Source organism: Streptomyces sp. NBC_01474 (assembly GCF_035918215.1).
Lineage (GTDB): Bacteria > Actinomycetota > Actinomycetes > Streptomycetales > Streptomycetaceae > Streptomyces > Streptomyces aureus.
This window is the reverse complement of record NZ_CP109449.1, coordinates 9,519,763-9,577,433: the sequence shown is the minus strand read 5'-3', so window position 1 is coordinate 9,577,433 and position 57,671 is coordinate 9,519,763. Positions and strand designations below refer to the sequence as shown.

Sequence of the window (57,671 nt, the reverse complement as noted above, 5' to 3'; positions counted from 1 at the left end):
ACCACCCGGACCGGTCCCCCGTCCGCCGCTCGCACGGAGTACCGGCCCACGGCGGCCGGAACGGTGAGCGTCTCCGCGTACGCCAGCTCGTGCCGGTCGCCTGCCGCGGTGTGCACGCTCACGCCGTCACCCTCGACGACGTTCAGGATGTGGAACCGTCCCGCGGTGTCGTCATGGGCTTCGGCCCCGGCGTCGAGCACATACCTCCTGACCTCGTAGAACATCTCCTCCAGTGCGCCGATGACCTCTTCCCGCCAGCCCGTGCCGGTGCGCAGGGTGCGCGCCTGCTGCACCAGGTCGCGGGCGACAGCGTCGCCGCGCCGTCCGGTCTCCAGGTTGGCGAAGCCGTGCTCGTAGGGCAGCGGGCGCGGGTTGCCGTCGGCGTCGGGTCGCAACCAGTCGTAGAACCGCAGGCTGTAAAGGTAGGGCGTCGCGCTGATCTCCAGGACGAGGTTGCCGGCCCCGCTGGCGTGCGGGGTGCCTGCGGGAATCATGAACAGTCGGCCTTGTTCGGCGGGGAACGTCAGGATGTGGTCCTCCACGTCGAGGGGTGTGCCGCCCGTCGCGGCTTTCCGTACCTGGTCGCGGAACGCCTCGACGTCGGCGTCCTCGCGCAGGCCGAGGAACACTTCGGTGTCGGGGCTGCCGAGCGTCATGTAGTAGGTCTCGTGCTGGGTGTAGGGCCAGCCGAACCGTTCGCGCATGTACGGCTCTTTGGGGTGGCAGTGCACCGAGAGGTTGCCCCCGCCGACGGTGTCGAGGTAGTCGAACCGGAGGGGGAACGACGTGCCGAAGCGGGCATGGACCTCCTGGCCGAGGACGCGGTCCGGCTCCAGGACGCACATGAGCTGGAACGGCACCTCGGCCTGGGCCTCGGGCCCGGTGCCGACGAGGATGCCCGCCTCGGGCGCGATCAGCTCGTAGCCGAGGGCGGTGTTGCGCGCGTCGGGGTTGAAGCCGAGCGTGCGCTGGGCCCAATGCCCGCCCCATGGAGTGGAGTTGAAGTAGGGGCGGGTTCGCACCGGCTTGCGCGCGAGAGCGGCGTACGTGGCCCGGAGTCCGGGCCCGTCGAGCGACACCGGGTGTTCGGGGTTCTGCATGTCGAGCCAGCCGTCGAGCCGGTGGGCCAGCGCGTCCCGGTGCCGGTCGAGCATCGGCCAGTCGCTGTAGAACAGCCGCCGCAGGTCGGGCTTCTCGCCCGGAAGGCCGAGGTTCACTCCGCCGGCGCCCGCGACCGCGGACGCCTCCGCGTACCGCTTGGGCACGTCGGCGTACCAGAGCAGGTGGTGGTCGACGAGCGCGGCGCCGGGCCCGTGGACGATGAGCAGACCCTCGTTCGGCGGGATCGGCGTGGGGAGGGTGTCGAAGAGGTCACCGAGAGGGTTGTCGGCGAGCTTGCGGAAGTAGGGGTCTTCCTCGTCCTCCGGCCGCTCGGTGCGCTTGCGGATCTCGGCGGGTGGCGCGTAGTGGGCGCGCACGTCGAGCAGGGCAACCGGGATACCTCGGGCGGCGAGTTCACGGCGCAGTTGCTCGCCGAGCGCGTCCCAGTCGACGGACGGTGATCCCTCCACGGCCAAAACCGCCGGGCCCATGGGGAGTTGAGCGGCCACCGCCTGCCAGCCGGTGCTCAGAACGGCCTGCGGAGCGGGGGCGTATCGCGGGTCGAGCCGGTACACAGAGCCTCCTTCGGGCGTGGGTGTCAGCGGCGGAAGAGCACCGCGGCCGTACCGAGGGCGGGCAGGTCGACGGTGACCTCGCCGTCCCGGACTGTCAGTTCGTCCGCGGCCCGGCCGTGGTAGTCGGCGCTTCGCGCCTCCGAGACAGGGAAGAGTGCGCGCACCGGGCACGCGACCGGTTCCTCGGCGAAGGACTGCAGGCGCAGCAGCACGGCTCCGTCCGCGTCGGGGGTGGTGGCTCCGACGAGACGTACACGCGGGTCTCCCACCGTCACGAAACCCAGCCCGTCCGCCGCCTGGTCGGACACCGGTCCGCGGGCCCGAACCGCGTGCAGCGGACGTGAGATACCGGCCGCGGTGCGCGGGCCGAGGCCGGCGGCATCGGCGCTGCGCGTGCTGGAGAGGCTGTAGCGGAAGGTGAACTCGAAGGCCTGCTCGCTGGGGAAGTTGGTGTCCCAGAGGTTGTTGTGGATCCAGGAGTAGACCGTCGCCGGCTCGTCGTGGCCCATGGTCTTGGGGAACGGCGCGTACGGCAGGGCGATGTTGCCGAACTGGACCAGGGGTGCGTCCTGCGTGGCCCAGGCGACGGCGAGATCGTCCTCCTGCAGAGTGATCCAGCGGCGCACGGCCCGCATGTGCAGCGCGGAGCCGGGAATGACCGGCAGTCCGGTGCCGGTCGCACCGCCGGAGGCTTCCATGCGCACCGTGGGCGTCTCGAAGGCGAAGGGAAAGGCGAAGTAGGCGCTTTCCTTGCCGAGGGTTGCGTCCTTGTCGACCTGGTTCTCGATGTCGAGGCGGCCCACGCCGTGCGGCAGGGTGAGGGTGGTGCGCACCCGGTTGGCGCCCGGCGGACGCGTCTCGTACGTGAGTGTCTCGGCGGTGGCCGTGGAGTGGCGGGCGATGAGGGCGGCCGGCGGGGCGACGGAACGGTTGCCCAGGTGTTCGAGGCGGTCGGAAGCGGTGGTCCGGCTGGAGTTGTGGTTGAAGCCGCCCGCGGTGGTGTAACTGTCGTGGATATAGGCGTTGAAGCCGGTGATCGAGTCCGCGCGTACCAGCTCGCGCCCGCTCGCCTTGTCCACGACGGAGGCGATACACGCACCGGCCAGGTCGACCCGGACAGCGAGGTGTTCGTTCTGGAGGAGCAGCGGATCGGGGTGCGCGTGGGCCGCGGCGGCACTGTGGGCCGGGTTCTCGCGCTCGGTGCCACCGGTGGGGTTCCATCCGGTGGCGGCCTTGACCGAAGCGTCCTCCTCCCCCGCGCTCGCACCCTCGTCGTCGACCGTGAGCACGTCGAGGCGGACGGAACCGGCGGGCGGCACGTCGTCGACGCGGACCAGCAGGAAGCGGCCGGCGTCGCGGTGGGTGTCGTTGATCTGCGGGCGCTCCTCGTGCCGCAGGCGCTCGCCGGTACGGGCGTCGTGCACGGCCACGGACCGTTCCAGCGGGACGCTGGACTCCGGGAGGAAGATCTGGGCGACGTCGGTGCGCGGCCAGGAGCAGGTGTTGACCACATGGTAGGAGGCCGGGGCGTCGGCGGGACGGGCGAGGCGCTGGCCCAGGCGGGCCCCCGCCCGGTTCAGGAGCGACTGCCCGTCGTCGTGGGCACGCAGGGCCTGCCCGTACTTCCAGTGCCACTGCTGCTCCCCGGAGTGGCCGTGGTCGTGGCCGTGCGTCCATGGGTCTCCGGCGCCCCAGGTGTGCTCGTCGAACAGTGACACGGCCTCATACACGCCGGTCGCGTCGCGGGTGTCGTCGGCTGCTCCTGAGGCGTCGAGGACGCCCGCGAAGGTGCCGAGGGTCTGCGCGTCGGCGACGACGGCCTGTGCGGTACGGGCCAGGGACAAGGGGTGGGCTCCGGAGCCCACTCCGTCCACCCACCAGTCGGTCCAGTCGCCTTCGAAGGTGCGGATCCGGTCGCCGAGCCGGGACTCGGCGTCGGTGAAGAAGTCCTCGTTGCGCGAGAGCCGCAGCTGCGGGTAGGCCCAGGTCTCGTTCCAGCGGCGCACCGTGTCGGCGATGATCCGTCGGGGCGGGGCGTTGTCGCCGAACTTGCCCTGCACGCGCAGGTGCAGTACGTCCCACGGGTAGGGCTCGCGCTTGATCTCCTCCTGGTCCATGGCCCAGCCGAAGACCCCGCCGCGGTAGGGGTACGGGTTGGTGGCGAGTGAGGTCAGGTAGGCCGGGAGCAAGTCGTCGACGCTGGAGTAGTCGGTGTCGAAGCCGAGGAGCGGGCCCTCCATGTAGGCCAGGCCGTGCGGGGTGTCCGTGACCCAGACGAGCAGGCTGTTGCCACTCGGCGCACGCCAGCGGAAGAGGCGGGGCAGCTTCTCCCCGCCCACCAGGTGCGGTACCGACCGTCCGGCCCAATTGTGCGCTACGGAGAGGTATTTGACGCCTGCCGAGCTCAGCGCGTCGACGAGGCCCACGACGGAGCCGGGCACATCGGTCTGCATGGCTGAGGTGAAGGGGATGCCGTACCGCTCGCGCACGTCGTGGGCCAGGCGCAGCAGTTCGTGCAGCTCGTCGGTGGAACAGGTCTCGGTGTGGAGGTTGAACGGCATCGCGGTGAGTTCGATCCGGCCCTCGCGCACCCGCTCGACGAACTCCTCCACCTGTTCCGCCGGACGTGCGTCGGCCCACTGCTTGAAGGACCACAGGGACTCGACGCACCAGCGGAACCGGGACTCGGGTGCCCAGTCGTCGGTGGCCTGGGTGAGCTCCAGGCACGAGTCGAGGAACGAGAGGTGTTCGGCGAGCACCCGGCCCTGCGGGTCGGTGTAGCCGATGTCCAGGTGCGAATGGTGCACCAGGTGGATGGTCCACTGGCGCTGCGGGGTGAGCGTCACGTCGATCCCGTCGCCACCCGCCCCTTCCGGCAGGGTCAGCGTGACCCGCTGCGCCGTGTCGACGGCGGGCAACAGCAGCCGGACGGACCCGCCCGGCCCGGGAATGCGCTCGGCGGACAGCAGCGCCCCGGAGGCGGTGCGCACGGCGAGGTCGGCCGGTATCGAGGAGCCGTTCACCGCCTCCACCCGGAGGGACTGCAGCAGGCCACCCCCTTCCGCCCGGCGCATCAGCGGCTCGGTGGTCAGCCGCAGCGCGCTTCCGCCCAGGCTGCCTTCCGCGCTGACGACGGAGCCGCGCAGGCTCTCGCGAATCCGGTCGTTGTCCCAGTCGGTGGTACGGACGAGGGCCCGTGTGGTCATGCGGACATCTCCAAGTCGGGTGAGAGCAGGTCGGGTTGGGGAGCTCGGGCTCAGCGTGCGCTCGCGGTGACGCCGCGCAGGAACAGGCCCCGGAACGTCAGGAAGACGACGAGCGTGGGCAGCGAGACGATCAATGCGCCGGCCAGGATGACGGGCGGGCCCGAGGAGGCGTAGGCGTTGTTGAGCGAGGTGAGGGCCGCCATCACCGGTTGGATGTCGGGGCTGCGGCTCAGCGTGATGCCGAACAGCAGGTCGTTCCAGACGGCGGTGAACTGGAAGATGAACGCCGCCCCCAGGCTGGAACCCATCAACGGCACATGGATGCGCCAGAAGATGCGCCGGAACGAGGCGCCGTCGATCATGGCCGCCTCGGTGATCTCCGGCGGCATCGTGGTCATCTGGTTGCGGATGAGGAAGAAAGCGAACGGGACGGCCCACGCCGCGTACACGAGCATCAGGCCGAGCCGGGTGTCGTAGAGATTGCCGTCGGCGTACATGCCGAACAGCGGCGCCAGGAACATCTGCAGCGGGAAGAGGGTCCCGGAGTAGATGAGCCAGAACCAGAACGCGGGCTTGGGGATGGGCAGCACGACCACGGCGAAGGCGGCCATGGCGGCGACGATCACGGCGGCGGCGCCGCACACCACGGCGTACGCCATTGAGTTGAGGAAGCTGTCGCCGATGCCCGCCTGGCTCCAGGCGGTCGAGAGGTTGTCCCACAGCGCGAAGCCCCGGGGGGCCCAGTCGGGTTGGCCGGCGTACTCGGTGACCGGCGTCAGCGCGTTGACTACCAGCAAGTACATGGGGATCAGCCAGAGCACCACACAGCCGGCGACGAAAAGATTGCGGAAGGTCCTTCCCACGGGATGTCACTCCTTGTCGAGCGGCTCGGATCAGCGCGGGGACGTCTCGGGCATCTGCCGGCGCAGGTACATCCATGAGGACGCGACGACGATGACGGACAGGACGAGGGCGACGGCGGAGCCGTACCCGACGTGGAAGAGCCGGAAGGACTCGCGGTACATGGTCAGGGCCAGGGTCTCGGAGGAGCGGGCGGGGCCGCCCTGGGTGAGCACCCAGATCATGTCGAAGGCCTTGAGGCTGTTGACGATGGCCATACCGATCACCACCACGCTCACGGACCGCAGTTGAGGCAGCGTGATGTGGCGGAACATCCGCCATCCGGTGGCGCCGTCCAGCTCGGCCGCCTCGACGGTCTCCCGCGGGATGGCACTCAGGCCGATGGCGAACAGGACGACGTTCAGCCCGGTGGCCTGCCAGGTGCTGGCCACGATCATCGAGAGGGTGTTCTGCGGCCATTCGAGAAGCCAGGGCCGGACCAACGAGTCCAGGCCGAGGCCCTGCAGCACCTGGTTGAGCGAGCCCTCGGAGGTGAGGATGAACTTCCACAACACGGCGGTCGCGGCACCCGAGATCGCGCACGGCAGCACGACGACCAGCTGCGCGATCCGCCCGAAGCGCATCCGGTGCGTCGCCACGGCGATGGCGAGACCGGCCACGACGGGCAGCAGGAGCGTGCCCGCCACCCACATCACGGTGTTCAGCAGCGAACGGCCGAAGATCGGATCCTCGGCGAGCCGTACGTAGTTGTCGAGGCCCGTGTAGTGGCTCGTGAAGCCGTTGTCCTCGAAGAGGCTGCCGTAGACGCTGCGGAAGAACGGGTACACGAGCAGCACACCGACGAGGAGCAGTGCGGGCAGCGCCCAGGGAAGACCGCTGAGGGGTCCTCCCAGCCGGCCGCCGCCACGGGCCCGCCCCTTCGCCTGATGCGGTGTACGGGTGGGGATCCGGCGTCGCACCGGAGGTGCCTTCGTCAGTCCGGCCGCGGGGGGCACGCTCGCAGTGTCCGTCATGAGCCTTCCGCCTCCTTCCACACCGTCCAGGCCTCGTCGGCCCGGCCCTGCATGGTCCGCAGCACCTTCCGGTACGAGGACGGATCGATCAGGAATCCGGCCAGGTCGTCGACCGTGGACTCGACCAGCTCGGGCGGCCCGAGCTCCCAGAAGCGATTGAGCAGACGGGCCTTGCTCTCCCGCACCGTCGTGGCCACGCCGTCGATGATCGTGTTGGCGGGCGGCACCGTCGGGTTGGGGCAGCCGTCCTGCAGCGTGTGCGAGAAAGCCTTCATCACCCGCGGGTGCGGCCAGGCTCCGGCGGCGCGGTAGGCCTCGTCGCGGTCGGGCCCCTTGACCGTGCAGACCAGGGCACTGGTCTCGAAGACGGTGGCGGGGCGGACCCGGGTGTTCTGCATCGGCAGGACGAACGCGTCGACGTTCTTGCCCGGCTTGCCGCCGACGCCCGCGAAGGTGCCGCCCAGCCAGCTCCCGCAGGGCACCATGCCGACCTTGCCGTGCACCACGCCCGCGGCGGCCGCGGCGTGGTCCATGTCCATCGACGTGAACCAGTCCTTGTCGAAGAAGGACGCGATGGTGCGAAGGGCCCGTTCGGCGCGCGGATCGGTGTAGCGGGCCCGCCCGTTGAGGAGGTCCTCGTAGAACTGCGGGTCCTGGCGGGTGAGGATCTCCTGGAACCAGATGAACGCCGGCCACCGCCCTGCAGTGGTGCCGTGCAGCGGCGTGATGCCGGCACGCTTGAGCCGGCCGGCGACGTGCAGGAAGTCGTCCCACGTCTCCGGCTTCGTCAGGCCGTTGGCACGGAAGACCTCGGGGTTGTAGAAGAAGACGTAGTAAGCCAGGTTCATCGGAAGGCCGTAGACGCGGCCGCGGTAACTGACCGCGGAGCGCAGCGCCGGGTCGACCCAGCCCTTGCGGGCCGCGCTCTCCCAGTGGACCGACAGGTCGACGACGCCGCCGGTGCGGGCCAGATCCTGCAGGCGATAGCCGGACCAGTACTTGAGCATGTCCGGTGTCTTGCTCGTGCGCAGCGAGGACTTGACGACCTGTTCGAAGGACTCGAGGGACGGGATGACCTCAGGAACGAGTTCGAGGCCGTCGACCGAGCGCATCGCCTCGCCCGCCGCCTTGAGGGGTGCGGCCCATGACGGGTTGTCCCCGTGCAGGGCCACCTTGCCGGGCGGCTGTCCGGCGGCAGTGCCGCACGCGGTGACCAGTGGCGCCGCAACGGCGGCGGAGGTGCCGGCCACGGCGGCGCGCAGGAGCGTGCGGCGGCTGGGGAAGGTACGTCCGGTGGGCGTCCGAGCGGGTGCGATGGGCGGGTGACGGCCTGTCATGGGGCGGCTCCCTCAGGCTGTTGACCAAGATCGTGGTATCGTTAACACTCGTTTCGGGGAGCTTGACCCCGGGGCCGGGTCGATGTCAATGGCCGCGTCGCATCGGATCTTTGGGGGCCGCTCTCCGGCATGCGTCGGGCGTCCGACGGACGCGGCCGGCACCTTCACCGAGCCTGGCTCCGCCCCGTCCGCCACACCCGGCCGAAGCACCGACACCGACACCTCCGCCAGTACCAACTGCGGGCGATAATCGACCGATGAGCGCCTTCGAACGCCCCATGCCGCCCCTGAACGCCGACGAGCGCATCACGCTCGAGAGCTGGCTCGACTTTCACCGCACCACACTGGCGATGAAGTGTGAGGGCGTGGACGATGAGCAGGCTGCTCTCGCGCCCGTGCCACCGTCCGGCTTCACTCTGACCGGCCTCGTCCAGCACATGGCCGAGGTGGAGCGGAACTGGTTCCGCCGAGTGTTCGCCGGGGAACAGGCCCCGCCCATCTACGATTCGCAGGCCGACCCGTCCGCCCCCGACGGTGGCTTCGCGCTGGCTGAGGGCGCAACCCTGGGGGACGCCCTCGCCACCTGGCACACGGAGATGGCCCGAGCTCGCGAACTCTGCGCCGACCGCGCTCTGACCGACACCGGCTGCTTCATGGAGCAGGCCGTCAGCCTCCGCTGGATCTATGTCCACATGATCGAGGAGTACGCCCGTCACAACGGCCACGCCGACCTGCTTCGGGAACGCATCGACGGCACCACCGGCGTGTAGCTCCGGATCAGGCAGCTCCGATCGCCCTACCTAGGTGAGCGCCCGCGCCGGCTGACGGCAAGAAGGTCCACGACGACGTGGCGGTCGACGGCCCGACCGGCGCGGGCGACCCTGAGTCCGCGGCGGCCGGGGCGATCCGGCTCCAGGACCACGGGGACAAGGTGCGGTTCCGGGATGTGTGGGTGGAGCCACTGTCCTGACCCGGTTGTTTCCGCAGGGCACCCTGCGGACTGCCCCGTCACCGGGCCGTCGGCGGGGTGCCGCCCACCGGCACACCCGACGAACTCAACCGATCAGAGCGTTCACACCGTGGCCGCCCGCGCCCTCACCACGTCCGCCGGATCCCAGCCCGCGCGCGGCACCGAGGCGAGCAGGAGCCGCGTGTACGGGTCCTGCGGGGCGGCCAGGACATCTGCTGTCGGACCCTGTTCGACCACGGTGCCTCGACGCATGACCACGACCTCGTCCGTGATGTGCTGGACGACCGCCAGGTCGTGGCTGACGAAGACGAGAGCGACCCTGGTGTCACGGCGGATCTCTTCGAGCAGGTGCAGGATCTGTGCCTGGATCGACACGTCGAGCGCGGCCACCGCCTCGTCGAGGACCAGCACCTTGGGGTCGACCGCCAGGGCTCGCGCGATGGCGAGCCGCTGGCGCTGGCCGCCGGACATGCCGTGCGGCCTGGCTCCCGACTCGCGTGCGCCGAGGCCTACTTGTTCCAGGAGTGCGTCGGCGAGGGACTCGTCCCGGCCGTGCAGGCGCAGGGCCGTGGTCAGGCACTGGCGGGACGTGAGCCGGGGGTCCAGGGACACGTACGGGTCCTGGAAGACCATCTGGATCTCGCGGGCCCGCGCGAGGCGTACCCGGCTGCCGCGCGGGGTGCGTGGTGTGCGGGTCCGCCCCGCTACGGAGACGGTGCCGGCGTCGGGCCGTACGAGGCCCACGAGCATGCGCGCGACGGTCGTCTTGCCGGATCCGGACTCGCCGACGATACCGAGCGAGCCGCCCGCCGGGACGGTGAAGGTGACGCTGTCGGCAGCGGTGAGACGTCCTCCGCCGGGCAGACCGTACGTCTTGTGCAGTCCCTCCACCGCCAACAGCGGGGCGTCCTGCGGTACTTCGGCGGTCATCGGGCGCTCCTCTTCAGTGGGGCCGGGCCCGGGCCGGCGAGTTCGGGCAGTCGGCGGCAGGTCGCGCTGCCCTCGCCGGACAAGGGCGACGGCTCGGGCGACCAGGTCGAGCACGCCGGTTCCGCGTCGGCACAGCGGTCCGCGAACTCGCAGCCGCCGAACGTGTCCGCGAGGGACGGCGGGCGCCCGGGGATCGGGCGCAGGTCGCGCCGCCCCTCCCCCAGCGTCGGCGAGCAGGCGAGCAGTCCCTTCGTGTAGGGGTGGCGTGGCCGGTCGAAGAGCTGGGTGGCCGGCTGTTGCTCGACAACCCGGCCCGCGTACATGACGTACACGCGGTCGCAGTACGCGGCGGCGAGGTGGAGGTCGTGCGTGATGAACAGGAGTCCGAGGCTCCGGTCGGCACGCAGGGTGCGCAGGAGCGAGAGGATTTCCGCCTGGGTGGTGACGTCCAGGGCGCTGGTCGCCTCGTCGGCGAGCAGCAGCCTGGGGTCGGCGGCGAGGGCGCCGGCGATGACGACGCGCTGGAGCATGCCTCCGGACAGTTCGTGCGGGCGCTGGCGGGCCCGGCGTTCGGGCTCGGAGAGGCCGACGGTGTCGAGGAGTTCGACGGCCCGGGTGCGGGCCGTCTTCTTGTCGAGGCCGGTTCCCGTCAGCCGTTCGACGAGGAAGTCGCCGACGCGGCGCACCGGGTTGAGGGCGGAGCGTGGGTCCTGGTGAACCATGGCGACCGTACGGGAGCGGTGGCGGCGCAGGTCGTCGCCGGTCAGGGCGAGGACGTCCGTGCCGTCGACGCGTACGGATCCGGAGATGGCTGTTCCGTCGGGCAGCGTGCGCAGGGCCGCCTTGGCGGTGGTGGATTTGCCCGAGCCGGACTCGCCCACCAGGCCGACCACTTCGCCGCTCGCCACCTGGAGGGAGACGCCGTTGAGGACGGGCCGGGCGGTGCCGGGCAGTTGGAGGGTGAGGTTGTCGATGTCGAGGAGCATGGCTACTTCCTGCTGCCGAGTCGGTCGGCGGCCCAGACCCCGACGACGTTGAAGGACACCACGACGAGGGCGATGGCGAAGCCCGGCACCAGTGCGGGCAGGAGCGCGCCCTGGACGACGGCGGCCTGTCCTTCCTGGACCATCAGTCCCCAGTCGGAGCTGGGCGGCTGGGCGCCGAAGCCCAGGTAGGACAGCGTGGCCAGGGACATCAGGGCTTCGCCGAAGAGGACCACGAGATAGCCGACGACGGACCGGCCGAGATTGGGGACGAGGAAGCGGGCGCAGATGCGTGCGCCGCCCATGCCCAGGACCCGGTAGGCGTCGATGTACGGCTTGCGGCGCTCGGCGAGCGCCACAGAACGGGTGTATTTGGCGACTGTCGGGGTGTACGCGAGTCCGAGCGCCAGCACCGACGTCGTCATGCCGGAGCCGAAGACAGCGATGATCAGGACGGTGAACAGGAGCCCGGGGAACGCGTACATGACGTCGGTGAGGCGGGAGACGAGGGTGTCCACCCAGCCGCCGCGCCAGGCGGCGAGCGTGCCGAGGGTGACGCCGAGAATTGCGGCGATGGCCAGCAGCAGGATCGGGGCGATGAGGCTGGTGCGGGCTCCGTACAGGACTCGGGAGAGCAGGTCCTGCCCGGAGGAGTCGGTCCCGAGGAGGTGGTCGCCGCTCGTGCCGACGAGGGACGCCGAGAGGTCGATGGTGTCGGGTGCGTACGGGGCGAGCAGGGGTGCGAGGACCGCGGCGAGTACGACGAGGACCATCACGCCGCCCGCGACGACGACGCCGAAGGGGCGCCGTTCCTTTGCGGTTTTCAGGCCGATGGGTGCGAGGGTCTGGGCGCTCATGCGGCGGCCTCCTTCACCCGCGGGTCGAGCAGCGGGTGGACCAGGTCGACGAGGGTGGTGACCACGATGTAGCCGGTGACCATGAGGAGGAGTACGGCTTGCGCGACCGGGAAGTCGTGGGTGTTGATCGCGCCGACGAGCAGTGATCCGACGCCACTGATCCCGAACGCTGTCTCGACGACGACGGTGCCCGCGAGCATGCCCGCCATGACGAGGCCGCACATGGTGACGATCGGGCCGAGCGCGTTGCGCAGGATGTGCCGGAGCACGATCTCGCGTTCGGGGATGCCGGAGGCGCGGGCGGCCTCCACGTGGTCGGCGGCACCCGCATCGACCATCGACTGCCGGGTGACGCGGCTGATCAGGGCGAGCGCGCCCAGCGCGAGCGAGAGGGCGGGCAGGGTCAGATGGTGCAGGCCGCCGACGAAGCCCTCGCCGCTGCCGGACACCGGGAACCAGCCCAGCTGCACGCCGAACAGGGCGACCAGGGCGATGGCCGAGACGAACGAGGGCACCGACGCGGCGAGTGTCGTGCCGCCGACGACGGCCGAGTCGATCCAGGTGCCGCGGCGCACGGCGGCGAGGATTCCCGCGCCGACGCCGAGGACGACGAAGAGCACGGTCGCGTAGGCGACGAGGGCGAGTGTCGTCGGGAAGCGGGCGGCGACCAGGTCGGCGACCTGGTCGCCGTACTTGAAGGAGCGGCCGAGGTCGAAGTGGAGACAGTCGCCGAGCCAGCGTCCGTACTGCACGACGAGCGGCTCGTCCAGGTGGTACTGCGCGCGCACCAGGTCGAGCTTTTCGGGGGTGAGTTTGTCGCGGCCGCCGGCCAGGAAGACGGCGGGGTCGCCGGGTGCCGCGTACACGGCGGCGAAGATGACGAAGGAGGCGGCGACAAGGGTGGCGAGCAGTCCGGCGAGGCGCCGGGAGATCCGGGCAGGCATCGGCGGTCAGCCCTTCTTCGCGCCGAGTTCGGCGGCCCACGGGTAGTAGAGGTAGGCCATGGAGGCGGGCGGTCCGGTGAGCTTCGTGTTGAGGACGAGGACGGAGGGGACCTGGGCGACCGAGATCCACACGGCGGCGTCGGTGAACTTCTTCTGGACGTCGACCGCGAGCTCGGCCCGCTCGGCGTCGTCGAGGGTGGCGAGCGCCTTCTTCACCTCGGTGTCGTACGCCGCGTCCTTGAAGCCGACCCAGTTGTTCGAGGAGTCGGACAGGGCGTTGTCGTAGAAGCCCATCGGGTCGGCCTTGGAGATGTACCAGTCGCCGGCCAGGACGTCGATGTCGGCGCGGGCCTGCGGGTCACTGTAGAACTGCTCGAACTGCGAGGTCGGGACCGTCTTGATCTGCCCCTTGAGGCCGATCCGCTGGAGGGCCGCGCGCACCGCGTTGGCGATGACGGTGCGGCCCTGGCTGGCGTCCGTACCGATCACGATCGGGGTGGCGGCATCGGCCCCGGACTCCTTCACCAGCTGCTTGGCCGTGGCGAGATCGTCGGCCGAGGGGCTGGCGGGAGCGTAGTCGACTGCCTTCTGGGCGGTTTCGAAGACGGGCTTCTCGTAGCCCCAGGCGCCGGAGCCGACCGGGGTGCCCCAGGGCTGGACCATGCCGCCGTAGCCGGACGCGGCGATGCCCTTGCGGTCGAGCGCGAGGGACAGCGCCCGGCGGACCTTGGCGTCCTTCAGTCCGCCGCGCTCGGTGGGGATGAGGACGAGCGACGCGGTGGAGGGGCCGTAGTGCTGCTCGATGCCCTTCTTGCCCTGGAGGGCAGCGGCGGTGTTGGGCGATTCGGCGTACGCGCCGTCGGCCGCGCCGGTCGTCAGGGCGTTGACGAGGGCACTGTCGGCGGCCCAGCGAAAGGTGACCTGCTTCGTCAGCGGCTTCCTGCCCCAGTAGGAGTCGTAGCGGCGGATGGTGATGGAGTCGCCGGACTTCCAACTGCTCAGCTCGTACGGACCGGTGCAGGCGTCGGGCTGTCCAGGGGTGCCGAACTCCTTGCCGGCCCTCTCGACCTGCTCCTTGTTCCACACGATGCCCGCGTCGCCCGCGAGTGCCTTGAAGAACATGGCGTCCGGCGCCTTGAAGGTGATCGTGACCTGCCGGGCGCCGGTCTTCTTCATCGCGGCGATGTTGCCGAACTCGTCGCCCTGTTCCATGTCGGGGTCGGCGTGCCGCTTCAGGCTCCACAGCACGTCGTCGGCGGTCATCGGGGTGCCGTCGTGGAAGGTGACACCGGAGCGCAGGGTCAGGACGAGGGTCTTGTCGTCCGGCGTCTTTGCCTTCTCGGCGAGGAGGGGTTTCGTCGACATGTCCGGCTGCAGTTGGTAGAGGCGTTCGCAGACGTTGGTGAGGACGACGCGGCCCGCGCTGGTGCCCTGGGTGTCCAGGTCGAGCGAGTCAGGCTCGTCCTCCAGGAGCCAGTCGGCGTTGGCCAGTTCACCCTTGGCGGCGGTGGTCGTGGGGGTGAGGGTGAGCTTGGCGGCATCGGCGGTCGCGGAGCCGCCCGCGGTGTTCCGGGTGGCTCCGCTACAACCCGAGGCCGCGGCGATCGTCGCGACGACGAGGCCTGCGGCCACGGCCGCCCTTCTTCTGGAACTGGTGTGGGTCATCGCTGATTTCCTGTCAGTTCTGGCCGTACGGGCCGTCGTAGAGGTTCCAGGGGAGGTGCTGGTACTCGCGGTCGCAGGGGGTTCCGGCGGTCACGTGGTAGTCGCCGGTGGTCAGGTCGGCCAGGGAGGAGACGAGTGTCGTCCAGTGCTTGACGGCCGGCTGCCGGGGGTCCGGGTGGGTGCACAGTGACTCGGGGAGACCGAGGTGATCGGACATGGCGTGGCGGATGATCTTGCGGGATTCGTCGGGCCCTGTGGAGCCGCGCAGCGCCCTGAGCCCCTGCTCGGCGCGTGGCACGCGGACCAGGGAGTCGGACGACACGGGCCGGTAGCCGGCGGCGGCCAACTGGGCGGGGACGCCTGCCTGGTAGTGGTTGCCGTGCACCAGCAGGCCGTCGGTCGGATAAATCCAGCCGTGTCCCGCCGGGGTGGTCTCCAGGTCGATGGCGAAGCCCTCGCGGCAGGTCAGCAGGGCGTTGCTGGCGATGTGGGCGCGGGTGCGGCAGAGCACGTCGAGGGCGTCGGTGATGTTGCTCTGGTCGAGGACGCTGCGGCGCACGACGGTCTGGGGCAGCCCGATCGCGTCGTCGAAGCGGCCGCCGAGGCCGTTGGCGTTGAAGGCGATCCCGGCGGAGTTGGCGCCCTGGCGGCCGATCTGGCCGGCCTCGACCTGCATGACCAGAGTGGGCTTGGGGGGCTGGACGATCCGGATCATGACGACGGTGTCCGCGACCCCGGCGCGCCAGTCCCAGTTCTGCCCGGCGTAGACGTGCCCGTCGCCGCTGGCCTCGCCGTAGGCGGCGAAGGAGGTGCAGCCCTCGGCGGGCTCCTCCTCGGGTGTCCTGCCGTCGGCCTCCATCTGCGCGAAGGACTTGTCGTAGATGACCTCGCCCCGCGCGTTCAGGGCGAGGACGTCGAGCAGGTCGACTCCCGCGCCGTCCGCGATGCCCCGCATCTCGTCGACGAGGTGGGGCGCGTAGTCGCGTACGGGTTCCAGCCAGCGGGCGGCGCGGGCCGTGACGCGGTCCCAGGTCAGTCCGGCGGACTGGCCGAAGGCCTCCTCGTAGTAGCCGAGGGCGGCGTGCAGTTGGGGCCGCACGGCCTCGCCGTACTGCCGGCCCCGGTCGAGCGGGCTGCCGGAGATCTCGATGACCGGAAGGACCCGGGTGGGGGCGGTTTCCGTGGGACGGGGTGTCATTGTTCTCCTCGCGACGGAGCGCCCCCGAACGACGGCGAAGGACCGGAGGATCCTGTAACGTCGATTTCAGAAAGAGCTCCACTTGGAACGTTCTGCCCAGGACAGTAACGCCAATCACACGGAAGTCAATGGTCGTAATGGAAATTACAGAAGACGGGACCGGTGCGACACGGCTCCGGGCGGCGATTCGCGACCAATGGGAGGAACTGTCCACCTCCGAGCGTGCCGTGGCGCAGTACCTGGCCAGCGCGCCCGTCGAGCAGCTGCTCTTCGCCAGCGCGCAGGAGCTGGGTACGGCGAGCTCCACCAGTAACGCCACCGTCGTCCGGGCGCTCCAGCGCCTCGGCTACGCGGGGCTGCCCGCCCTCAAGCGCGAACTGGCCAACGACTTCACCTCCGCCGTCGCCCCCGAGGTCCGCCTCAAGCAGCGCATCGCGCACGTGGGCCGGGACTTCGCCTCCATCTGGACCGACGTCTTCGACGAGGCCCGCGAGCGCGTCGACCAGACCCGGCGACTCACCGAACCGGTCGCCCTCAAGCGCGCGGTGACCGCACTCGCCGAAGCGCATGAAGTGTTCTGCTACGGAATCGCGGCCTCGGAACCGGGCGCCCGCCACCTGGCCCTCGCGCTCGGCCGCATCGGCCGCCGGGCCCGGTTCGTCTCCGAGACCGGCTTCGCCCTCGCCGACCAGCTCCTCGCCCTCGGGCAGGGCGACGCGGTGGTCATCTTCCAGCCCGGCCGCCAACTCGTCGAACTCACCGTGATGATGGAGCGGGCCCGCTCGGTCGGCGCCAAGGTCGTCCTGGTGACGGACGAACTGGGCGAGGCTTACGAGGACCAGGTCGAGGCGGTCCTGACGGCGCCGCACACCCCGACCGGCATCACGGCGGAGTCACTGACCGGCCTCCTCGTCGCCGACGCGCTCCTGCTCGCACTCGCCACCCTCGACGAGTCCCGCGCGGTGGACTCCTCCCACCAGCTCACGGCACTACGGGAACAACTGCTGCGACCGAAACGGCGGGGCTGACGGGGTACGTGCCCTGCGGCCGGCGCACAGCTGTGGCGTATTCATCTGCCCATCGCCCGGCCTGCCGTGATCACGCTGGTCCTGCTGAGCTCCATGTGGACCTGGAACGACTACTTCCTGTCTTTGATCACGGTGTCGGATCCGGGGCTCCAGCCGATGACGCTCGGGCTCGGCGCCTTCTCCACGCGCTACGGCACGCAAGCCAATCCGCTCTCGGCGGGAGCCGTACTGATCTCGCTGCCGATCGTCGTGCTCTGTCTGTTCTCCCAGCGCCACTTCGTCCGGGGCATGCTCTCCGGAGCCCTCCGTGAACGAGAGCGAAAGGCAGCTGCCCCGGCCGGACCACTGTGACGGTCCGGCCGGGGCAGCTGCTTCTTACGGGTCAGGACAAGCGCGGGTCGTGCTTGCCCCGGCCGTCGCGCACCGCCTGCTCGGCGCCGTCGTACGCGAAGTCGGGGAAGGTGCTCCGGATCTCCACGACGCGTCCCTCCTCCGCCGACCGCTTGGCGGCCAGCATCACTTCGAGTGCGTGGTAGGCGTGCTCGGGCCGGGTGAGCGTGCGGGTGCCGTTCTCCACGGAGTCGACGAGATGACGCAGGCCGTCGGTCCAGGGCCAGTTGGGGTCGGACTCGCCGACGATCTCCCAGGAGCCGCGCGCATTGGTCCACTGCTCGAAGCCCTCGGGCGCCCAGTCGTCGCCCAGCATCTGCATCGTCCCGGCGCTGCCGTACAGCTCCACGGCCGGCGACCGGTACTTCTGCAGCGTGAAGCCGGTGGCGATGGACGCGAACCGGGCGTCCCCGAAGTCCAGAACGATGTGCGCGTTGTCGTCGGAGCGTACGGTGACCTGCTCGCCCTCCGCTTCGCGCTTGGGAACGGCGACGCCGACCATCGCGGTCACCCGCCGCACCGAGCCGAGGAATCCGCACAGACTGGTGAGGTTGTAGACCCCGAGGTCGAAGAGCGAGCCGCCGCCCTGTTCGTAGAACCAGCGCCCCCACCAGGGCCCCGACCAGCCGTAACGGGCCCTGGCCAGATGGAGCTCTCCGATCTCCCCGTCGCGCACGCGCCGGTGCATCTCGCGATACGTCGGGGACAACGCGACGTGCGGGGCGCAGACCAGCTGCCCGCGGGCACCGGCGGCCGCATCGAGGAGTTCGGCGGCCTCCTCCAGGGAGGTCGCCATCGGCTTCTCGACCAAGACGTGCTTCCCGGCCTCCAGCGCTGCACGCGCCAGCGATCCGTGCTCGTTCATGCTGGTCAGGACGAGGACGATGTCGAGGTCGGCTCGGTCGATCAGTTCCTGGCCGTCCGTGAACGACGTGTCGGCCCCGAACCGCTCGGCGGTCGTCGCCCGCTTGGCGGGGTCCGGGTCGTACCCCGCCACCAGCTCGATACGTCCTTCGTGCTGGAGCTTGGTGATCAGGGATGAGTACGGGCCCTGGAACACGCTGCCGAGGCCCAGGACTCCGACCTTGAGTGCTGCCATCGCAACCGGTCTCCTTCTGTCGATCGGATCGGGTAAAGGTCGTGCGGTGGATCTGCTCACGCGAGCCGGACGTCCAGTCGCTCGCCGTCCGCACCTCCCGGCCACGTCACCAGGACGCCGCCTTCGGTGCGTTCGGTGCGGGCGCCGTCTTCGACGACGACCGTCCGGTCGGTCTCGAGAAGCGCGCTGCCGGGCCCCGCGCCCCTGCGCAGCGACAGCGTCGGTCCGTCCCGCGGTTCGTCGAGTTCGGCTGTCGCCCAGCGCAGTACCGCTCCGTCGAGACGGACGTCGAGCGGCAGCATCAGGCCGGTGCGGGCGGGCAGTTCGAGTACGGTGCCACCGGCGTACAGCTCTCCCGCCACGGTCAGCGTGAAGCGCTGCGGCTGCACGGAGACATTGATCAGGTGGACGAGCTTCTGGCCCGTCGCGTCCGCCGTGACCGTGGTGACGAGTCCGGGCGTCGCTCCGTCGGCGACGGTCTGTGCGCGTACGGCGAGACGCCCGAGCAGCATGCGCCAGAACTCCAGGTGGCAGGGGTAGTCGCAGGCCACCACGACGGCCCGGCCACCTCCTTCGAGGGTCACGTCCATCGCGGCGGGCGAGCCGTCGGCGACGTCCAGGGCGAGCGGTTCGGCCTTGACCACGTCCGTGCCGGTGGTCCGCAGCCGCTCCAGGAAGCCGACCCGGACCTCGGGCTGGGGGCCGGCCCAGCCAGTGGCCCGTACGGACGGGAAGTAGCCGCCCGTTCCTTCCACGGTCTCCTCGACGGCGAGACCGAGCGCGTCGGCGAGCACCGTGCACGGCGTGCCGTCGTCGTCGAGGACCGGAAGCCGCCCGTGAAGAAGCAGCCGCCCGCCCGCCCGCAGATACGCGGCGAGCCGCTCCTGAACCGCGTGGCCCAGCGTGGCGGGCGTGGCGAGCGCGAGCACCGGTCCGGCCGGATCGAGCTCGCTGCGGTACGACGTCGGCGCCGCGGAGAGGTCGCACGCCGCGAAGGAGTGGCGTCCGAGGACGAGGGCGCGAGCCAGGATGTCGCGCGGCCCCATGCCCCGCGAGCGTTCGATGTCGCGGCGTTGTTCGCGCCGGGCGCCGGAAGCGGGGTGGGCGAATTCGGTCAGATAGTGGTCGGGGACGTAACCGAGGACGATGTCGTCGTGCGCCTCGTCCATGTCGGCCAGCAGGTGCTCGCTGCCGCGCACCGCGCGCACGGCGTCCCGGATCCCGGTGTACGCCTCGCTGAGCCTGCCCTCGGGGTCGACGGGCGCGGCGAAGCCGTGGCGTTCACCGGTGAAGGCGATCCGGTCGTTCCCGTCGCCGGCGGGCTCGTCCAGGGGCGGATTGTGGCCGCCGCTGAACAGGTAATAGTTGATCAGCCGGTTGCCCTGGGCGACGCACAGGCGTGTTTTGAGGCCGGTGGCCTCGGGCACGGCCTGACGGCTCAGGTCCTCGCCGTAGTCGCCGGTGCCCGCCTCGAACTCCAGTGAGGTGAGCGGCTGGTCGGCGTCGTGGACGGCGGCCATGAAGGCGTTCATCACGTACAGGTCGGGGGTGTTCTCGACGGTCGCGTCGTACAGGTAGTGGTCCGAGCCGGAGGTCATCCCCGGGATGCCGGCGTACGCGCGTGACAGCTGACTGACGCCGATCGGGAAGGTGCGTCCGCGGGCGGCGTCGGTGCCGTGCAGGTTGACCAGCATCGGGACCTCGATGCCGTGCTCCAGGGCCACGTCGCGCAGTCGCAGCAGGTACGCGGCGTACCGGTCGCGGTGGTGGTCGGCGAGGTCGTGGTGGAGCGTCAGCTGCTGGGTCACGGTGCCGCTCAGCGTTCCGCCGGAGCGCCACTGGTCCGCCCATGCCGCGAGGTCCGTGGGGTCGGCGCCGTAGCGGCGTACGGACTCCTCGCGGCCCCACCGCTCAAGGGACTGCGACGCCAGCACGGCCAGGGTGCGGTCGGTGAGTTCGGGGGCGCCGCTGACCCAGGTCAGCATGCCGACCTCGTTGTCGAGCTGGAGGGCCGCGACCGGGCCGCCGCGGGTGATCTGATGCTCGGCGAGTACGGACGTGACGGCCGCGAACCAGCGTTCGGCCTGGGAGAGATAGCCGGGGGCCAGGTAGTCGAGCGTGCGGGTCGGCACGGGTTCGCCGTCCCAGCCGCGCGGCACTGCCTCGGGGTGGTCCCGGTAGATCCGGAAGGGCACGCCCTCGTTCTTGAGCTCGGCCATGACGAACGGGCCGGGACGTGCGATCACCAACAGAGCGCGCTCGGCGGCGAGTTCGAGGAAGTGGACGAGGTCGCGGTACTCGCTGGTGGCTCCCGTCAGATCCACCTCGCCGTCCGGGGTCTCGTGCACCAGCCACGGCATGTAGCTGGCGACGGCGGTGCAGCCTGCCGCCACCAGTTTGTCGAGCCGGTCGGCCCAGTCCTCACGGCGCAGCCGGAAGTAGTGCACCTCCCCGGCCATGACGATCCTCGGCACCCCGCCCACGAGCAGCCGCCGTCGCTCGAACTCGACTGTTCTGTCTGCCTGTTCCCCGGACGCGGAACCCTGCGCCCGTGCCCCGTGTGTCGCGCGGTCCGAACCTTGCGAAGTACTCACGAAACAGTCCCCATCAGGTGATTTTCGGAATTCTGAGATCTGAACCCCGGTTCCTGACAGGGGTATTGCCATCCCTGCCAAGGCCGGACTACGTTCCTGAAATCGCCGTGAAACCGGTTTCCCGAAACCGGTTTCCCGAACATATCGGGGGCCGTCACGATGGGCAATAGCCGTGTATCACTGCGCTGGGTGGCGCAACAGGCGGGTGTTTCGCCCGCCACGGTCTCGCGTGTCTCGCGGGGTTCGGCCACGGTCTCACCGGAGTTGCGCGAGAGGGTCCTGCGCATCATCGAGGAGTCCGGCTACCGCCCCAACCACCTGGGCCGCGCCCTTGCCGAGACCCGGCACGGAGCGCTCGGCCTGGTCTTCCCGGGCCTGTCGGGCCCGTACTTCTCCGAGCTGCTCCAGGGTTTCGAGGAGGAGGTGCAGGAGTCGGGCGACAGCATGTTCCTGCTCGCCTCCCACTCCCACTCGGAGACCGACACGCGGGTGATCGATCTCGCCGGCCGCGTCGACGGCCTGGCCATCCTCGCCGGCACCGTGTCCGACGCGGCCCTCGAACAGGTGGCGCGCCAGGTGCGGCTGGTGGTGATGTGCGCCCGGGAGCGGGGCGCGCACACGACGGTGACCATGGACAACACCACCTTCGGGGCGCTGGCCCGGCATCTGCTCGTCGAACACGGCTACCGCCGCCTCGCGTTCGTCGGCAATCCGGACGGTTCCCCCGATGTGACGTCCCGCTGGGAGGCGTTCCTCGGCGCGCACCGGGAGGCGGGCGTGGTTCCACCCGCCGAGCCCGTACGGGTCGGGCTCCAGCAGTCCGACGGGATCATCGCCGCCCAGCAGATCCTGGACGGCGGACAGCGGCCCGACGCGGTGATGTGCGCCAACGACGAGACCGCGCTCGGGCTGGTGCTCAACGCACTCGGCCGCGGCCTGCGCGTGCCCGACGACCTCGCGGTCACAGGATTCGACGACATGGATATGGCGGCCATGGTGCGGCCGGGACTGACCACGGTCCGTCAGCCCATCCGCGAACTCGCCACCACCACGGCCCGTCTCCTGGCCGACGGGGAGCCGCGGGTCACCCGGCACATCACGCTCCCGACCCGGCTCGTCCTGCGCGAATCGTGCGGCTGCCGCCCGGCGGTCGCGGGCCCCTCGGACAACTGAGCACCGACGACCGGACACCGGAACAGACGCGACACCCGCAGACGACGGAGGTATCTCAATGACGAGGCCACGCTTCACCACTGCGTTCATAGCCGGCCTGGCGAGTTCGAGCCTGCTGCTCGCAGGATGCACGGGCACCGAGGACACCGCCGACAGCGTCAACTCGGGCGGAATGATCAGCCACATCACGTACGCGGGCATCGGCGGCGGCAACGCGCCCCAGGCCAACTACAACCCGTTCCTGGACGCGTCGAAGCTGGTGGCCTCGAACTTCGTCTACGAACCCCTGTACGTGATCGAGCAGAACAGCTGCAAGGAGGTCCCCTGGCTGGCGAAGTCGTACCACTGGCAGAACCCGAAGACCCTCGTCTTCGACATCCGCGACGGCGTGCAGTGGAACGACGGCAAGCCCTTCACCGCGAAGGACGTCGCCTTCACCTTCAACATGATCAAGAAGTACGACGTCCTGGACACCAAGGGGTCCTGGCCACTGCTCGACTCGGTGCGGGCCACTGGCGCGAAGCAGGTCACCTTCACCTTCAAGGAGCCCGGCGCCTCCGGATTCCCCGTCATCACCGCCGTGCCCATCGTCCCCGAGCACATCTGGTCGACGGTGCAGGACCCGACGAAGTTCACCGACGCCAAGGACCCGGTGGGCACCGGCCCCATGAAGGTGAAGTCCTTCAACCCGCAGCAGGTGGTCACCGAACGCAACCCCCGTTACTGGCAGGCCGACAAGGTCAAGGTCAAAGAGGTCCGGTTCAAGCAGAACAACGGCTCCCCCGAGATCGAGCAGCTGAAGATGGGCCGCGGCGAGTACGACACCAACGGCATGTTCATACCGGACGTCCAGAAGTCGTACGTCGACAAGGATCCGAAGCACCATCACTACTGGTACGCGCCGGGCATGGTCATGAGCGTCTACATGAACCTCACCGAGGCCCCCTTCGACGACGTCGCCTTCCGCCGCGCGCTCACCAGCGCCTTCGACCGTGACACCGTGGCGCGCAAGGCGCAGCTCGGCTATGTGAAGACCGCCAGCCAGACCAGTCTGGTACTTCCCGGCCAGCAGGACTGGCTGCCCAAGGGCATCAAGAACGGGGGCCGTGTCCCGTTCGACCCGAAGGCCGCCGACGCGGCGCTCACCAAGGCCGGATACCAGCGGGACTCCCAGGGCCGGCGGCTCGGCAAGGACGGAAAGCCGATCTCGTTCGCGTTCAAGGTGCCCACGGAGTACACCGACTGGGTCGCGGCCGCCGAGATCCTCGTCAAGAACCTCAAAGCCCTCGGCCTCCAGGTCGAGTTGGACCGCACCACGTCCGAGGTCCACGACCAGGACCGTGCCATGGGCCGCTACGACATGATGTTCGGCGCGCATGGCGGCGACTGCAACATGTCCACGGGCTTCGGTCACCCGCTCGGCAGCGCGGGCACCGCCCCCATCGGGAAGCGAGCCTTCAGCAACGAGGTGCGCTGGAAGGACAGGAAGACCGACGCGCTCCTGGACGATCTGCGGACCGCCTCCACCGAGAAGGCCCAGAAGAAGGCCGTCGCGGGCCTCTCCGAGATCATGATGAACGACGTCCCGATGATCCCGATCTGGTACGGCGCCAAGTGGTTCCAGTACGACACCACGCGCGCCGTGGGCTGGCCGAACGCGAAGAACCCGTACGCGGCCGGCGGCGACAACCTCATCATCCTCACGCATCTGCGCCCGGCCCAGGGCTGACCGGGATGACGTACTTCCTCCGCCGCGCGGGGTTCTTCCTGGCCACCTTGTGGGCCGCGGTGACACTGAACTTCCTTATCCCCCGGCTCCAGCCGGGCGATCCGGCCCAGGCAATCCTGTCGCGACTGTCCGGCAAGACCGGCGTGGTCTCCCCCGAACAGCTCGCGGCCGTGCGCAAGATGCTCGGCGCGCCCGACGGCAATCTGTTCACCCAGTACTGGGACTACCTCGGGGCCCTGGCCCACGGGCAGTTCGGGCTCTCCTACACGTACTACCCCTACAGCGTCAGCCATGTCGTGATGCAGGCCGTGCCCTGGACGCTCGTCCTGGTCGGGGTCACCCAGATCCTGTCGTTCATCGTGGGCACCCTGCTCGGGGCCTGGGCCGCGTACCGGCGCAACAGCCGGGTCGACACGGTGATCACGCTCGGTTCGACGTTCGTGGGCACGCTGCCGTTCTTCTGGATCGCGCTGCTCCTCGTGTTCGTCTTCGCGATCACCCTCAACTGGTTTCCCGAGGGCGGCGGTTACGGCGGCGGCAGCTCTCCGGGCTGGACCTGGCTGTTCTTCTCCGACGCGTTCCAGCACAGCGTGCTGCCCGCCGTCGCGCTGCTCGTCACCGGGCCGATCGGCTGGATCATCGGCATGCGCAACAACATGGTGCAGACCCTCGGCGAGGACTACGCACGCCTCGCCCGCGCCAAGGGACTGCCCCGCCGGCGGATCGCCCTGACGTACGGGGCGCGGATCGCGATCCTGCCGAACGTCACCGGCTTCGCCATCGCGCTCGGCGGCATCCTCGGCGGCACCGTGCTCGTGGAGAGCATCTTCAGCTATCCCGGACTCGGCCGCCTCCTCCTCGAGGCGGTGAGCAACAAGGACTTCCCGTTGATGCAGGCGCTGTTCCTGTTCACCACCGTCGGAGTCCTGATCGCCAACTTCCTCGCCGACATCGCGTACGGATTCCTGGATCCGCGGGTCCGCAGGACGGAGGCAGCCTGATGACCATCGCCAACAATCCGAGCGCGGCGGCCGCGCCGCACGCCGGGGACACGGAAGGTGTCCAGCTCGCCGCGATCACCGCGGGCCGCTCGACGCGACTGCCCGGCTGGTTCCTCATCCTGTGGCGCAACGGAAAGTGCCGCGCCGGACTGCTGCTGCTCGCCGGCTTCGTCCTGGTCGCGGTCCTCGCCCCGGTCATCGCACCGTACTCCCCACGAGCCGACACCTTCGGTCTGTCCCAGGGGCCGAGCGCCGCGCACTGGCTGGGCACCACGGCACGGGGCGAGGACGTGTTCTCGCAGGTGGTCCACGGGACCCGGACGTCACTGATCGTGGGCGTGGTGGCGGGCACTCTGTCCACCCTGATCGCGGTCGCCGTCGGACTCACCGCCGGCTATCTGCAGGGCCCGGTCGACGAGATCCTGTCCTTCTTCATCAACCTCGGCCTCGTCGTGCCCGTCCTCCCGCTGATGATCACGCTGGCGGCGTACGCGCCGGTCAAGGGCCTCTGGCTGGTCATCATCGTCATCACGGTCACCGGCTGGGCGTTCGGCGCCCGCGTCAAACGCGCCCAGATCGCCACGCTGCGCACTCGCGACTACGTGACAGCCGCCAAGTTCGCGGGCGACAGCACGCCACGCATCATCGTGTACGAGATCGCGCCCAACATGATCTCGCTGATCGTCGTGGACTTCATGGGAGCGTCGCTCGGTGCGATCGGCGCCGAGGCAGGCCTGTCGTTCCTGGGCCTCGGGGACCCGCACACGACGAGCTGGGGAACGATGCTCAACCAGGCGAGCATGGGTGGCGCGATGACCACAGGACAGTGGGCCTGGCTGATAGCGCCGGGTCTGGCCCTCGCCTTCCTCGTCACGTCCTTCTCTCTCATCAACTTCGGCGTCGACGCACTGAGCAACCCGCACCTGAGGGAGGACTGAGATGGCCCTGCTCGAAGTCACCGATCTGACCGTGACCTACAGCCCGCGCGGCGCCGATGCCGTACGGGCCGTCCACCGGGTCGGACTCGAGGTCGCCGAGGGCGAGTTCGTCGGGCTGCTCGGCGAGTCGGGCTGCGGCAAGTCGACCCTCGGCAACGCGATCCTGCGCCTCCTGGAGAAGCCCGCCGCGATCACCGCAGGCAGCATTGTCTTCGACGGCCGCGACATCACACACGCCGGTGAGGACGAGTTGCGGGCGCTGCGCTGGGCCGATCTGTCGACCGTGTTCCAGTCGAGTATGAACTCGCTCAATCCGGTGATCACCGTGCGGGAGCAGTTCGCCGACACCTACGCCGCGCACCCCGAGGCGTCGGGCAGGGATGTCGATGTGGACGCGCGGGCCGGCGAACTCCTGGCGCTGGTCTCCCTCGACCGGGACGTGCTGCGGCGCTACCCGCACGAGCTGTCCGGCGGTATGAAGCAGCGCGTCGCCCTGGCTCTCGCGCTCGCTCTGCGGCCGAAGTTCGTGCTTCTCGACGAGCCGACGACCGGCCTGGACGTCGTGGTGCAGCGCGACATCCTCGACCGGCTGCGCGAGCTCCAGCGCACGCTCGGATTCGCGGTCCTGTTCATCAGCCACGACCTCGGCACCGTCATGGAGATGGCCGACCGGGTGCTGGTCATGTACGCGGGCGAGATCGTCGAGAGTCGGCCGGCGGCCGACATGGTCGCCGAACAGCTCCACCCGTACAGCACCGGGCTCCTCGGTTCGTACGCCGACCCGCGCGACGAGGTCGTTCAGGTCGCCTTCATCCCCGGACGGCCGCCGAATCTGGCGCACACACACCAGGGCTGTCTCTTCGAGCCGCGCTGCCCCGTGGCCGTGGACACCTGCCGCACCCGCCATCCGGAACTGCTGCCCGTCGAGCGCGGGGCGGCCCGGTGCCTCCTCGTGGAAGAGTCCGGGGGCGCGCGGCCCGCAAGTGCGCGCCCCGCCTCGGTGTTCTCCGCCGTGGGCGGCGCAAGCAGCAGGGATACGGCCGACGCCGAGCCGGTGCTCGTCGTGACGGGCGTCGGCAAGGAGTACCGCACCAGGCGCGGGTTTCGCACGACGACCGTACGGGCCGTGGACGACGTGTCGTTCGCGCTCCGGCCGGGCCGGGTCGGAGCGCTCGTCGGGCAGAGCGGCTCGGGCAAGACCACCATCGCCCGGATGATCACGGGGGTGGAGCGGCCCACCAGCGGCACGATCCGCTTCAAGGAAGAGCGCGTGGACACCCTGGGCCGCCGGGCCCTGCGCCGCTACCGGCGCCATGTCCAGCTGGTGTTCCAGGACCCGTTCGCGGCGCTCAACCCCACCCGCACGGTCGGCTACGCGCTGGGGCGGCCGCTCCGCAACCACCTGGGCCTGAACGCCGAACAGGCCCGTACCCGCGCGGCCGAGCTCCTGGAGACCGTCGGCCTCAGCCCGGCCGAGCAGTATCTCGACAAGCTGCCGGGCCAGCTCTCCGGCGGCCAGCGGCAGCGCGTCGTCATCGCCCGCGCCCTGGCACCGGAGCCGGACGTCCTCGTCGCCGACGAACCGATCTCGATGCTCGACGTCTCCATCCGCGCGGAGATCGTCGAACTCCTCGACCAGCTGGTCCGCGACCGCTCCATCGCCATGCTCTACATCACCCACGACCTGCTCAGCGCGCGGCTCCTCGCCGACGAGGTCCTGGTCCTGAACCACGGGGTCCTGGTCGAACAGGGCCTCACGCTCGACGTGATCGGCCACGCCCGCGACCCGTACACCCGCAAGCTGCTCGCGGCCATCCCCCGTCCTGACGGAGGGCGCGCGGTCCCGTCCGGCACCTGATGGTCCTGCGTCCCACGACAGCACTCCACTCATGGCACTTCTCCACCGCACGGCCCAGGAGGCATTCATGGCAACGAACAGCACTCTCGGCGAGCTCGTCACGCCCGCGCTGCGCGAACAGTACGAGAACGAGGGCTACTTCGTCCTCGAGAACGCCCTCAGCGAAAAGCAGCTGGAGCTGTTGCGCGGCGGCGCCCAGTACTCCGTCGACCGTCTCGACGCGGAGATGGACGCCGCCGGTGTCGACACGATCGGCATCAACCACCGCGGCAAGCGCTACTTCTCCAACATGATCTACCAGCACCGCCCCGAGCTGCGGACCTTCCTTTTCAGTGAGCTGACCGCGGAGATCTGCCGGGCCACGATCGGCGAGGAGGCGTATCTGTTCTGGGAGCAGTACGTCATCAAGGCGGGCGATCCGGACACCGCGTTCTCCTGGCACCAGGACTCCGGATACGTGCACGAGGACCACGAGCCGTACGTGACGGTGTGGATCGCGCTCGACGACGTGACCATGGACAACGGCCCGGTGCATCTGCTGCCGTACTCGCGCTCGGGTGTGAAGTCGTACGTGAAGCACATCACCGATCCTGTCTCCAACGACCGTGTCTGCTACTTCGGTTCGGACCCCGGCATGCCGATGACGGCGCCGGCGGGTTCGATCGTGGTGTTCTCCAGCGTCGTGATGCACCGCAGTGGCCCGAACCTGACCGACCGCAACCGGCGGGTGTACATCGCGCAGTACTCGAAGGACGTCATCACGCTCAAGGACGCGCCGGACACCCCTCAGGGTGCCACCGACCCGTTCCTGTCGGACGGAAGGATCGTGGCGGAGCTCTGAGGGCCGGGAGGCGGAAGGAGAGAGAAGAGGAATCCGGTGACCGAAGGCGTACGGCGTCCGACACCCCGTCCCACCTACGAGCACCCCACGGTCGTCCGGCAGGAGGACGCGGTACGGCATCTGTGGGGCGACGAGGACGGTTCGGGGCACGTCAGCGATCGGGTGTACGTGTCGTCGAGCGATCTGCACGTCCTGCAGTTCACGCTTCCGCCACGCGGACGGTACGTGCATTCGGCCATGAACCCGACGGTGTTCGCGGCCGATGTCGCGTACACGGTCCTGGAGGGCGAACTGATCCTGATCGACCCGGAATACGGCGAGGTGCGTCCGCTGGCCGCCGGTGACATCGGTTTCTTCCGGCGTGACACCTGGACGCACGCGGTCAATCCACGCCACGAGCCCGTACGGGTACTGGAGTTCTTCTCGCCGCCGCCGTCGCACGACACGGCGTCACCGTACGCGCGAAGTCAACCGCTGCTCGGCGAGACGCGGTACCGGGACACGCGCTGGAGCGGCCGATGGCCGGCGGCACGCGCCGACCGGGAGGCGGCCTCGCGCATCCACGTCGTACGGGAGGACGGTCATCTGCACTGGCTTCCGGAGGACGACGGCGGACATCTGGCCGGCACGGCGGTGGACACCGAGTATCTGACGGTCACGCGTGGGCGGTTGACACCGGGCCACCGCGGTCAGGAGCACGTCGCGGCCGACGAGACCGTCCTGTACGTCACCGAGGGCACCGTCCATCTGCATCTGCCCGGCTTCGCGGGCCCGGCGTGGCACCGCGTCGAACCGCACGACGCCGCGTATCTGCCGGCGGGCACCCGATACCAGCTCATGGACTTCGACGGCGCGGGCGCCTCGTACTGGGCCGGTGCCGGGCGTGTTCCCGAAGGCTGGCGGCCATGAGTGCGGCGAGTGACGCCGGTGCGCGGGTGGTGGTTGCCCTCGACGTCGGCGGCACCACCCTGTCCGGCGGGCTCGTGGCGGAGGACGGCGCGGTGCTGTGCGCGGCCGAGCGTCCCGCGGTGCGGGACGGCGGCCGCGATCCGGGGCTGCACGGCACGGTGGCGCTGGCGCGTGAACTGAGCGTCAGGGCACCGGACATGGGAGCGGAGGTCGTCGGGATCGGCGCCGGGTTTCCCGAGTACGTGTCGCAGGTCGGCACTCTCACCAGCCGGGACGTCATCGGCTGGGACGAGCAGCCGGCCGGTCTCCTCGCCCCGCTGGTCCCCGGACGGCCGGTGGTCGTCGAGTCGGACGTACGCTGCGGCGCGCTCGCCGAGGCGCGGACCGGCAGCGGTCGCGGGCTCGGATCCTTCTTGTACGTGTCTCTGGGCACGGGCCTGTCCGCCGCGTTCGTGCAGGACGGGCGCGTATGGGCCGGGCAGCGCGGGGAGGCGCTGGGCCTGGGCACGTGGCCGGTGCACGGCGTTCTGTCACCGGACCTGGAGGGTTACGCCTCGGGGTCCGGGATCGCCGCGCGCTACTCGGCGGTCACCGGATCGGCGGTGGCCGGAGCCCGCGCGGTGGTGGCCCGCGCGGAGGCCGGTGACGCCGCGGCCTTCGACGTACTCAGCACGGCCGGAGGTGCCCTCGGCACGGCACTTGCCTGGGCGGTGGCGCTGCTCGACCCCGCCGCGATCGTTCTGGGCGGCGGACTCGGCACCGTCGGCGGGCTGCTCGACGAGTCGATGCGGACCGCCTACGCCGCGCACGCCCGGCGCCGGGGCCGGCCGCCCGTCCGCCGTGCGGAACTCGGCGCCCGCTCCGGGCTCGTCGGCGCGGCCCTCGCCGCCTGGGAACACCCGGCCGACGCCCGGGAATCACACCGCGTCGCGTGACATCACGGCTTGTCTCCCGCCTTCTCTTCCGCCGCCCTGCCACGCGGCTCCCACGACTTCCCTGGAGGTACACCCATGCCCCTGCCCCGACCGTACGAAGACAAGGTCAAGGAACTCCTCGGCCGGATGACGCCCGAGGAGAAGCTGGGCCAGCTCCAGCAGCTGTCATGGAACGGGGACACCGGGCCGGGCGGCGGCCAGACCGATCAGGCGGAGGCCTCGGCACGCGCCGGGCTGCTCGGGTCGGTCCTCAACATCCACGGTGCTGCGCACACCAACGCGTTGCAGCGCATCGCCGTCGAGGAGTCCCGGCTCGGAATCCCGCTCCTCTTCGGCCTCGACGTGATCCACGGCTACTGGACGACGTTCCCGATCCCGCTGGCGCAGGCCGCGAGCTTCGACCCGGAGACAGCGCGGCGCGACGCCGAAGTGTCGGCGAAGGAGGCCCGCTCGCAAGGCGTGCGCTGGACGTTCTCCCCGATGATGGATGTCTCCCACGAGCCGCGCTGGGGCCGTGTCGCCGAGGGCAACGGCGAGGACCCCTTCCTGACGTCCGCCTTCGCGACCGCCAAGGTGCGCGGCTACCAGGGCCCGGCGGACGGCGGCGAGCTGGCCGACGACGGCCGGATCGCGGCTTGCGCCAAGCACTTCGTGGCGTACGGAGGGGCGGAGGGCGGCCGCGACTACAACGCGGTCGATGTGTCCGAGCAGCGGCTGCGCAACCTCTATCTGCCGCCGTTCCGGGCGGCCGTGGAGGCCGGGGTGGCCACCGTGATGGCCGCGTTCAACACGGTGGCCGGCGTCCCGGCACATGGCAATCCGCACACCATGAACGAGGTCCTGAAGACCGAGTGGGGCTTCGACGGCTTCGTGGTCAGCGACTACACCGGGGTCGCGGAACTCATCGCCCACGGCTACGCGGAGGACGGGGCGGACGCGGCACGTCTCGCCCTCAATGCGGGTCTGGACATGGAGATGGTCTCCACCCATGTCGTCGATCACGGCACGGAACTCCTCGCACAGGGCCGCATCACTATGGAACGCGTGGACGACGCTGTGGCGCGCATCCTTCAACTGAAGTTCGCGCTGGGCCTGTTCGCGAACCCCTACGCCGACGAGTCCGCGGAGATCACAGACCCGGCGCCCGAGGCGCGGGCGGCGTCGCGGGCCGTGGCGGCGCGCTCGATGGTGCTCCTGAAGAACGAGGGGGAGCTGCTCCCGCTCTGCCCTGCGGGCTCGGGCGCGGTCGCGGTGGTCGGCCCGCTCGCCGACTCGGCCGATCTGCACGGCACGTGGGGCGGTCCGGGCGCGCACAGGTTTCCGTCGGTGAGCGTGCTGGACGGCATACGGGCGGCGGCGCCCGACCGTACGGTCACGCACGCGGGCGGGGACGTCGACGAGGCGGTGGCCGCGGCGTCGGCCGCGGACCTTGCGGTGATCGTGGTCGGTGAGGAGTCCCGGCTCAGCGGCGAGGCCTGCTCGCGCAGCGACATCGGCCTCCCGGCCGGCCAGGAGGAACTCATCGAGGCTGTCGCCGCGACCGGAAAGCCGTACGCCGTCGTCCTGTTCAACGGACGGCCCCTCGCCCTCGGCGCCTGGCTGGACGCGGCGCCGGCTGTCCTCGAGGCATGGCACCCCGGCATCGAGGCCGGCCATGCGGTGGCCGACGTGCTCTTCGGCCGGGTGAACCCTGGCGGCAAGCTCCCGGTGACCTTCCCGCGCTCGGTGGGTCAGGTCCCGATCTACTACAACCACGAGAACACCGGCCGCCCCTACGACCCGCAGACACCGGACGAACATTTCCGCTCGCGCTACCTGGACCTGCCTCAGGGCCCGCGCCTCCCCTTCGGGCACGGCCTGAGCTACACGTCCTTCACCGTCTCCGCCCCGTGCCTGAGCCGGGAGACCATCAGCGCGACCGCTCTCATGGACGACGGCGCGACGGTCGAGGTCGCGGTCACTCTCACCAACACCGGCGACCGCATCGGCGACGAGGTCGTCCAGCTGTACGTTCACGACGTCGCGGCGAGCATCACGCAGCCGGTCCGCAAACTGCGCGGCTTCGAACGCGTCACCCTCGCCCCCTGCGCCTCCACCACCGTCACCTTCCGCCTCGGCGCCGACGACCTGGGCTTCTGGACGAACGACCGGGCCGGAACCTTCACCGTAGAACCCGGCCGTTTCGACCTCTACACGGGCACGAGCTCGGAGACGGAGGACCGGGTCACCCTGCGGGTCGTGCCGGACTGACGCCTCGACGGGGTGGTGGCCCTCCCGGGGCCACCGCCGCGTCCCGTGTCCGCGTCTCCGCGCAAACGCATCGGCATCCGGAGCACCCGCCTTGGCGCCGGGCCCAAATCAAGGTCGGCGCCGGGCCAGTGCGCGGGAGGGCCGAGCAGCCTTCGCGCAAAAGCAGAGCGTGCCGTCGCGGTCAGCGGATGAGCACGCCCCCGGCTGCTTCCTGTTCAGCCTCCCTTGGACCGGATGGCTCAGGCAGCACGGCGCGCCTCGGCCGCCGTGGCGGCCGCCGGTGGAGGATCGGTGGGGCGGCGACCTCGGGACAGGGCGCCCGGCACTGCCGCCCCATCGACGAAGAGGCCCGGCCATGAAACTGTTCGACGACCCGCCGTTCCACTCCCTCGCCGACCGGGCACTCGAACGTATCAAAGACCGCACCCTCGGCATCTCACCCAAGACCGCGACGTGAGCGCCACTCCGCGCGAAGGCGTGCCGGGCGGCAGTCGCTACGGCGAGGCCGTCTTCCGTCCCGAACAGGCAGGCGAGGGCGAGCGCATCGACTTCGGCGCCCTCGCCTACGACGACATCACCATGGCGCGACTGCGGGCGCTCGGGGTCGGCCCGGGGTGGCGCTGCCTCGACGTGGGTGCAGGCACGGGCACGGTATCCCGCCGGCTGCTGGACGAGGCCGGGGTGGCAAGTGTGCTTGCCGTGGACCGCGACGTACGTTTTCTCAGCGCACGGCCCGTGCCCGGGCTCGACATGCTGGAAGCCGACATCACCGCCCCGGACTTCGCCCCCGGCCGGTTCCGGCTCGTCCACGCGCGCTTCGTTCTGATGCACCTGCCCGAGCACGACCGCTTGATCACCGCGTTGGCCGAACTCGTCGCACCCGGCGGTGTGCTGGTGCTCAGCGACGCCGTCGATCTGACGAGTGACCGGACGCCCGGCACGCCGTACACCACTCTGATGCGGGCGATGTGGCAGGGACTGCGGGCGACCATCGGGACCGATATCTCCTGGGTTCCGTCGTACCCGCAGTTGCTGCGCGGGGCGGGGTTCGGGTCCGTCGCCGCCGAGATCCATGTTCCGCCACTGCTGCCGGGCAGCCCCATCAGCCGCTTCTGGGCGGACACTTGGGAACGCAGCAGGGCGGCGATGCTCGGCACGGGCCTGGTCGATGACGCGGCCGTCGACGCGGCAGTCCGGTACCTGGACTCCGACCAATGCGCCGCTCTGTCAGCCGGCATGCTCACCGCCTGGGGATGGAAACCCGAGGAAGGTGCGCGATGACCCGCCGCCACTGACAACCCTGAGCAGTGCCCGTCCGCGGCCCCCAGCGCGGTGCCCGAACCGGCAGCATCCTCACCCCGTGCTGCTGCGCCCGAGCGCCCCGGTGCGTCAAGGGCGCTGCGGGAACAAGCCCGCGTGATGGAACCTGGGCTCCGATACGGCATCGCGTGACTCGGCCGGCGGTCCATCTGCGCGCCGCAACGGGTGCGGTCGTGGTCCGATGCGCGGCGCGGTTCGGTGTGAGAGGTTGACACGGCGCCGGGCTCCCGAGGGAGCCGTGTTCCTGAACTAACGTGTTGCCATGGTGCGTGCCGGTGGTCCCAAGGCCTGTGGTTCGGACAGGTCCGCGGCTTCGGGCCGGTCCCTGGCCCCGCTGCTCGCGGTCTGCGCGGGCTACTTCATGGTCATCCTGGACGTGACCATCATCAACGTCGCCGTCCCGGTGATGGGGCGGGAACTGTCGGCCTCGCTGACCGGGATCCAGTGGATCACCAACAGCTACACCCTGATCTTCGCCGGCCTGCTGCTCACCTGCGGCGCGCTGGGAGACCGGCTGGGCAACCGCCGGATCTTCTGCACCGGTGTGGTGGTGTTCACCGCCGCCTCGGCCGGCTGCGGACTCGCCCCGAGCACCGGGACCCTGATCGCCGCCCGGCTGGTGGAAGGACTCGGCGCGGCGCTGATCGTGCCCGCCTCCCTCGCTCTCCTCCAACAGGCATACCCCTCACCCGCCGAGCGCTCCCGGGCCTTCGGTCTGTGGGGCTCCATGGCAGGCATCGCCGCCTCTGCCGGCCCCCTCCTCGGCGGCCTCCTGGTCACGACCGTGGGCTGGCGCTGGGTGTTCTTCATCAACCTGCCCGTCGGATGCGTCTGCCTGCTGCTCACGCTGCGCCGCGTGCCGGCTTCGGCCCGGCGCACGGACCGCCCCGTGGACTGGCCGGCCCAGTGCGCGATCATCGCGACGGTGGCCCTGCTGACCGCCGTGCTGAACGAGGCCGGACGACGTGGCTGGACGGACCCGCTGATTCTGGCCGGAGCCGGCCTGTGCCTGCTGACAGCCGCCGCGTTCGTCCTGCGCGAGCACCTGGCCCGCACCCCCGTGCTGCCCCTGCGGCTGTTGCGCTCCCGCCCGATGAGCGGCGGAGCGGCCATCGGCCTGCTGTTCAACTTCGCCTTCTACGGCATGATCTTCACCGCCAGCCTGTACTTCCAGCATCAGCGCGGCCTGACCGCGCTGCGCACCGGGTTCGCCCTCTTCCCGGCGGTGGCCATGACGATGTTCGCCTCAGTCCTGTCCGGGCGGCTGGCACGCCGCACCGGGCACCGCCCGCTTGTGGTCACCGGCTTGCTCGTTGGAGCGGCTGGGCTGGCCGGCTGGGCCGCGGCCGGCCAGAACCCGGACTACGCGTTGCTCGTGGCGCCGATGATGGCGGCGGGCTTCGGCACGTCCTTCGCCCTCACCGGGGCGACCACCACCGTGATGGCAGCTGCCCCGGACGAGTACTCCGGCACCGCCTCCGCCCTGTTCAACACCACCCGTCAGGTCGGCAGTGCCGCAGGCGTCGCGCTGGGAGGCTCCCTGCTGGCCTCCGCGGGCAACTTCACCACCGGGCTGCGGACCAGCATGGCCATCGGTGCTGCCGCATACCTGACGGCCGCTGCCCTTGCGCTCTTGTGTATCCCGCGGCGAGCGCACCGCCCCGTCACCCACTGAACGGCGGCGTGCAACGCCGTAGAACGATGCTTCATCAAGAGCCCGCTTGTAGCACTTTCGTGACCGGAATTATGGCCTCCGTCACACACGCGTGGTCCAGGCCCTGCTGAGGTGATCAGATGCGAAGACCCGCTTCCCTTCTGCCTGTTCTGGCCGCGACCGCCCTGCTCCTCACGGCCTGCGGGACGGAGCACACCGGCCCCGGGAACACCGGCGCCGACGCGGCCGAACCGCCGCCGCACACTCAGGTCGACGACCCGGGCAAGGACGGCGTACGCATCACATCGCTGTCGCTCCCGTCGGTCTCCCCCTCGCCCACGCGCAGCACGTCGGTCTCCGCCGACAGCCTCCCCGCGGACACGGGGGTCCTCGCGACCTACGAGGTCACCAACAACGGTTCAAAGAGCCTGACTTACTCGGTCGTGTTCACCTTCATGAGCAGTGACGGCGGAGCCGTGACGAACCAGACCACGACGGTGCGCGACGTCGGCCCCGGGAGGACCGTACGGGGCACGGTCCGGGCCGGAGAACTGCCGCCCGCCGCCCCGCGGGTGACACAGGCCAAGGTCCTCGAAGTGACCACTGTCCCTGCAAGCGAGGCGCCGGCCGAGCCGGGCACGTGCCCCGCCTCCGGCATCCGGGTCAGCGCCGACAAGGGCGACGCGGCCATGGGACTGCGCGTCGTGGGCCTGCATCTCGACAACTGTGGCAAACGCGACTACACCGTCGACGGATACCCACTGCTGGAACTTCTTGACGACGACCTCGACCCCGTGGACGGCATCGAGATCCTCGACGGCAGCGGCGACATCACCACCGGCGCCGGGCCCGACGAGCCGCCACGGCCCGTCACACTCAAGCCCGGCGAGTCGGCGACCGCCGGCCTGGTATGGCGCAACACCACCGAGGCGGGCACGGCAGTGAACGTTCCCCATGTGCGGGTCAGGGCGAAGGCCGGTGCCGACCCCGTGACCGTAACCCCGCACCTCGACCTCGGAACCACCGGAAAGCTCGGGGTCAGACCGTGGGAGAAGGCGGAACGCTAAGGCCTTTCGTTTGGATCAGGCTGGATCAAAAGTACGTGGTGCTCCCGAAGACGCGGCGCAGTTCCGACGGCTCGTATCCCTGGTGGAAGTTCTCTTGATGGTGCCGGTCACGAAACACGAGCAGGGATAGGTGAAAGGGCGCTGCTGTTCGGGTGATGCCTGGACGGCTGAGCCGTCGTCGGCAAAGACCAGCGGGTGCACCGATCCAGACGTCAACGTTCGCACGTCGCAAAAGAGTTAGAACGCGCAGAACGTCGTCAGCTGTCATCACTCGACGCAGATCAGAAGCATCCGCCTGTGGCAGCGAACGAATTCCATGTCCCCCGCTACGTCGTTGACAGCGCGCAACACCCGGTCTCACCCGGTGTGTGCGACCGTTGCCCCCGCGGATGCCGCTCTCTCGCCGTGTGGGCGAGTGTGGGAGTACCGCGGTGTGCGGCCCCGGCGCTGACCGGGCCCGCACACCGCGCTCTCAGCAGGCTGACAGTCAGTAGCCGCCGTAGCCTCCGTAGTCGCCGCCGTAGCCGCCGTAGCCGCCGTAGCCGCCGTAGCCGCCGTAGCCGCCGTAGCCGCCGTAGCCGCCGTAGCCGCCGTAGCCGCGACCGTAGTCGTTGTAGAAGTAGCCGCGGTTGTAGCCACCGTATCGGTGGTGACCGTTGTAGCGGCAGTTGTCCCAGCTCCAGCCCCAGCCGCGGTTGTAGCAATTGCTGTAGCCGGAGTTGTAGTGGTTCGAGCCCGTGTTGGCCGAGGCCGTCCCCGCTGTGCCGATCGCGGCGCCACCCGCCATCAGCACTCCGGTGGCGGTCACCGCGAAGAGGCGCTTCACGCGAAGTGCTCGCATGAGAATTTTCTCCCTTCCATCGTCTCGCGCACCCGAACGCAAGATGGATGGCCGCGCACGCAAGAAGAATCAGGGCGCGCGGTCGAAATGTCACCGCTCTGGAAATTGAAAGACACGCCGTGGCCGCCGGCCGTGCCGGCCGTGTACGGCTCTACGCGCGAACCCCGCAGCAGCAGTCGAGCTGTCCACCGCGAGAAGACTTCGCCGATGGGGCGCGTCCCGGGTTGCGGTCTCAGTCTTTAACGCTACTCCGAATCCGCTCCACGTCATCTTGAGCGGGCACTCATCTCGGCACCGAACCCGGTCGACCGGGGCCTCACGACGGGCGAATCCGCTGGTGGCACAGCCTTCTGAGCACTCAACTGATGTTCCGGCCGCCACAGCGGCGCAGCCTCACGCCAGCGGACTTGAAGGGGAATGAACTGCCCCGACCGGTCCAACCGCTGCTGCCTTCGCGGAGCCCGGGGCACCGCTTCCCCCTGCACACCCTGCCCGACAAAGTGACCCAAGAGGTACACGCGCTGCCAGTCAGTCACCAATCCCCGCGTCAGGCGTCGCCATGTGTCGTCGCCGGCCGTGGCGACGCCGAGTGCCGCGCGGCCGGTGATGGCGGTGAAGCGCGCGCTGGGTACTTCCGCGTCCAGGTCAGAGGTGTCTGCCTGGCTGCCGGTGTCGGCGGCATTCTGCTGGGCGGGTGGGCGGGCGGCAATACTTCTGCCGCGGCACGAGTTCAGGAGCAGGGGCCGCCCGGTTCGAAGTCGCCGACGGTCTTGCTGTCGCTGTCGCGCTGGTGGCCGCGGCGGGCGTCGCGGTCGAAGATGCCCAGGATCTCGCAGGGGCCGCCTTCGGCGCCGATGGCGTGCGGGAGCATGGTGGGGAACTCCGCGGCCTGGTTGGTCTCGATCCGGAAGCGGCGGTGGCCCAGCATGAGGGTCGCGGTGCCGGACAGGACGACGAGCCATTCCCGGCCGGGGTGTGCGCGCATGCGTGAGGGGTTGTCGGGGGGCGGTTCGGTCATCCGCTGACGCATGACGCTGATTCCCGGGTCGCCTTTGACGGGCCAACGCATCAGGCCGTGGGCCGCGTCGATCCTCGGACTGATGATGACGTCGTCGGACGCGGTCTCCACCAGCTGGTCCAAAGACGTGTCGAGCACGCGGGCGAGAGTGACCAGCTGGTCCAGAGCGAGGCGGCGCTGGCCGTTCTCGATGCGGGAGAGCGTGGACTGGCTGACGTTGGCGCGGGTGGCCAGCTCCTCCAGGGACCAGCCCTGTGCCACGCGCAGGGCTCGGATCCGTTTGCGTACGAGGCTGTCCAGCTCACCATCATTTTGCGTCATAGGCAACATAGTATGCCTGTGATGCAAGCAGGGATTACGTTCACTCATGTGGTGACCCGGAAAAGGTGGGGTCACGCCTGAGCGAAAGGGTGCGAGGACATGACTGTGACGGCTTCTGCATACGCGACCGACGCACTGCCCCGGACGACTGTGGACGCCGTGGTGATCGGCGGCGGTGCCGCGGGGCTGAACGGTGCTCTGATACTCGCCCGCTCCCGCCGCTCGGTCGTCGTGATCGACAGCGGCACACCCCGCAACGCGCCCGCAGAGGCCATGCACGGCTTCATCGTGCTGGACGGCACCCCGCCCGCCGAGCTGCTCGAGCGGGGCCGGGAACAGGTGCGTCACTACGGCGGACGGGTCGTCTTCGGCGAGGTGGCCTCCGCCGAGCCTGCCGCCCCCGGCGGCGGTGGTGATCCTCGTTTCACGCTCACCCTGGCCGACGGCCGCACACTCACGACGCGTCGCGTACTGGTGTGCACCGGGTTGCGGGACGTGCTGCCCGACGTGCCCGGCCTCGCCGAGCACTGGGGGCGCAGCGTGGTGCACTGCCCGTACTGCCACGGCTGGGAGGTGCGCGACGAGCCCATCGGTGTCCTTGCCACCGGCCCCGTTTCGGTGCACCAAGCGCTGCTGTTCCGCCAACTGACCGACGACCTGGTCTACTTCACCCTCGGCACCGAGCTGGACGAGGACACCCGCGCGCGCTTCGCCGCCCGCGCCATCCGCATCGTCGACACCCCGGTGCAGGAGGCCGTGAAGGGCGACGGCGGCGGCATCGCCGGGGTGCGCCTGACCGACGGCACGTTCGCGGCCCGCCGCATCCTCGCGGTCGTCACCAGGATGCAGGCCCGCACCGAGGGCCTGGACGGGCTGAAGCTGCCGATGGAGGACCTGCCCGACAACATGGGCCGCCGCTTCGCCTCCGGCGCGGCCGGGATCACCGAGGTGCCGGGCGTGTGGGTGGCCGGCAACGCCACCGACCTGACCGCCAAGGTCGGCGCTTCCGCCGCGGCAGGCGCCCTGGCCGGTGCCCACATCAACGCCCACCTGGCCACCGCCGACACCGACGCGGCGCTCGCCGCAGTACTGGACGGCACCACCACCATCACCGCCTGACACCTGGGGCCCACACGGGCCGTCGACGGTTGGCAGCAGGCCATGCGGGCGGGCTTCGCCGTCATGGGCGCCCCGTCCGTCTACGTCCTCGCCCGCGGCCCGAGGACCCCAGCTCGGGCGCCAGGTCCGTGGACGAGTCGGAGGCCACCGCCGGGGCCATTTCCACCTGCTGTCCGCACCCAACAACGGGCATAATGGCGATTAATGACAGCGTGTCAGGCACTGCCACTCCACGGTGCCTGACGTTCGCCCCGCCCAGTTCAGTACTCGACCCGCACACAACTCAACCAGGTCATCTCCTGCAACGCCCCCGCCCTGACCGACTTCTGGGCCCAACCGCGCTGCCGTGCCGACGAGCGCGCCGCAACTGCCGCTCGGTGGCCCGTAGCTCAGCCGCAGACCCGCCCGAGTGCGACACCGGTGCGGGCCTCACCCCGGGGTCTGTGTGAGCATGGCGTGCGCCTATCAGTGTCGAGCGCCGGAAGGGCTTTGATGGACACACGTGAGCTGGACCATTTGCGCCGGTGCGTCGAGCTGGCTGCCGAAGCGCTGGAGGCCGGGGACGAGCCTTTCGGCTCGGTGCTCGTGGACGGGGCCGGAACCGTCCGCGCCGAGGACCGCAACCGGGTGGCGGACGGCGACGCCACCCGCCACCCCGAGTTCGAACTCGCCCGCTGGGCAGCTGGGAACCTCTCGCCTCAGGAGCGCGGCGCCGCCACCGTCTACACATCGGGTGAGCACTGTCCGATGTGCTCGGCCGCGCACGCCTGGGTCGGTCTTGGCCGCATGGTGTACGTGGCGTCTTCAGCCCAGTTGTCCGGGTGGCTCGCCGAATGGGGCCGTCCCCAGGCGCCCGTGCGCAGCCTGACCATCCAGGAGGTCGCTCCCTCGGTCGAGGTGGAGGGCCCCGTCGACGAACTCGTGCCCGCCATCAAAGAGTTGCACCGACGCCTGGCACAACAGGCGTCCAACTCCTGACCACCCGCGCCCGCTCTCACACCCGCCTGGTCGGCGTCAGGCCAGGGCTGGGCAGTGACTCGCCCCCGTACGCGGCGCTCCGGTTCCCTGGCCGGCCTGCCTGGAGCGGTCTCCCCGGCGTGTCCGGGCCGCGTTGAACCACCGGTTGGTCAGGTGGCGGGCGGCAGCGACAGCCACTCCTGCCAGGTGATGTCCCGGCCCAGACAGCGGGGCTTCCGGAAGGGCCAGTCGGCGGCGATCCACTCGGGCACCAACGCGTCGAGCGCGCGCTCCGCCTCGCTGCCGACGAGGTCGTCCACCACCCACCAGGAGATCTCGCCGTCGGAGCCGGTGCGCTCGGGCGGATCGATGTAGACGCAGCCGAGGACCGCCGTCTCTTCCTCGTCCAGCAGCGCGTAGTTGAAGGACTGGTGCGCGGCTATCTCCTTCTCGTGGCGCAACAGATCGATGCGGTCCTCTTCATAGGTCATCGTCTCGTTCGGCCATGCCCAGGCCGGACCGAAGATCTCCCACAGCCGCTTCTGGGAGCCCATCACAGCCGGGTAGTCGAGCGCGGTGTCCGCCTCGCGGATCGGCCGCAGGTGCAGCGCAGTGTGGGGCACGGGCACATGGACGGGGTGGACGAAGTCATCGGGGAGCCAGCTCATGGGAGTGAGGCTACAACCGGCCGACGTGCAGGTGGTCCACACGGCGCAGTTGCTCGCGCGCACCAGGCCTGTTCACCATCCGTCACGCAACCGGCCTGCCTGCCTGCCTGCCGGAGTCCTCAACCCGATCGTGGTGTGCTGATGCGTTTCTCGAACCAGTGGTGTGCGTACGGCTCGTCGTTGAAGGCGGCGACCTCCTGGAAGCCGCACGAGTGGTACAGGCCGATCGCGGCGGTGAGCGCCTTGTTGGTGTCCAGGCGCAGTACATCGCAGCCGTGCTGGGCGGCCCTCGCCTCCAACTCGGTCAGGAACCGGCGGCCGAGACCGAGGCCCCGGGTGCGGGGATCGACCCACATGCGTTTGATCTCGGCCGGGGCGCCGGCCGGCAGCTTCAGACCTGCGCAGCCGACAGGCTCGCCGTGCAGCCGGGCAACCAGGAACACGCCGTGCGGCGGCCGGAGTTCGCCCACGTCGGGGAGCAGGCTCCGCGCGGGGTCGAATCCGGTCTCGAAGCGTTCCCGCACTTCGGCGAAGTAGGACCGCAGGCAGTGCTGGGCATCCGGGCGGTCCGGGTCGACCACGTCCAGCGTGACCGTCGAGGCCGTCAGCAGCCGGTCGACCTCCGCCATGGCCGCGACCAGCCGGGCGCGCTGGTCGGTGTTGAGCGGCTCCAGGAGAGAGCCGGCCAGTTCGTCGCTGCGCCGGTCGAGCACGGCGAACTCCGCGCGGCCCGCATCAGTGAGACGTACGGTGCGTACCCGCCTGTCCTGGGGCTGCGGCTCCACCGTCACCAGGCCGTCCGTCTCCAGGGAGCGCAGCAGCCGGCTGACGTAGCCGGAGTCGAGCCCGAGGCGCTCGCGCAACCACCGTACGTCCCGGCCTCGCACGCCGATCTCCCAGAGCAGCCGCGCCTCGGCCACGGGCCGGTCGAGGCCCAAGTAGTGATCGTGCAGCACGCCCACACGTTCAGTGACCGTGCGGTTGAACCGCCGCACCGCGTCTACCTGCGTCACACCCATACCTCTGACTTTAGTCAGAGAATCGCAGTCGAGCCAGCCAGTGCCAGCGAACAGGTGGGGCACACCGCAGGGCCGCTCGTCGCGGAACGGACGCCCTGCACGCCGGACGATGAGTTCCCGCCGTCCCCGAAGTCCTGGCTGACAGACCGGAACGGGTCATTGGCGGCCTAGCCCCCGCGGGCGTCCGCTGCGACGGTGGAGACCTGCCTCCCGCAGGACCAGCACCACGCCGATACAGCGAGGAGAATTCCGCCATGACCGTTACGGCGACGTCGCCGATGCCGGAACTCGACCGCCCCTACGACGGCCTGCCGTCGAACGCCGTGGCGGACTTCGACCGGGACGGGTTCGCGCATCTGCGGAACGTGCTCACGCCCGAGACGATCGCCGCGTACGAGCCGACGATCACCGCGGAGGTGATCCGGCTCAACACCCAGGACCTGCCGCTGGCGGAGCGTGACACCTACGGCAAGGCGTTCCTTCAGGTGACGAACCTGTGGGAACACAACGAGAAGGTGAAGGAGTTGGTGTTCTCCCGGCGTCTCGCGCGAATCGCCGCCCAGCTGCTCGGCGTGCACGCGGTGCGGCTCTACCACGACCAGGCGCTGTACAAGGAGCCGTCCGGCGGCATCACGCCCTGGCACGCCGACCAGTACTACTGGCCCCTGTCCTCCGACCGCTGCCTGACCGTCTGGCTGCCGCTGCAGGAAACCCCCATGGAAATGGGCCCGCTCGCCTTCGCCCGCGGCAGCCACCGCTTCGCGTACGGCCGCGACCTGCCCATCTCCGACGAGTCCGAGGCCCGCCTCAAGCAGACCGTCAGCGAGCAGAACTTCGAGGACGTCGTGGAGCCCTTCGCGCTCGGCGACGCGAGCTTCCACCGGGGGTGGACCTTCCACCACGCGGGGCCCAACCGCGCCGCCGTCCCGCGCCGCGTCATGACGGTGATCTACATGGACGCCGACATCCGCATCGCCGAGCCCACGAACGACCACCAGGCCGCGGACCGCGGCTGGATGCCCGGCACCGCGATCGGCCAGGTCCCGGACAGTCCGCTCAACCCCGTGCTGTACGACGCGCGTCGCTGACGGCACCGCACCCGCAGGCATCCACGCCGGCGACCGGCGACCGTCGCCAGCGGCCGTCTGCCGTCGCCACCGCCACCAGCACCAGCACCAGCACCAGCACCAGCACCAGCACCAGCACCTGGTATGTTGCCCCGGCACCCGGCCCGACCGTAGGCTGAATGCGCTTTCAGTAACGACGGCGGGCAGCCGGGCACGCCACACGGTGCCGGGTGAAGGGGCGAGGCGAGACAGCAAGATGACCACTCCCACGGTGTACGACGTGGCCGAACAGGCGGGCGTCTCCATCGCGACCGTGTCGCGCGTCTACCGCAACCCCGACGCGGTCCGGGCGGCGACCCGCGACAAGGTCCTGGCCGCGGCACGCGAACTCGGCTACGTGCCGAGCGGCAGCGCCCGCGGGCTCGCCAGCCGCGCGACCGGGGTGCTGGGACTCTGCTTCCCCGACTTCCACGACACCGAGGCGGAACACGCGCCGGGCGCCGAGGACGCCGAGCTGGTGCTCTACTCGGACCAGGTCATCCGCGGCATGGAGCGCGCGGCGCGACGCCAGGGCTACGCGCTGCTGATCTCGGCCGCGCACGCCGACCAGGCCGGCCGGCAACTCGCCGAGGTGGCGGGGCGCGTGGACGGTCTGGCCGTGCTCGCGCAGTCGCTGACCGAAGAGGATCTCGATGTCGTCGGGCGCCGGCAGCCCGTCGTCCTGCTGGCCGGGGAGCGGCACGCCGGCTACGACCATGCCGAAGTGGCCAACTTCGACGGCCAGTTGGAGCTGACGCGGCATCTGATCGTCGACCACGGGCTGCGCCGTCTCGCCTTCGCCGGCGGCCCGGCCGACTCACCTGACGGCGAGGCGCGCTTCCGTGGCTTCCAGGCAGCCCATCTGGAGGCCGGACTGCCGTTGCCGAAGGCGCCCGACACCAGAGGCGACCTCACCCAGGCCGCGGGCCGCAAGGCCGCGCTGGAGCTCCTCGACCGGGACGAGGCCATGCCGGACGGCCTGGTGTTCGCCAATGACCAGATGGCGGTGGGCGCGCTGCACGCCCTGGAGGCGCGCGGTGTCGCCGTCCCGGACGACATCGCCGTGACCGGCTTCGACGGGATCCCGCTGAGTCGCCTGGTGCGGCCGACGCTGACGACCGTACGGCAGCCGACCGGACTCCTGGGCGAAGTGGCCGTGGAGTTGCTGATCGCCCGGCTCAACCAGCGCGACCGGGCGGCCGAGGTACGCGTGCTGCCGGTGACGGTGACGCGCCGGGCGAGCTGCGGATGCGCAGAGGGACGCACTGTCTGAGCGGGGCGTAACCGCCCTTCGCCGGCCACGCGTTCGCGGATTTCCGCACGTTTACGGAAGCGTTACCTCCAGACCCCTTGAGTCGGTCCCCGTCGTACTACAAGGTCATGTATGCGCTTACGTACAGCGCATACATGAATGTGTTGGAGGGCCCCATGACACGCACCAAGTCCGTCAGCGTCGCCGCGACCGTGGTGGTGACGGCGCTCGCCCTGACCTCCTGCGGAAGCAGCGGGGGCGCGCAGGTGGGAGCGGACAAGAAGCAAACGCTCACGGTGTGGGCCATGGGCGAGGAGGGCACGCGCCTCAAGGCGGTCACCGACGAGTTCACCAAGCAGCACCCGAACATCACCGTCAAGGTGACCCCGGTGGGCTGGGACGTCGTGCACCAGAAACTGGTGTCGGCCATCGCCGCCAAGAAGACGCCGGACATGGCGCAGATGGGCTCCACGATGATGGGCGAGTTCATCGCCCTGGACGCCCTGGAGCCGGTGGACACCAAGACGTTCAAGAAGTCCGACTTCTTCCCCGCCACCTGGGACAGCAACGTCAAGGACGGAACCGCGTACGGCGTTCCCTGGTACGCCGACACCCGCGCGCTCTACTACCGCACCGACCTCGCCAAGAAGGCCGGCATCGACAAGGCCCCCAGCACCTGGAAGGAGCAGCAGGCCCTCGCCGCCGCCTACCAGAAGGCGGGCGCCGAGTGGGGCACGGACCTGCAGCCCAGCAGCACCGGCGCCTGGCAGAGCTGGGTGCAGTACCTGTACTCGGCCGGCGGCGAGCTGATCGGCAAGGACGGCAAGCCGGCCCTCGACTCCCCCGCGGCGATCCGGGCGTTCACCGAGTGGGCCGGCTACTTCAAGAAGGGTCTGGCCAAGAAGACCTTCACGCCCGGGTACGACGTCACCAAGGACTTCGGCTCCGGCAAGCGGCCGATGTTCCAGTCCGGCCCGTGGATGGTCGCGAACATCGACGACCAGCAGCCGCAGATCAAGGGCAAGTACAAGGTCGTGCCCGTCCCTGCGGACAAGACCTCGACCTCCTGGGTCGGCGGCGCGTCCCTCGTCACGTTCAAGAACAGCGCGCACAAGGCGGCGGCCGAGGAGCTGACCCAGTACCTCACCACGCCGAAGACGCAGGCCAAGTGGTACGAGGCGGACAAGGCGCTGCCGGCCAACAAGGCCGCCTGGGACGAGCCCGCCCTCAAGGGCGGCGACGATTCGCTCGCGACCTTCAAGACCTCGCTGGACACGGCGAAGGCGATCCCACCGCTGGAGAAGTGGAACGAGTTCGCCGCGGCCGTCGAGGGCGCCCTGGCGAAGATCTCGCAGGGCGCGGACCCGGCGGCGACCGCGAAGGCGCTGCAGAAGACGGCCGAGGGGCTGGTGGGCTGACCCCATGAGCACCACCACCGCACAGGCCGGTACGCCTGGTGCCGGGCAGGACGCAGTGGTGCCGAAGGCCCAGGAAGACGGCGCCGGGCCCGACCGGCGCCGTCGGGACCGGCTGTCCCGCCACCATCTCGCCGGCTGGCTGTTCTCCACGCCGTTCCTGGTCCTGTTCCTCACCTTCATGGCCTTCCCGATCGTGGCCACGCTGTTGATGAGCTTCACCGACTTCGGTCTGCGCAACGTCACCGATCCGCTGTCGGCGCAGTTCGTGGGCCTGGACAACTACACGAAGCTGTTCCAGGACGACAAGTTCATCAAGGCGCTCTTCAACACCGGGTACTTCGTGGTCCTCGGTGTGCCGCTCACCATCGGCAGCGGCCTGGCGGCCGCCGTGCTGCTCAACTCGGGCATCGACCGGCTGCGCACCTTCTTCCGGGTCGGCTTCTACGCGCCGGTCGTCACCGCCATCGTGGCCGTCGCCGTCATCTGGCGCTTCGTCCTCGACCCCAGCGAGGGCCTGATCGCGGGCCTCGGCCACCAACTCGGAATCCAGACACCGGACTTCCTCGGCTCCGAGACACTCGCGATGCCCTCACTGATCATGATGGCCGTCTGGCGCAACATGGGCTCGGCGATGGTCCTCTTCCTCGCCGGTCTGCAGGCCATTCCGACGGAGGTTCGGGAGGCGGCACGGATCGACGGCGCGGGGATCTTCCAGGAGTTCCGCAGGATCACGGTGCCGCTGCTGCGGCCCACCATGCTCTACGTCGCCGTCATGACCACGATCGGCTTCCTCAACGTCTTCGAGGAGCCGTTCGTGATGACCGACGGCGGCCCGAACGACAGCACCCTGACGATCTCGCTGCACATGTACCGCGAGGGCTTCGACTTCTTCCACATGGGCTACGCCAGCGCCATGGCGTACGTCCTGTTCGTGATCGTCCTCGCGATCACCACGCTCCAGCTCCGCCTCCTGAAGGACAAGACCTGATGAGCACGACTGAGACCCGGGCCCCGCTCGCGGCCCCGGCGGGCAAGGCGCGGCGGGACCCGGCCGCCCGGGCCCGTCGGACACTCGTCTACGTCCTGCTCACCCTCGGGCTGATCGTGACGGTCGCGCCGTTCCTGTGGATGGCACTGTCGTCGTTCAAGACGCAGCGGGAGCTGGGCGCGAGCCCGCCGGTGTGGTGGCCGTCCGAGTGGACACTGGACAACTTCCGGGAACTGCTCGACCGCATGGACGTGGGGCAGGCGCTCTTCAACTCCCTGCTCGTGGCCGTGTTCGTGACCGTCTGCAATCTGCTGTTCTGCTCGATGCTCGGCTACGCCCTGGCGAAGCTGAACTTCGCCGGGAAGCGGCCGATCTTCGGCATCGTTCTCGGCGCGCTGATGGTGCCCGGCAACCTCATGCTGCTGCCCATGTTCGTGATGATGAGCGCGATGGGGCTGATCGACAGCTACGCCGCACTGATCCTGCCGTTCGCGGCCGGGGCCTTCGGTGTCTTCCTCATGCGGCAGTTCATCCAGGCCATCCCGGACGAGCTGCTCGAGGCGGCGCGGATGGACGGCGCCCGCGAGTGGTACATCTTCTGGCGGATCGTGCTGCCGCTGGTCAAGCCGGCCCTCGCGACGCTGTCGATCTTCGTGTTCCTCGGCTCCTGGAACAACTTCCTGTGGCCGCTGGTCGCCACCAACGACCCGGGCAAGTACACACTCCCGGTCGCACTCGCCACCTTCGCCACGGACCCGACCCAGGCGGACGGTTCCAACGGCGTCCTGATGGCGGGGGCGTTCCTCGTGGTACTGCCGGTGCTGCTCGTCTTCGTCCTTCTCCAGCGCTTCTTCACCCAGGGCATCGCCACCGCCGGGCTGAAGTAGCCCGTCTCACCGGCCGGTTCCCGCCCCCGCGCCATGGGGGGCAGGGACCGGTGAATCCGTACGCCAAGAATGTATGCGCATCCATTCGAGAGGCGGACCACCATGTCACCGAGGATCGCCACGCGGCGCACCCCCCACCCCTCGCACCCGGCACAGGACACCACCCTGCCACCCCCCGCCGGACTGCGCGCCGAGGACGGCACCGGCCATGTGCTCCTGACCTGGGAGCTCGTGCCGGGCGCCCGTGATTACGTGGTGCACCGCTCGCCGTTCGCGGACGGCCCCTACAGCCCCCTGACCGGTCGGCCACTCCCCCACCCTCCGTACGCCGACACCCGGGCCGAACCCGGTCGGGGTTACTGGTACAAGGTCGCGGCCCGGACCGACGACAGCCCCGGCGCGCTGACCCCGACGCCCGTCCCCGGGTGCGTCAAGGCGCGAGGTATCGCCCTCGCGACCGTGACCGTCACGGTCGACGCCACCCGCACCGAACCCCCGCAGGTCACCGGCGACGGCGCCCAGGCCCTGGTCCGCGCCGTGGCCAGGCACACGGACGACGGCTCGCACGTGCACGTCGTGGTGTGGAACACGGCCACCGACCGCACCGGTACGCCGTCCGGATCGCCGGCACTCGACCGCACGGCGGTTGTACGGGTGACCGGCCTCGCCCCGGACGCCTCGTACGCAGCCTCACTGCACTGCTCGGACACCGTTCCCACCGACGCCGAGACGCCCTGCGGCGCACTTGGCGACACCCTGCTCACGGCTCGTGGCCCCTTCAGCAACCCCCTGCCCCACGAGCCACTCCCGACGCTGACGACGACACCGGACGGCACCGCGTCCCTGTCACTCGACGTCCCGCTGCCGGGCCTGCGCTCGCTCCACCTGTCCCGTGTCTGACCACGCCCCCCTCACAGGAGAGACCGGATGAAACGACGCACCTTCCTCGCCACCGCTGCGGGTGCCTCCACCGCCCTCGCTCTCGGCGCCACCGGCACGGCCGCCGGCGCCGACACCGACGCCTTGCTGCGCCGCTGGTTCCGCGACACGTATCGCTCCATCGAGGCCTTGACCACGGACTTCGGACTGGCCGCGGACACCATGGACGTCACCGCGAGCACGCTCACGCCGTCCGTCAACACCTCGCCGACCAACATCGGCTGCGGGCTGTGGGCGACAGTCGCGGCCGGCGGGCTCGGGGTCATCGACGCCACGACGATGCACCGCCGCCTCGCCCGCACCGTCACCGCCGTCGAGCGGCTGGAGCGCGCCCACGGCTTCTGGTTCAACTGGTACGACGCCTACACCGGCGAGACCCTCACGACGTGGCCGGGCAGCGGCGACCCGGTCGACCCGTTCCTGTCGTCCGTCGACAACGCCTGGCTGGTCACAGGCCTGCGGATCGCCGCCGACGCCGACGCGGAGCTGCGCCCGCGCGTGGCGCGGCTGCTCGCGGACGCCGACTGGTCGTTCTACTACACGCCTTACGACGCCGCGGATCCGGCCGCCAACCCCGGCCAGCTGCACGGCGGTTACTCCACGGCCACCGAGTCCTTCACCCCGCACTGGTACGGCGCGCTCAACACCGAGCCACGCATGGCCAGTTACCTCGGTATCGCCGACGGCTCGCTGCCCGGCGAGCACTACTGGCACACCTTCCGCACGCTGGAGCCCGGCGCCGAGCAGGACCAGCAACCTGAGGGCGAGTGGGTCACGGTCGACGGTGTGCGGCTGTGGCGCGGTCACTACACGTACCGGGGCCGCAAGATCGTCCCCTCCTGGGGCGGATCGATGTTCGAGGCGCTGATGGTGCCGCTGTTCGTGCCGGAGGCAGCGTGGTCGCCGGGCGCGTGGGGGCTCAACCACCAACGCTACGTACGCAGTCAGATCGAGCACGGCATGGTCGAGGAGGCGTACGGCTACTGGGGCTTCTCCCCTGCCGACATTCCCGCAGGCGGCTACGCGACGTACGGCGTGGACGCCCTCGGCATGGCGGTCGACGGCTACACCTCCGGGGGCGTGGTCACTCCGCACGCTTCCTTCCTCGCGATGCCGTTCGCACGCGACGAGGCGGTCACCAACCTTCGGCGCATCGCCCGGGACTTCGGGGCGTACGAGGACGGACTGGGTTTCCGTGACTCGGTCGACGTGAACACGGGCCGGGTCAGCGACCACATGCTCGCGCTGGACCAGGGCATGATCGCGGCGGCGCTCGCCCAAGTGCTCAAGCCGGGGCTGCTGCAAGGCCCGTTCCGCAGCGGAGGTTTCACGCGGCGCGTGCGGCCGCTGCTGGCGAAGGAGAACTTCGGGATATGACGGATCCGATACACGGACAGGGCCGCCGCCCGGCCCGGCGACCCAACATCATCCTGATGATGACCGATGACCATGCCGTCCCCGCCATCGGCGCGTACGGCAGTGTCATCAACCGCACCCCGGCGGTGGACCGGCTCGCGGCCGAAGGCATGCGGTTCGACAACGCCTTTTGTACGAACTCGATCTGCTCGCCCGCCCGTGCGACGCTCCTCACCGGCGCGTACAGCCATGTGCACGGCATGACGACGCTGGAGCAGCCGGAGCAGAAGTTCGACGCGCGTCAGCCGTCGTTCCCCCAGATGTTGCAGGCGGCGGGCTATCAGACGGCGATCGTCGGCAAGTGGCATCTGGGGCACGGCGGCGTCAGTGACCCGTGCGGCTTCGACCACTGGGAGATCCTGCCGGAGCACGGGCAGTACCACGACCCCACGTTCCTGACCGCCGACGGTGAGCACCGGTACAGCGGCTACGTCACCGACATCATCACCGACCTGGCCCTGAACTGGCTGGACCGGCGGGATCCGGACCAACCGTTCGCTCTGCTCATCCAGCACAAGGCGCCGCACCGCGCCTTCGAGCCGGCCGAGCGCCATCGTCACCTGTACGAGCACGAGGAGATTCCGGCCCCGGCCACGCTCCACGACGACTACGCGAACCGGGCGGGCGCGGCAGCCGAGGCGCGAATGCGGATGTCGGATCTGCTGCCGTCGGACCTCAAGATGCCGGTGCCTGGGGGGCTTTCGGAGCGGGAGGAGCGGGAGTGGCGCTATCAGCGCTACATCAAGGAGTACCTGCGGGTGATCGCGGGGCTCGACGAGAACGTGGGCCGTGTCCTGCATTATCTCGATGTCGGCGGGCTGACCGACGAGACCGTGGTCGCGTACACCTCCGACCACGGTTTCTATCTGGGTGAACACGGCTGGTTCGACAAGCGGTTCATGTATGAGCCGTCGCTGCGCATCCCGTTGGTCGTTCGCTGGCCGGGGGTGGTGGAACCGGGGTCGTCGTGCGACGAGCTGGTGGCGAACGTCGACTACGCGCAGACGATCCTCGACCTGGCCGACCTGCCCGCGCACGAGCGGATGCAGGGCAGGAGTCTGCTGCCGCTGCTGCGGGGCGAGCGGCCGGACGACTGGCGTGACGCGGTCTATTACCGCTACTTCGAGCATCTGGACGTGTGCCATGGCGTGCAGGCCAATTACGGGATCCGTACGCGGACGCACAAGCTGATCCATTACCCGGGCCACGGTTCGGGGCAGGTCGGGGCGTCGCCGCAGACCCGTGCGCCGCAGTGGGAGCTGTTCGATCTGGAGCGGGACCCGGACGAGTTGCACAACCGGTACGACGACCCCGAGTACGCACAGGTCGTCGAGGACCTCACGGCTCGGCTCACCGCGCTGCAACTGCACTACCTGGACACACCGGAGCACGTGAGCACCGAGGAGCCGCGATGACGCAGCAGTCCGAGCCGGCCACCACCACCGCCTCCGCTCCTCGGCGCAGAACCGTCCTCGGCGGCCTGGGCGCGGGGGTCGCCCTGGCGGCGGCCTCCGGGTCGCTGAACACCGCGGCGGCGGCCGGTAAAGCCTCGTCGTCGGGCGACAGCTCCCCGGCATCGGTCACGTACCGCGACAAGCAGATCCTCATCGACGGCGAACCGGCCGTGGTCCTCGCCGGTGAGATCCACTACTTCCGGCTCAAGCGTGCCGACTGGCAGTCGCGGCTCGACAGGGCGAAGGAAGCCGGGCTCAACGCCATCGCCACATACATCCCTTGGATGTGGCACGAGACGGCGGACGGCACGATCGACGTCACCGGCCGGACGAGGCCCGAGCGGGACCTGGGCGCGTTCCTCGACCTGTGCCGGGAGAACGGCCTCCACGTCATCGCCAGGCCCGGCCCGTTCACCATGGCCGAGCTCAAGGGCGAGGGCGTCCCGCAGCGGGTGCGCACGGACCACCCGGAGATCGTGCCGACGGGCTGGAACGGCGACAAGGCCACCACAGCCGCCGTCGACTACCTCGCGCCCGCGTACCTCAAGGAGGCCAGGCGCTGGTACGACTCGGTGATGCCGGTCATCGCCGAGCGCCTCCACCGTAAGGGCAGGCCCGGCGTGATCGCCTGCCAGCTCGACAACGAGATCGGCATGCTGCCATGGGTCAGCAACGGGCCCATCCTGACCGACCGTTGCCTGCGGGACTTCAACGCCTGGCTGGACACGACGTACGGGAAGGGTCTGGCCGAGCGCTATCCCTTCGCCGGTGACAGCGCCGCAGAGCGTGACGCCGCGATCCGATCCCCGAAGGACGGCTACGCAGCCGCCCTCATGCACGACCTGGGGACGTACATGCGCGGCGCCATCGCCGAATACGCGGGACGGCTGCGCTCGTACGCGGAGGCGGGCGGGGTCCGCGGCATCCCGTTCCTGATCAACATCCACGGCACAGGCGGCGGCAGCGCGGAGAACTTCCCGATCGGCGTCAGCCAGCTGATGGAGTCCTACGCGGGCAAGCCAGGGATGATCTCCGGCGCGGACTTCTACCTCGGCGATCTGACCCTCGGCAACGTGACGGACCTGTATCTGGTCAATGCGTTCATGGACGCAGTCAATGACAGTGATCAGCCGTTGACGGCCCTGGAGTTCGACGCCGGGCACGCCGACTACGGGGACGACCTGAGCAATGAGACAGGGCGTGGGGCGGTCGGGCTCAAGACGCGGCTCTGTGTCGCCCAGGGCGCGAAGGTGATCAACTATTACCTGTTCGCGGGCGGCTTCAACCCGAAGCTCGACAAGCCGGTCGGCGACGGCAACGACCGCATCGGCATCACCGGCGAACGCCATGGCTTCGCCGCGCCCGTCGACCCCGAGGGCAGGCCCGGCGTCAGCTTCGCCCCCACCAAGGAGACGGCGCACGCCGTCCACGGACTTGCCGCGGCTCTGGCGCCGATGAGGGCGGAGTACGACGACGTGGTGCTCGGCTTCGTGCCCGACCACTACCTCACCGAGTACCGGCCGCCGGACAGTGACGCCGTCCAGGCCGTGGTCGACGACGTCACGGGAACCCGCGGCTTCGGCCCGCGTGGCGCCCTCTCGCGGGCCATGCTGCTCGGCGGCTTCCGGTACCGGAGCGTCGATCTGCAGGCCCGGGACCTGGATCCGGCCAAGCAGCCGGTCCTCGCGCTGGCCACGGGGCAGTACCTGGCACGCGCGGTGCAGGAGCGTCTCGTGCGGTACCTGCGGGCGGGCGGACGGCTGCTGTTGTCGGGTCAGGTGCCGGGCAAGGACATGACGGGCGCGTCCTGCACGGTGCTGCGGGACGCTCTGGGCCTCACGCCCGGCAAGACCCTCACGGACGCGGACCAGTTCTGGCTGTCCGCGACCGCGCACGGGTGGGCGGCGCCGCGGGCCGAGATCCGCGTTCCCAAGGCCCAGTTGTGCTCGGCGAGCCGGGGCGAGACAGTGCTGCGCGAGGTGTCCACGGGCGACGGCTGCGGCTTCGACATTCCCGTCGGCAAGGGGCGGGCGGTCGTGATCACCACGGCGTACCGCTGCGACCTCGACTTCTGGCTCAGCGCCTTCAAGGTCCTGGGCGCGGCGCCCGCCATCACCCACAGCGCCACCGACGCGGGCGTGTTCATGCTCACCACCAAGGACGAGCACGGCGGCCGCCTGCTGCACGCCTTCAACGTCACCTCCGGCTACGCCGAGTCGTGCACGGTCGCCGAGAAGGGCAAGGCGCTGTTCGGCGGTGAGCGACTGCACCTGGCGGGGGCGAGCGCGGCGATGCTGCCGCTGGGCCTGGCGGCGGGCGGGCTCCACATCGCGTACGCGACCGCCGAGATCACCGGCATCGCGGACGGCAGGGTCACCTTCCGCTCACTCGGCGACGAGGCGGTCGTGGCCGTCGACGGCCGGGCACAGTGCGACGGCGCCAAGTCCTCGTACGAGGGCGGGCGCACGATCCTGCGTGTGCGCCGCGGAGAGTTCACGGTCCGCAAGGGCTGACGCCCGTCACGCACGAGGGGCCGCACGGCCGGACGGCAGTGCGGCCCCTCCGCTGTGGGTTACAGCTCGAAGACCGGGTTACAGCTCGAAGATGCCGTAGCCGAAGCCGTCGGCGCTGATCCTGCCCCCGCTCACCGTGACCCCGGAGGCCACCACCGGGGTGGCGGTGTCCTTCGGTGCGGCTGCGTCCGCGTGTTCGCCGCTCGGGTTGACGACGACGAGGTAGCGGCCGCCGCGGACGTAGGCCAGCGGGTAGCCGTCGTGCAGGACCTCGGTGCTGCCCGCCGGGCCGAGGTCCGGGGTGGCGCGGCGCAGCGCGATGAGGCGGCGGACCAGGTTCAGCAGGGAGTCGGGGTCGGCCTGCTGGGCGGCGACGGTGGGCCGGTTCGCGTCGGGGTCGAGGGGCAGGTAGAGCCGGTCGGCCGGGGCGGTGGAGAAGCCCGCGTTGGGCGTGTCGTCCCATTGCATGGGGGTGCGTGAGCCGGCCCGGTTGTAGCGGGGGCCGAGGCGGCTGCCCTCGTGGTCGGGCAGGCCGGGGACGTAGCGCATGCCGATCTCGTCGCCGTAGTAGATCGCGGGCAGCGTGGGCCAGGTGAGCTGGAACGCGAAGGCGGCGGGCAGCTGCTCGGCGGTGCGCGGCCCGCAGGCCAGGCGGGAGAAGTCGTGGTTGGCGGTGGGCAGGGCGATGAAGCCGGCGTCGCCGATGGCGTCGCGGGCCGCGCTCCAGCCGTCGAGGAAGGGACGCGCGGAGCCTTCGCCCGACGCGTCGAAGTACGGGGTCTGCGGCGTCCAGGGGTCGCTGACCGTGCCGGCGAAGTTGTTCCACAGGGAGCGCAGGTACAAGCCGTCGTTCTGGGAGCCGAACTGGAGGAAGAAGTCGGCGTGGAAGCCGGCCGGGACGGAGACCGCCGGGTCGCCCCACTCGGACAGGAGTGCCGCGTGCGGGTGGCTGTTGTCGAGCCAGCCGCGCAGCTCCCGCCACAGTTTGGCGGTCTCGACGTGGCCCGGGTCGTCCTTGACCAGTGATGCGGCCATGTCGACGCGGAAGCCGGAGAGGCCGAGGGAGAGCCAGTGGTCCATGATGTCGCGCAGGGCTCGGCGGTTGGCGCGGGGTCCTTCGGCGTCGACGGGCAGGCGCCAGGGCTCGTCCGGATCGTTGCGGGCGTGGCCGAAGTTGAGGGCGGGCTGCGACTCGAAGAAGTTGGGCTGGTAGAAGCCGGGGCGGGTGCCGGGCGAGGCGACGAAGCCGGGCGGCGGCGCGTCGGTGTCGGCCCAGATGTAGCGCTGGTCGGCGGGGTCGTCCGCCGATGCCTTGAACCAGGCGTGTTCGTCGGAGGTGTGGCCTGCGACCAGGTCGAGCAGGACGCGGATGCCGCGGCTCCGGGCGGCGTCGACGAACTTGACCAGGTCGTCGTTGGTGCCGTAGCGCGGGGCGACGGTGAGGTAGTCGCTGACGTCGTAGCCCGCGTCCCGGAACGGGGAGGCGAAGCACGGGTTGAACCAGACGGTGTTCACGCCGAGCCGGGCCAGGTGGTCCAGCTTGGCCTCGGCACCGGCGAAGTCGCCGATGCCGTCGCCGTCGGAGTCGGCGAAGGACTGCGGGTAGATCTGGTAGAGGACGGCGTCGGCGAGCCATTCGGTGGCGGGGCGGCGAGAGGTCATGGGGTGGGGTCCTCCGAGGACGGTCGGGGTGCGGTGTGCAGAACAGCCTCGATCGGCAGGTGGTCGCTGGGGAAGCGGCCGCCGGGCGCGAAGGTGTTGGCGTGTGCCGAGCGGACCCGGACGCCGTGTGAGACGAGAATCCAGTCGATGCGCTCGCCGTCGGGGACCGGGGGGCGGTAGTCGTGGAAGGTGCCCAGGTCCGGGCCGCGTTCCTCGGCCGCGTCCCAGGCGTCCATGAGACCCGCGTCGGCGAGCAGGCGGGTGTACGGCGGACTGTTCGGTCCCGCCGGGGTGTTGAAGTCGCCGGTGACGATGGTCGGGAGGGCCGGCGCGAGAGCGCTCAGCCGCTCGGCGAGCAGGGCTGCGGACCGTTCTCGTGCGTGGGCGCTCGCATGGTCGAAGTGGGTGTTGGCGGCGTACAGCTCTCCGCCCGTGGCCAGGTCGCGGAAGTGGACGTAGGTGACCATGCGGGGGCAGCCGCCGCCCCAGGTGTTGGAGGCCGGGATGTCCGGTGTGCCGGAGAGCCAGAAGTGACCGTGTGTCAGGGGGGCCAGGCGCCGACGGTCGTAGAAGATGGCCATGAACTCGCCGTCGTCACCGCCCTCCCGGCCCTCGCCGATCCAGCCGTAGTCGCCACCGTACTCGCCCAAGGCGGCTTCGACATCGTGCACTTGGTGCCGCAGGCCCTCCTGGGTGCCGATGAGGTGGGGACGTGCGCGGCGCAGCAGGTCGGCGACCGTCTGTCTGCGCTCGGGCCAGGTGTGGGGCGGGTTGTCCCAGTGGACCTGCAGGTTGAAACTCATGACGCGCAGTCCGTCCCCGGCCGTCGGAGTCCCGAGGTCGGCCATCAGAAACCTCCACCCACTTGTACGCGCTTCCTGAATGCGCTTACATGACTGGCGCACACGTTAACTTCGCGTGGGCGATGCGGCAATAGAGCGGTGAGGGGCTCGCATGCTTCGAAGGTATGAGGACCAGGTCAAGGTGCTTCTCGACCAGATGACGACCGTCGAGAAGCTGGGTCAGCTGCAGCAGCTGACCTGGACCGGTGACACGGGGCCCGGCGGTGGCCAGACCGCGCACATCGAGGCGGCGGCGCGCGCCGGTCTGCTCGGCTCGGTGCTCAACATCCATGGCGCGGCGCACACCAACGCGCTGCAGCGGATGGCCGTCGAGGAGTCCCGGCTCGGCATCCCGCTGCTGTTCGGCCTGGACGTCATCCACGGCTTCTGGACCACGTTCCCGATCCCGCTGGCCCAGGCGGCGTCCTTCGACCCGGAGGTGGCCCGCCGGGACGCCGAGGTGTCCGCGGCGGAGACCCGCTCGAACGGTGTGCGCTGGACGTTCTCGCCGATGATGGACGTCACCCACGAGCCGCGCTGGGGCCGCATCGCGGAGGGCTGTGGCGAGGATCCGTACGTCAACGCCGCCTTCGCGGTGGCCAAGATCCGCGGCTACCAAGGCGCGGACGACGGCGGCGAGTTGACGGACGGGGAGCGCATCGCGGCGTGCGCCAAGCACTTCGTCGCCTACGGCGGGGCGGAGGGCGGCCGCGACTACAACACGGTCGATGTCTCCGAGCAGCGGCTGCGCAACCACTACCTGCCGCCCTTCAAGGCCGCCGTGGACGCGGGCGTGGCCACGGTGATGGCGGCGTTCAACACGGT

47 protein-coding genes and 1 pseudogene (2 of these 48 only partly in view) are annotated in these 57,671 nt (G+C 70.1%); 28 read left to right on the top strand and 20 right to left on the bottom strand.

Going from position 1 to position 57,671, the window contains the following annotated elements; all coding sequences use genetic code 11:
* The 5 genes in view from OG758_RS43805 to OG758_RS43785 are tightly spaced (at most 50 nt apart) and all read right to left on the bottom strand, a layout consistent with a single transcriptional unit that may run on beyond the window.
* Positions 1–1,676: the 5' portion of a class I mannose-6-phosphate isomerase gene (locus tag OG758_RS43805; RefSeq protein WP_326714995.1), read on the bottom strand. It extends 19 nt beyond the left edge of the window; 1,676 of the gene's 1,695 nt are visible here — the first part of the coding sequence; the start codon lies at positions 1,674–1,676; its stop codon lies beyond the left edge, outside the window.
* A gap of 23 nt (positions 1,677–1,699) precedes the next feature.
* Entirely contained in the window at positions 1,700–4,882 is a 3,183-nt protein-coding gene (locus OG758_RS43800; protein WP_326714994.1) for an alpha-mannosidase, read from the bottom strand.
* A 50-nt stretch (positions 4,883–4,932) separates the two neighbouring features.
* Entirely contained in the window at positions 4,933–5,745 is an 813-nt protein-coding gene (locus tag OG758_RS43795) for a carbohydrate ABC transporter permease (protein ID WP_326714993.1), read from the bottom strand.
* 30 nt (positions 5,746–5,775) lie between these two features.
* Positions 5,776–6,756 (bottom strand): carbohydrate ABC transporter permease, encoded by a 981-nt coding sequence (locus OG758_RS43790; RefSeq protein ID WP_326714992.1) that lies wholly within the window; start codon positions 6,754–6,756, stop codon positions 5,776–5,778.
* A complete protein-coding gene (locus OG758_RS43785; RefSeq protein WP_326714991.1) occupies positions 6,753–8,093 on the bottom strand; it encodes an ABC transporter substrate-binding protein in 1,341 nt (446 codons plus the stop codon). The genes OG758_RS43790 and OG758_RS43785 overlap by 4 nt, the downstream gene beginning before the upstream one ends.
* Before the next feature lie 257 nt (positions 8,094–8,350).
* On the opposite strand from OG758_RS43785, the gene OG758_RS43780 reads away from it, so the two are divergent.
* Together OG758_RS43780 and OG758_RS43775 are read left to right on the top strand one after the other, a co-directional pair.
* Positions 8,351–8,863 carry a DinB family protein gene (locus tag OG758_RS43780; protein ID WP_326714990.1) on the top strand — a complete coding sequence of 171 codons (513 nt, stop codon included), beginning with the start codon at positions 8,351–8,353 and terminating at the stop codon, positions 8,861–8,863.
* 53 nt (positions 8,864–8,916) lie between these two features.
* Positions 8,917–9,063: pseudogene (locus OG758_RS43775) on the top strand (family 16 glycoside hydrolase); the annotation flags it as partial.
* A 102-nt stretch (positions 9,064–9,165) separates the two neighbouring features.
* Here the strand turns inward: OG758_RS43775 and OG758_RS43770 are convergent.
* The 6 genes from OG758_RS43770 to OG758_RS43745 are packed head-to-tail and all read right to left on the bottom strand — an operon-like array spanning position 9,166 to position 15,640.
* Positions 9,166–9,993 (bottom strand): ABC transporter ATP-binding protein, encoded by an 828-nt coding sequence (locus OG758_RS43770; protein ID WP_326714989.1) that lies wholly within the window; start codon positions 9,991–9,993, stop codon positions 9,166–9,168.
* Positions 9,990–10,979, bottom strand: coding sequence for an ABC transporter ATP-binding protein (locus tag OG758_RS43765; protein WP_326714988.1), 990 nt, complete (start codon positions 10,977–10,979; stop codon positions 9,990–9,992). The genes OG758_RS43770 and OG758_RS43765 overlap by 4 nt, the downstream gene beginning before the upstream one ends.
* Positions 10,980–10,981: 2 nt before the next feature.
* Positions 10,982–11,833: an ABC transporter permease gene (locus OG758_RS43760; RefSeq protein WP_326714987.1), complete on the bottom strand. Its 852-nt coding sequence runs from the start codon at positions 11,831–11,833 to the stop codon at positions 10,982–10,984.
* Positions 11,830–12,777: an ABC transporter permease gene (locus OG758_RS43755; protein ID WP_326714986.1), complete on the bottom strand. Its 948-nt coding sequence runs from the start codon at positions 12,775–12,777 to the stop codon at positions 11,830–11,832. Before OG758_RS43755 ends, OG758_RS43760 begins: the two co-directional genes overlap by 4 nt.
* 6 nt (positions 12,778–12,783) lie before the next feature.
* On the bottom strand, positions 12,784–14,442 hold the full coding sequence (locus tag OG758_RS43750; protein ID WP_326714985.1) for an ABC transporter substrate-binding protein: 1,659 nt from the start codon (positions 14,440–14,442) through the stop codon (positions 12,784–12,786).
* A 13-nt stretch (positions 14,443–14,455) separates the two neighbouring features.
* Positions 14,456–15,640, bottom strand: a complete 1,185-nt coding sequence (locus OG758_RS43745) for a C45 family peptidase (protein WP_326714984.1) — start codon at positions 15,638–15,640, stop codon at positions 14,456–14,458.
* A gap of 137 nt (positions 15,641–15,777) precedes the next feature.
* On the opposite strand from OG758_RS43745, the gene OG758_RS43740 reads away from it, so the two are divergent.
* Complete coding sequence (locus tag OG758_RS43740; RefSeq protein ID WP_326714983.1) at positions 15,778–16,668, top strand: MurR/RpiR family transcriptional regulator; 891 nt, start codon at positions 15,778–15,780, stop codon at positions 16,666–16,668.
* 30 nt (positions 16,669–16,698) lie between these two features.
* Positions 16,699–17,019, top strand: a complete 321-nt coding sequence (locus tag OG758_RS43735; protein ID WP_326716232.1) for an ABC transporter permease subunit — start codon at positions 16,699–16,701, stop codon at positions 17,017–17,019.
* A 31-nt stretch (positions 17,020–17,050) separates the two neighbouring features.
* Here the strand turns inward: OG758_RS43735 and OG758_RS43730 are convergent, their stop codons facing one another.
* Together OG758_RS43730 and OG758_RS43725 are read right to left on the bottom strand one after the other, a co-directional pair.
* Positions 17,051–18,157 carry a Gfo/Idh/MocA family protein gene (locus tag OG758_RS43730; protein WP_326714982.1) on the bottom strand — a complete coding sequence of 369 codons (1,107 nt, stop codon included), beginning with the start codon at positions 18,155–18,157 and terminating at the stop codon, positions 17,051–17,053.
* 56 nt (positions 18,158–18,213) lie between these two features.
* Positions 18,214–20,751: a beta-galactosidase gene (locus OG758_RS43725; RefSeq protein WP_326714981.1), complete on the bottom strand. Its 2,538-nt coding sequence runs from the start codon at positions 20,749–20,751 to the stop codon at positions 18,214–18,216.
* Positions 20,752–20,940: 189 nt separating this feature from the next.
* Here OG758_RS43725 and OG758_RS43720 point away from each other — a divergent pair, with 189 nt between their 5' ends.
* From OG758_RS43720 to OG758_RS43665, 12 genes are all read left to right on the top strand, one after another.
* The gene (locus OG758_RS43720; protein ID WP_326714980.1) at positions 20,941–21,924 is read left to right on the top strand and encodes a LacI family DNA-binding transcriptional regulator; all 984 of its coding nucleotides are present in this window, start codon (positions 20,941–20,943) and stop codon (positions 21,922–21,924) included.
* 58 nt (positions 21,925–21,982) lie between these two features.
* Positions 21,983–23,653 (top strand): ABC transporter substrate-binding protein, encoded by a 1,671-nt coding sequence (locus tag OG758_RS43715; protein ID WP_326714979.1) that lies wholly within the window; start codon positions 21,983–21,985, stop codon positions 23,651–23,653.
* A 5-nt stretch (positions 23,654–23,658) separates the two neighbouring features.
* Positions 23,659–24,654, top strand: a complete 996-nt coding sequence (locus tag OG758_RS43710; protein WP_326714978.1) for an ABC transporter permease — start codon at positions 23,659–23,661, stop codon at positions 24,652–24,654.
* Positions 24,654–25,592, top strand: a complete 939-nt coding sequence (locus OG758_RS43705) for an ABC transporter permease (RefSeq protein ID WP_326714977.1) — start codon at positions 24,654–24,656, stop codon at positions 25,590–25,592. The genes OG758_RS43710 and OG758_RS43705 overlap by 1 nt, the downstream gene beginning before the upstream one ends.
* A gap of 1 nt (position 25,593) precedes the next feature.
* Positions 25,594–27,450, top strand: a complete 1,857-nt coding sequence (locus tag OG758_RS43700) for an ABC transporter ATP-binding protein (RefSeq protein ID WP_326714976.1) — start codon at positions 25,594–25,596, stop codon at positions 27,448–27,450.
* Positions 27,451–27,517: 67 nt separating this feature from the next.
* Positions 27,518–28,291, top strand: coding sequence for a phytanoyl-CoA dioxygenase family protein (locus OG758_RS43695; RefSeq protein ID WP_326714975.1), 774 nt, complete (start codon positions 27,518–27,520; stop codon positions 28,289–28,291).
* Positions 28,292–28,327: 36 nt separating this feature from the next.
* The gene (locus OG758_RS43690; protein WP_326714974.1) at positions 28,328–29,200 is read left to right on the top strand and encodes a hypothetical protein; all 873 of its coding nucleotides are present in this window, start codon (positions 28,328–28,330) and stop codon (positions 29,198–29,200) included.
* Positions 29,197–30,135 carry an ROK family protein gene (locus tag OG758_RS43685; protein WP_326714973.1) on the top strand — a complete coding sequence of 313 codons (939 nt, stop codon included), beginning with the start codon at positions 29,197–29,199 and terminating at the stop codon, positions 30,133–30,135. Before OG758_RS43690 ends, OG758_RS43685 begins: the two co-directional genes overlap by 4 nt.
* A 75-nt stretch (positions 30,136–30,210) precedes the next feature.
* Positions 30,211–32,385 (top strand): glycoside hydrolase family 3 N-terminal domain-containing protein, encoded by a 2,175-nt coding sequence (locus OG758_RS43680; RefSeq protein ID WP_326714972.1) that lies wholly within the window; start codon positions 30,211–30,213, stop codon positions 32,383–32,385.
* Between the two features lie 453 nt (positions 32,386–32,838).
* The gene (locus OG758_RS43675) at positions 32,839–33,666 is read left to right on the top strand and encodes a class I SAM-dependent methyltransferase (protein ID WP_326714971.1); all 828 of its coding nucleotides are present in this window, start codon (positions 32,839–32,841) and stop codon (positions 33,664–33,666) included.
* Positions 33,667–33,967: 301 nt separating this feature from the next.
* Complete coding sequence (locus OG758_RS43670) at positions 33,968–35,380, top strand: MFS transporter (RefSeq protein WP_326714970.1); 1,413 nt, start codon at positions 33,968–33,970, stop codon at positions 35,378–35,380.
* Between the two features lie 119 nt (positions 35,381–35,499).
* Positions 35,500–36,426, top strand: coding sequence for a DUF4232 domain-containing protein (locus OG758_RS43665; RefSeq protein ID WP_326714969.1), 927 nt, complete (start codon positions 35,500–35,502; stop codon positions 36,424–36,426).
* 15 nt (positions 36,427–36,441) lie between these two features.
* Here the strand turns inward: OG758_RS43665 and OG758_RS49205 are convergent, their stop codons facing one another.
* From OG758_RS49205 to OG758_RS43655, 3 genes are all read right to left on the bottom strand, one after another.
* Positions 36,442–36,627 carry a nucleotidyltransferase domain-containing protein gene (locus tag OG758_RS49205; protein ID WP_442810391.1) on the bottom strand — a complete coding sequence of 62 codons (186 nt, stop codon included), beginning with the start codon at positions 36,625–36,627 and terminating at the stop codon, positions 36,442–36,444.
* 286 nt (positions 36,628–36,913) lie between these two features.
* Positions 36,914–37,267, bottom strand: coding sequence for a hypothetical protein (locus tag OG758_RS43660; protein ID WP_326714968.1), 354 nt, complete (start codon positions 37,265–37,267; stop codon positions 36,914–36,916).
* Positions 37,268–37,997: 730 nt separating this feature from the next.
* Positions 37,998–38,606, bottom strand: coding sequence for a helix-turn-helix domain-containing protein (locus OG758_RS43655; protein WP_326714967.1), 609 nt, complete (start codon positions 38,604–38,606; stop codon positions 37,998–38,000).
* 99 nt (positions 38,607–38,705) lie between these two features.
* Here OG758_RS43655 and OG758_RS43650 point away from each other — a divergent pair, with 99 nt between their 5' ends.
* Entirely contained in the window at positions 38,706–39,725 is a 1,020-nt protein-coding gene (locus OG758_RS43650; protein ID WP_442810390.1) for an NAD(P)/FAD-dependent oxidoreductase, read from the top strand.
* A gap of 492 nt (positions 39,726–40,217) precedes the next feature.
* On the top strand, positions 40,218–40,703 hold the full coding sequence (locus tag OG758_RS43645; protein ID WP_326714965.1) for a nucleoside deaminase: 486 nt from the start codon (positions 40,218–40,220) through the stop codon (positions 40,701–40,703).
* Positions 40,704–40,852: 149 nt separating this feature from the next.
* Here the strand turns inward: OG758_RS43645 and OG758_RS43640 are convergent, their stop codons facing one another.
* Together OG758_RS43640 and OG758_RS43635 are read right to left on the bottom strand one after the other, a co-directional pair.
* Complete coding sequence (locus OG758_RS43640) at positions 40,853–41,350, bottom strand: GNAT family N-acetyltransferase (RefSeq protein WP_266571537.1); 498 nt, start codon at positions 41,348–41,350, stop codon at positions 40,853–40,855.
* 119 nt (positions 41,351–41,469) lie between these two features.
* Positions 41,470–42,369 (bottom strand): bifunctional helix-turn-helix transcriptional regulator/GNAT family N-acetyltransferase, encoded by a 900-nt coding sequence (locus OG758_RS43635; protein ID WP_326714964.1) that lies wholly within the window; start codon positions 42,367–42,369, stop codon positions 41,470–41,472.
* A gap of 254 nt (positions 42,370–42,623) precedes the next feature.
* On the opposite strand from OG758_RS43635, the gene OG758_RS43630 reads away from it, so the two are divergent.
* The 9 genes from OG758_RS43630 to OG758_RS43590 all read left to right on the top strand — a co-directional run bounded on the left by OG758_RS43630 (position 42,624) and on the right by OG758_RS43590 (position 54,342).
* The gene (locus OG758_RS43630; RefSeq protein ID WP_326714963.1) at positions 42,624–43,457 is read left to right on the top strand and encodes a phytanoyl-CoA dioxygenase family protein; all 834 of its coding nucleotides are present in this window, start codon (positions 42,624–42,626) and stop codon (positions 43,455–43,457) included.
* A 235-nt stretch (positions 43,458–43,692) separates the two neighbouring features.
* The gene (locus OG758_RS43625; RefSeq protein WP_326714962.1) at positions 43,693–44,748 is read left to right on the top strand and encodes a LacI family DNA-binding transcriptional regulator; all 1,056 of its coding nucleotides are present in this window, start codon (positions 43,693–43,695) and stop codon (positions 44,746–44,748) included.
* Positions 44,749–44,903: 155 nt separating this feature from the next.
* Entirely contained in the window at positions 44,904–46,145 is a 1,242-nt protein-coding gene (locus OG758_RS43620) for an extracellular solute-binding protein (RefSeq protein ID WP_326714961.1), read from the top strand.
* A 4-nt stretch (positions 46,146–46,149) separates the two neighbouring features.
* Positions 46,150–47,133 (top strand): carbohydrate ABC transporter permease, encoded by a 984-nt coding sequence (locus tag OG758_RS43615; RefSeq protein ID WP_326714960.1) that lies wholly within the window; start codon positions 46,150–46,152, stop codon positions 47,131–47,133.
* Positions 47,133–48,020, top strand: a complete 888-nt coding sequence (locus OG758_RS43610; protein WP_326714959.1) for a carbohydrate ABC transporter permease — start codon at positions 47,133–47,135, stop codon at positions 48,018–48,020. The genes OG758_RS43615 and OG758_RS43610 overlap by 1 nt, the downstream gene beginning before the upstream one ends.
* Positions 48,021–48,122: 102 nt before the next feature.
* The gene (locus OG758_RS43605; RefSeq protein WP_326714958.1) at positions 48,123–48,920 is read left to right on the top strand and encodes a hypothetical protein; all 798 of its coding nucleotides are present in this window, start codon (positions 48,123–48,125) and stop codon (positions 48,918–48,920) included.
* Positions 48,921–48,947: 27 nt separating this feature from the next.
* A complete protein-coding gene (locus OG758_RS43600) occupies positions 48,948–50,336 on the top strand; it encodes a glucoamylase family protein (RefSeq protein ID WP_326714957.1) in 1,389 nt (462 codons plus the stop codon).
* Positions 50,333–51,790 (top strand): sulfatase family protein, encoded by a 1,458-nt coding sequence (locus OG758_RS43595; protein ID WP_326714956.1) that lies wholly within the window; start codon positions 50,333–50,335, stop codon positions 51,788–51,790. Before OG758_RS43600 ends, OG758_RS43595 begins: the two co-directional genes overlap by 4 nt.
* Positions 51,787–54,342: a beta-galactosidase gene (locus OG758_RS43590; RefSeq protein WP_326714955.1), complete on the top strand. Its 2,556-nt coding sequence runs from the start codon at positions 51,787–51,789 to the stop codon at positions 54,340–54,342. The genes OG758_RS43595 and OG758_RS43590 overlap by 4 nt, the downstream gene beginning before the upstream one ends.
* A 78-nt stretch (positions 54,343–54,420) precedes the next feature.
* Here OG758_RS43590 and OG758_RS43585 read toward each other — a convergent pair whose 3' ends face one another.
* Entirely contained in the window at positions 54,421–56,004 is a 1,584-nt protein-coding gene (locus tag OG758_RS43585) for an alpha-amylase family glycosyl hydrolase (protein ID WP_326714954.1), read from the bottom strand.
* On the bottom strand, positions 56,001–56,852 hold the full coding sequence (locus tag OG758_RS43580; protein ID WP_326714953.1) for an endonuclease/exonuclease/phosphatase family protein: 852 nt from the start codon (positions 56,850–56,852) through the stop codon (positions 56,001–56,003). The genes OG758_RS43585 and OG758_RS43580 overlap by 4 nt, the downstream gene beginning before the upstream one ends.
* A 106-nt stretch (positions 56,853–56,958) precedes the next feature.
* Between OG758_RS43580 and OG758_RS43575 the strand changes: the two genes are divergently transcribed.
* On the top strand, positions 56,959–57,671 hold the beginning of the coding sequence (locus OG758_RS43575) for a glycoside hydrolase family 3 N-terminal domain-containing protein (RefSeq protein ID WP_326714952.1). 1,444 nt of this gene lie beyond the right edge of the window; the window shows 713 of its 2,157 coding nt (coding positions 1–713); its start codon is at positions 56,959–56,961; its stop codon lies off the right edge, out of view.

Coding starts and splice junctions, on each gene's coding strand:
- OG758_RS43800 (WP_326714994.1), bottom strand. CDS start 4,882: ATGACCACACGGGCCCTCGTCCGTACCACCGACTGGGACAACGACCGG.
- OG758_RS43790 (WP_326714992.1), bottom strand. CDS start 6,756: ATGACGGACACTGCGAGCGTGCCCCCCGCGGCCGGACTGACGAAGGCA.
- OG758_RS43785 (WP_326714991.1), bottom strand. CDS start 8,093: ATGACAGGCCGTCACCCGCCCATCGCACCCGCTCGGACGCCCACCGGA.
- OG758_RS43780 (WP_326714990.1), top strand. CDS start 8,351: ATGAGCGCCTTCGAACGCCCCATGCCGCCCCTGAACGCCGACGAGCGC.
- OG758_RS43770 (WP_326714989.1), bottom strand. CDS start 9,993: ATGACCGCCGAAGTACCGCAGGACGCCCCGCTGTTGGCGGTGGAGGGA.
- OG758_RS43765 (WP_326714988.1), bottom strand. CDS start 10,979: ATGCTCCTCGACATCGACAACCTCACCCTCCAACTGCCCGGCACCGCC.
- OG758_RS43760 (WP_326714987.1), bottom strand. CDS start 11,833: ATGAGCGCCCAGACCCTCGCACCCATCGGCCTGAAAACCGCAAAGGAA.
- OG758_RS43755 (WP_326714986.1), bottom strand. CDS start 12,777: ATGCCTGCCCGGATCTCCCGGCGCCTCGCCGGACTGCTCGCCACCCTT.
- OG758_RS43750 (WP_326714985.1), bottom strand. CDS start 14,442: ATGACCCACACCAGTTCCAGAAGAAGGGCGGCCGTGGCCGCAGGCCTC.
- OG758_RS43745 (WP_326714984.1), bottom strand. CDS start 15,640: ATGACACCCCGTCCCACGGAAACCGCCCCCACCCGGGTCCTTCCGGTC.
- OG758_RS43740 (WP_326714983.1), top strand. CDS start 15,778: ATGGAAATTACAGAAGACGGGACCGGTGCGACACGGCTCCGGGCGGCG.
- OG758_RS43730 (WP_326714982.1), bottom strand. CDS start 18,157: ATGGCAGCACTCAAGGTCGGAGTCCTGGGCCTCGGCAGCGTGTTCCAG.
- OG758_RS43715 (WP_326714979.1), top strand. CDS start 21,983: ATGACGAGGCCACGCTTCACCACTGCGTTCATAGCCGGCCTGGCGAGT.
- OG758_RS43710 (WP_326714978.1), top strand. CDS start 23,659: ATGACGTACTTCCTCCGCCGCGCGGGGTTCTTCCTGGCCACCTTGTGG.
- OG758_RS43705 (WP_326714977.1), top strand. CDS start 24,654: ATGACCATCGCCAACAATCCGAGCGCGGCGGCCGCGCCGCACGCCGGG.
- OG758_RS43700 (WP_326714976.1), top strand. CDS start 25,594: ATGGCCCTGCTCGAAGTCACCGATCTGACCGTGACCTACAGCCCGCGC.
- OG758_RS43695 (WP_326714975.1), top strand. CDS start 27,518: ATGGCAACGAACAGCACTCTCGGCGAGCTCGTCACGCCCGCGCTGCGC.
- OG758_RS43685 (WP_326714973.1), top strand. CDS start 29,197: ATGAGTGCGGCGAGTGACGCCGGTGCGCGGGTGGTGGTTGCCCTCGAC.
- OG758_RS43680 (WP_326714972.1), top strand. CDS start 30,211: ATGCCCCTGCCCCGACCGTACGAAGACAAGGTCAAGGAACTCCTCGGC.
- OG758_RS43670 (WP_326714970.1), top strand. CDS start 33,968: ATGGTGCGTGCCGGTGGTCCCAAGGCCTGTGGTTCGGACAGGTCCGCG.
- OG758_RS43665 (WP_326714969.1), top strand. CDS start 35,500: ATGCGAAGACCCGCTTCCCTTCTGCCTGTTCTGGCCGCGACCGCCCTG.
- OG758_RS43660 (WP_326714968.1), bottom strand. CDS start 37,267: ATGCGAGCACTTCGCGTGAAGCGCCTCTTCGCGGTGACCGCCACCGGA.
- OG758_RS43655 (WP_326714967.1), bottom strand. CDS start 38,606: ATGACGCAAAATGATGGTGAGCTGGACAGCCTCGTACGCAAACGGATC.
- OG758_RS43650 (WP_442810390.1), top strand. CDS start 38,706: ATGACTGTGACGGCTTCTGCATACGCGACCGACGCACTGCCCCGGACG.
- OG758_RS43645 (WP_326714965.1), top strand. CDS start 40,218: ATGGACACACGTGAGCTGGACCATTTGCGCCGGTGCGTCGAGCTGGCT.
- OG758_RS43640 (WP_266571537.1), bottom strand. CDS start 41,350: ATGAGCTGGCTCCCCGATGACTTCGTCCACCCCGTCCATGTGCCCGTG.
- OG758_RS43635 (WP_326714964.1), bottom strand. CDS start 42,369: ATGGGTGTGACGCAGGTAGACGCGGTGCGGCGGTTCAACCGCACGGTC.
- OG758_RS43630 (WP_326714963.1), top strand. CDS start 42,624: ATGACCGTTACGGCGACGTCGCCGATGCCGGAACTCGACCGCCCCTAC.
- OG758_RS43625 (WP_326714962.1), top strand. CDS start 43,693: ATGACCACTCCCACGGTGTACGACGTGGCCGAACAGGCGGGCGTCTCC.
- OG758_RS43620 (WP_326714961.1), top strand. CDS start 44,904: ATGACACGCACCAAGTCCGTCAGCGTCGCCGCGACCGTGGTGGTGACG.
- OG758_RS43615 (WP_326714960.1), top strand. CDS start 46,150: ATGAGCACCACCACCGCACAGGCCGGTACGCCTGGTGCCGGGCAGGAC.
- OG758_RS43610 (WP_326714959.1), top strand. CDS start 47,133: ATGAGCACGACTGAGACCCGGGCCCCGCTCGCGGCCCCGGCGGGCAAG.
- OG758_RS43605 (WP_326714958.1), top strand. CDS start 48,123: ATGTCACCGAGGATCGCCACGCGGCGCACCCCCCACCCCTCGCACCCG.
- OG758_RS43600 (WP_326714957.1), top strand. CDS start 48,948: ATGAAACGACGCACCTTCCTCGCCACCGCTGCGGGTGCCTCCACCGCC.
- OG758_RS43595 (WP_326714956.1), top strand. CDS start 50,333: ATGACGGATCCGATACACGGACAGGGCCGCCGCCCGGCCCGGCGACCC.
- OG758_RS43590 (WP_326714955.1), top strand. CDS start 51,787: ATGACGCAGCAGTCCGAGCCGGCCACCACCACCGCCTCCGCTCCTCGG.
- OG758_RS43585 (WP_326714954.1), bottom strand. CDS start 56,004: ATGACCTCTCGCCGCCCCGCCACCGAATGGCTCGCCGACGCCGTCCTC.
- OG758_RS43580 (WP_326714953.1), bottom strand. CDS start 56,852: ATGGCCGACCTCGGGACTCCGACGGCCGGGGACGGACTGCGCGTCATG.